Source organism: Sedimenticola selenatireducens (assembly GCF_007625115.1).
In the GTDB taxonomy this organism is placed as follows: Bacteria; Pseudomonadota; Gammaproteobacteria; order Chromatiales; family Chromatiaceae; genus Sedimenticola; species Sedimenticola selenatireducens_A.
Genome location: NZ_VMNH01000027.1, coordinates 1 through 57,671, shown reverse-complemented (window position 1 = coordinate 57,671; position 57,671 = coordinate 1). Strand labels below are relative to the sequence as shown.

General features: G+C 49.2%; 58 protein-coding genes and 1 other RNA gene (1 of these 59 running past the window's edge). 37 read left to right on the top strand and 22 right to left on the bottom strand.

What is annotated here, in order from left to right; genetic code table 11:
- Together dnaX and ffs are read right to left on the bottom strand one after the other, a co-directional pair.
- Window positions 1-1,453: the 5' portion of a DNA polymerase III subunit gamma/tau gene (dnaX, locus tag FHP88_RS17285; RefSeq protein WP_144360354.1), read on the bottom strand. The gene continues 224 nt to the left of window position 1, outside the view; only the first 1,453 of its 1,677 coding nucleotides appear in the window; it begins with the start codon at window positions 1,451-1,453; its stop codon lies off the left edge, out of view.
- Between the two features lie 148 nt (window positions 1,454-1,601).
- An RNA gene (gene ffs / locus FHP88_RS17280) (signal recognition particle sRNA small type) lies at window positions 1,602-1,698 on the bottom strand.
- Window positions 1,699-1,832: 134 nt separating this feature from the next.
- On the opposite strand from ffs, the gene FHP88_RS17275 reads away from it, so the two are divergent.
- A complete protein-coding gene (locus tag FHP88_RS17275; RefSeq protein WP_144360353.1) occupies window positions 1,833-2,054 on the top strand; it encodes a GDCCVxC domain-containing (seleno)protein in 222 nt (73 codons plus the stop codon).
- On the opposite strand, the gene FHP88_RS17270 is transcribed toward FHP88_RS17275, so the two are convergent.
- The 5 genes from FHP88_RS17270 to FHP88_RS17250 all read right to left on the bottom strand — a co-directional run bounded on the left by FHP88_RS17270 (window position 2,051) and on the right by FHP88_RS17250 (window position 6,345).
- Complete coding sequence (locus FHP88_RS17270; protein WP_144360352.1) at window positions 2,051-2,350, bottom strand: hypothetical protein; 300 nt, start codon at window positions 2,348-2,350, stop codon at window positions 2,051-2,053. The genes FHP88_RS17275 and FHP88_RS17270 overlap by 4 nt on opposite strands.
- 30 nt (window positions 2,351-2,380) lie before the next feature.
- Complete coding sequence (gene thiS, locus FHP88_RS17265) at window positions 2,381-2,629, bottom strand: sulfur carrier protein ThiS (RefSeq protein ID WP_144360351.1); 249 nt, start codon at window positions 2,627-2,629, stop codon at window positions 2,381-2,383.
- A 39-nt stretch (window positions 2,630-2,668) separates the two neighbouring features.
- The gene (locus FHP88_RS17260; RefSeq protein ID WP_144360350.1) at window positions 2,669-3,922 is read right to left on the bottom strand and encodes an NAD(P)/FAD-dependent oxidoreductase; all 1,254 of its coding nucleotides are present in this window, start codon (window positions 3,920-3,922) and stop codon (window positions 2,669-2,671) included.
- 77 nt (window positions 3,923-3,999) lie between these two features.
- A complete protein-coding gene (locus tag FHP88_RS17255) occupies window positions 4,000-5,850 on the bottom strand; it encodes an aldehyde ferredoxin oxidoreductase family protein (RefSeq protein WP_144360349.1) in 1,851 nt (616 codons plus the stop codon).
- Window positions 5,851-5,865: 15 nt separating this feature from the next.
- Complete coding sequence (locus tag FHP88_RS17250; protein WP_144360348.1) at window positions 5,866-6,345, bottom strand: 4Fe-4S dicluster domain-containing protein; 480 nt, start codon at window positions 6,343-6,345, stop codon at window positions 5,866-5,868.
- 557 nt (window positions 6,346-6,902) lie between these two features.
- Between FHP88_RS17250 and FHP88_RS17245 the strand changes: the two genes are divergently transcribed.
- From FHP88_RS17245 to glp, 5 genes are all read left to right on the top strand, one after another.
- Complete coding sequence (locus FHP88_RS17245) at window positions 6,903-7,709, top strand: substrate-binding domain-containing protein (protein WP_144360347.1); 807 nt, start codon at window positions 6,903-6,905, stop codon at window positions 7,707-7,709.
- 7 nt (window positions 7,710-7,716) lie between these two features.
- The gene (locus FHP88_RS17240) at window positions 7,717-8,418 is read left to right on the top strand and encodes an ABC transporter permease (RefSeq protein ID WP_144360346.1); all 702 of its coding nucleotides are present in this window, start codon (window positions 7,717-7,719) and stop codon (window positions 8,416-8,418) included.
- Window positions 8,415-9,143 carry a heme ABC exporter ATP-binding protein CcmA gene (ccmA, locus tag FHP88_RS17235; RefSeq protein ID WP_144360345.1) on the top strand — a complete coding sequence of 243 codons (729 nt, stop codon included), beginning with the start codon at window positions 8,415-8,417 and terminating at the stop codon, window positions 9,141-9,143. Before FHP88_RS17240 ends, ccmA begins: the two co-directional genes overlap by 4 nt.
- Before the next feature lie 116 nt (window positions 9,144-9,259).
- Entirely contained in the window at window positions 9,260-10,447 is a 1,188-nt protein-coding gene (locus FHP88_RS17230; RefSeq protein WP_144360344.1) for a putative sulfate/molybdate transporter, read from the top strand.
- Between the two features lie 121 nt (window positions 10,448-10,568).
- Window positions 10,569-11,834, top strand: a complete 1,266-nt coding sequence (gene glp, locus FHP88_RS17225; RefSeq protein ID WP_144360343.1) for a gephyrin-like molybdotransferase Glp — start codon at window positions 10,569-10,571, stop codon at window positions 11,832-11,834.
- Between the two features lie 130 nt (window positions 11,835-11,964).
- Here glp and FHP88_RS17220 read toward each other — a convergent pair whose 3' ends face one another.
- Complete coding sequence (locus tag FHP88_RS17220; protein WP_144360342.1) at window positions 11,965-12,447, bottom strand: GNAT family N-acetyltransferase; 483 nt, start codon at window positions 12,445-12,447, stop codon at window positions 11,965-11,967.
- A gap of 55 nt (window positions 12,448-12,502) precedes the next feature.
- Window positions 12,503-16,804: an EAL domain-containing protein gene (locus FHP88_RS17215; protein ID WP_144360341.1), complete on the bottom strand. Its 4,302-nt coding sequence runs from the start codon at window positions 16,802-16,804 to the stop codon at window positions 12,503-12,505.
- 459 nt (window positions 16,805-17,263) lie between these two features.
- Here FHP88_RS17215 and FHP88_RS17210 point away from each other — a divergent pair, with 459 nt between their 5' ends.
- Window positions 17,264-17,638 carry a glutaredoxin family protein gene (locus FHP88_RS17210; protein WP_144360340.1) on the top strand — a complete coding sequence of 125 codons (375 nt, stop codon included), beginning with the start codon at window positions 17,264-17,266 and terminating at the stop codon, window positions 17,636-17,638.
- A 2-nt stretch (window positions 17,639-17,640) separates the two neighbouring features.
- Here FHP88_RS17210 and FHP88_RS17205 read toward each other — a convergent pair whose 3' ends face one another.
- Window positions 17,641-18,279 (bottom strand): TlpA disulfide reductase family protein, encoded by a 639-nt coding sequence (locus tag FHP88_RS17205; RefSeq protein WP_144360339.1) that lies wholly within the window; start codon window positions 18,277-18,279, stop codon window positions 17,641-17,643.
- A gap of 5 nt (window positions 18,280-18,284) precedes the next feature.
- Window positions 18,285-18,707 (bottom strand): hypothetical protein, encoded by a 423-nt coding sequence (locus FHP88_RS17200; protein WP_144360338.1) that lies wholly within the window; start codon window positions 18,705-18,707, stop codon window positions 18,285-18,287.
- Window positions 18,708-18,925: 218 nt separating this feature from the next.
- Here FHP88_RS17200 and FHP88_RS17195 point away from each other — a divergent pair, with 218 nt between their 5' ends.
- Window positions 18,926-19,279 carry a hypothetical protein gene (locus FHP88_RS17195; protein WP_144360337.1) on the top strand — a complete coding sequence of 118 codons (354 nt, stop codon included), beginning with the start codon at window positions 18,926-18,928 and terminating at the stop codon, window positions 19,277-19,279.
- Window positions 19,280-19,293: 14 nt separating this feature from the next.
- On the opposite strand, the gene FHP88_RS17190 is transcribed toward FHP88_RS17195, so the two are convergent.
- The 8 genes from FHP88_RS17190 to FHP88_RS17155 form a co-directional block, all read right to left on the bottom strand.
- Window positions 19,294-19,926, bottom strand: a complete 633-nt coding sequence (locus FHP88_RS17190) for a trimeric intracellular cation channel family protein (RefSeq protein WP_144360336.1) — start codon at window positions 19,924-19,926, stop codon at window positions 19,294-19,296.
- Between the two features lie 153 nt (window positions 19,927-20,079).
- The gene (locus FHP88_RS17185; protein ID WP_144360335.1) at window positions 20,080-21,267 is read right to left on the bottom strand and encodes an acetyl-CoA C-acyltransferase family protein; all 1,188 of its coding nucleotides are present in this window, start codon (window positions 21,265-21,267) and stop codon (window positions 20,080-20,082) included.
- Window positions 21,268-21,538: 271 nt separating this feature from the next.
- The gene (locus FHP88_RS17180; RefSeq protein WP_144360334.1) at window positions 21,539-21,967 is read right to left on the bottom strand and encodes a hypothetical protein; all 429 of its coding nucleotides are present in this window, start codon (window positions 21,965-21,967) and stop codon (window positions 21,539-21,541) included.
- Between the two features lie 110 nt (window positions 21,968-22,077).
- Window positions 22,078-22,491, bottom strand: coding sequence for a c-type cytochrome (locus tag FHP88_RS17175; RefSeq protein ID WP_186297776.1), 414 nt, complete (start codon window positions 22,489-22,491; stop codon window positions 22,078-22,080).
- Window positions 22,492-22,560: 69 nt separating this feature from the next.
- Window positions 22,561-22,950 carry a heavy-metal-associated domain-containing protein gene (locus FHP88_RS17170; protein WP_144360332.1) on the bottom strand — a complete coding sequence of 130 codons (390 nt, stop codon included), beginning with the start codon at window positions 22,948-22,950 and terminating at the stop codon, window positions 22,561-22,563.
- Between the two features lie 52 nt (window positions 22,951-23,002).
- The gene (locus FHP88_RS17165) at window positions 23,003-23,413 is read right to left on the bottom strand and encodes a c-type cytochrome (protein WP_186297775.1); all 411 of its coding nucleotides are present in this window, start codon (window positions 23,411-23,413) and stop codon (window positions 23,003-23,005) included.
- Window positions 23,414-23,604: 191 nt separating this feature from the next.
- A complete protein-coding gene (locus FHP88_RS17160; protein ID WP_186297774.1) occupies window positions 23,605-24,096 on the bottom strand; it encodes a c-type cytochrome in 492 nt (163 codons plus the stop codon).
- A gap of 86 nt (window positions 24,097-24,182) precedes the next feature.
- The gene (locus FHP88_RS17155; RefSeq protein ID WP_144360329.1) at window positions 24,183-24,542 is read right to left on the bottom strand and encodes a hypothetical protein; all 360 of its coding nucleotides are present in this window, start codon (window positions 24,540-24,542) and stop codon (window positions 24,183-24,185) included.
- Between the two features lie 294 nt (window positions 24,543-24,836).
- Here FHP88_RS17155 and FHP88_RS17150 point away from each other — a divergent pair, with 294 nt between their 5' ends.
- The 10 genes from FHP88_RS17150 (at window position 24,837) to FHP88_RS17105 (ending at window position 33,888) form a co-directional block, all read left to right on the top strand.
- Window positions 24,837-25,163: an ATPase gene (locus tag FHP88_RS17150; RefSeq protein ID WP_144360328.1), complete on the top strand. Its 327-nt coding sequence runs from the start codon at window positions 24,837-24,839 to the stop codon at window positions 25,161-25,163.
- Between the two features lie 18 nt (window positions 25,164-25,181).
- A complete protein-coding gene (locus FHP88_RS17145) occupies window positions 25,182-26,225 on the top strand; it encodes a V-type ATPase subunit (RefSeq protein ID WP_144360327.1) in 1,044 nt (347 codons plus the stop codon).
- On the top strand, window positions 26,218-28,113 hold the full coding sequence (locus tag FHP88_RS17140) for a V-type ATP synthase subunit I (protein WP_144360326.1): 1,896 nt from the start codon (window positions 26,218-26,220) through the stop codon (window positions 28,111-28,113). The genes FHP88_RS17145 and FHP88_RS17140 overlap by 8 nt, the downstream gene beginning before the upstream one ends.
- A gap of 83 nt (window positions 28,114-28,196) precedes the next feature.
- The gene (locus FHP88_RS17135) at window positions 28,197-28,640 is read left to right on the top strand and encodes an ATP synthase subunit C (protein ID WP_144360325.1); all 444 of its coding nucleotides are present in this window, start codon (window positions 28,197-28,199) and stop codon (window positions 28,638-28,640) included.
- Window positions 28,641-28,648: 8 nt separating this feature from the next.
- Window positions 28,649-28,999, top strand: a complete 351-nt coding sequence (locus tag FHP88_RS17130; RefSeq protein ID WP_144360324.1) for a V-type ATP synthase subunit F — start codon at window positions 28,649-28,651, stop codon at window positions 28,997-28,999.
- A 2-nt stretch (window positions 29,000-29,001) separates the two neighbouring features.
- On the top strand, window positions 29,002-29,646 hold the full coding sequence (locus tag FHP88_RS17125; RefSeq protein ID WP_144360323.1) for a V-type ATP synthase subunit E: 645 nt from the start codon (window positions 29,002-29,004) through the stop codon (window positions 29,644-29,646).
- The gene (locus FHP88_RS17120; protein ID WP_144360322.1) at window positions 29,643-31,442 is read left to right on the top strand and encodes a V-type ATP synthase subunit A; all 1,800 of its coding nucleotides are present in this window, start codon (window positions 29,643-29,645) and stop codon (window positions 31,440-31,442) included. The genes FHP88_RS17125 and FHP88_RS17120 overlap by 4 nt, the downstream gene beginning before the upstream one ends.
- Window positions 31,439-32,818: a V-type ATP synthase subunit B gene (locus tag FHP88_RS17115; RefSeq protein ID WP_144360321.1), complete on the top strand. Its 1,380-nt coding sequence runs from the start codon at window positions 31,439-31,441 to the stop codon at window positions 32,816-32,818. Before FHP88_RS17120 ends, FHP88_RS17115 begins: the two co-directional genes overlap by 4 nt.
- A 20-nt stretch (window positions 32,819-32,838) precedes the next feature.
- The gene (locus FHP88_RS17110; RefSeq protein WP_144360320.1) at window positions 32,839-33,459 is read left to right on the top strand and encodes a V-type ATP synthase subunit D; all 621 of its coding nucleotides are present in this window, start codon (window positions 32,839-32,841) and stop codon (window positions 33,457-33,459) included.
- 183 nt (window positions 33,460-33,642) lie between these two features.
- Window positions 33,643-33,888 carry a hypothetical protein gene (locus FHP88_RS17105; protein WP_144360319.1) on the top strand — a complete coding sequence of 82 codons (246 nt, stop codon included), beginning with the start codon at window positions 33,643-33,645 and terminating at the stop codon, window positions 33,886-33,888.
- A gap of 70 nt (window positions 33,889-33,958) precedes the next feature.
- Here FHP88_RS17105 and FHP88_RS17100 read toward each other — a convergent pair whose 3' ends face one another.
- Both FHP88_RS17100 and FHP88_RS17095 read right to left on the bottom strand, forming a co-directional pair.
- Entirely contained in the window at window positions 33,959-38,908 is a 4,950-nt protein-coding gene (locus tag FHP88_RS17100; RefSeq protein WP_144360318.1) for an EAL domain-containing protein, read from the bottom strand.
- A 289-nt stretch (window positions 38,909-39,197) separates the two neighbouring features.
- Entirely contained in the window at window positions 39,198-39,947 is a 750-nt protein-coding gene (locus tag FHP88_RS17095) for an FAD-binding oxidoreductase (protein ID WP_144360317.1), read from the bottom strand.
- Between the two features lie 120 nt (window positions 39,948-40,067).
- On the opposite strand from FHP88_RS17095, the gene FHP88_RS17090 reads away from it, so the two are divergent.
- Both FHP88_RS17090 and FHP88_RS17085 read left to right on the top strand, forming a co-directional pair.
- On the top strand, window positions 40,068-40,496 hold the full coding sequence (locus FHP88_RS17090; RefSeq protein ID WP_144360316.1) for an RrF2 family transcriptional regulator: 429 nt from the start codon (window positions 40,068-40,070) through the stop codon (window positions 40,494-40,496).
- A 193-nt stretch (window positions 40,497-40,689) separates the two neighbouring features.
- Window positions 40,690-41,205 carry a hemerythrin domain-containing protein gene (locus tag FHP88_RS17085; protein ID WP_144360315.1) on the top strand — a complete coding sequence of 172 codons (516 nt, stop codon included), beginning with the start codon at window positions 40,690-40,692 and terminating at the stop codon, window positions 41,203-41,205.
- Between the two features lie 14 nt (window positions 41,206-41,219).
- Here the strand turns inward: FHP88_RS17085 and FHP88_RS17080 are convergent, their stop codons facing one another.
- Entirely contained in the window at window positions 41,220-41,684 is a 465-nt protein-coding gene (locus tag FHP88_RS17080; protein WP_144360314.1) for a DUF4863 family protein, read from the bottom strand.
- A 188-nt stretch (window positions 41,685-41,872) separates the two neighbouring features.
- On the opposite strand from FHP88_RS17080, the gene FHP88_RS17075 reads away from it, so the two are divergent.
- The 17 genes from FHP88_RS17075 to FHP88_RS16995 all read left to right on the top strand — a co-directional run bounded on the left by FHP88_RS17075 (window position 41,873) and on the right by FHP88_RS16995 (window position 57,528).
- On the top strand, window positions 41,873-43,276 hold the full coding sequence (locus FHP88_RS17075) for a class II fumarate hydratase (protein WP_144360313.1): 1,404 nt from the start codon (window positions 41,873-41,875) through the stop codon (window positions 43,274-43,276).
- A 77-nt stretch (window positions 43,277-43,353) separates the two neighbouring features.
- On the top strand, window positions 43,354-43,662 hold the full coding sequence (gene hspQ, locus FHP88_RS17070; RefSeq protein ID WP_144360312.1) for a heat shock protein HspQ: 309 nt from the start codon (window positions 43,354-43,356) through the stop codon (window positions 43,660-43,662).
- Window positions 43,663-43,825: 163 nt separating this feature from the next.
- Window positions 43,826-44,632, top strand: a complete 807-nt coding sequence (locus tag FHP88_RS17065; protein ID WP_144360311.1) for a CbbQ/NirQ/NorQ/GpvN family protein — start codon at window positions 43,826-43,828, stop codon at window positions 44,630-44,632.
- 1 nt (window position 44,633) lies between these two features.
- Window positions 44,634-46,745, top strand: a complete 2,112-nt coding sequence (locus tag FHP88_RS17060; protein WP_144360310.1) for a nitric oxide reductase activation protein NorD — start codon at window positions 44,634-44,636, stop codon at window positions 46,743-46,745.
- Window positions 46,746-46,853: 108 nt separating this feature from the next.
- A complete protein-coding gene (locus FHP88_RS17055; RefSeq protein ID WP_144360309.1) occupies window positions 46,854-47,444 on the top strand; it encodes a TetR/AcrR family transcriptional regulator in 591 nt (196 codons plus the stop codon).
- 48 nt (window positions 47,445-47,492) lie between these two features.
- Window positions 47,493-47,960 (top strand): hypothetical protein, encoded by a 468-nt coding sequence (locus FHP88_RS17050; RefSeq protein ID WP_144360308.1) that lies wholly within the window; start codon window positions 47,493-47,495, stop codon window positions 47,958-47,960.
- 495 nt (window positions 47,961-48,455) lie between these two features.
- On the top strand, window positions 48,456-49,013 hold the full coding sequence (locus tag FHP88_RS17045; protein ID WP_144360307.1) for a restriction endonuclease: 558 nt from the start codon (window positions 48,456-48,458) through the stop codon (window positions 49,011-49,013).
- Window positions 49,014-49,130: 117 nt separating this feature from the next.
- On the top strand, window positions 49,131-50,774 hold the full coding sequence (locus tag FHP88_RS17040) for a hypothetical protein (protein WP_144360306.1): 1,644 nt from the start codon (window positions 49,131-49,133) through the stop codon (window positions 50,772-50,774).
- A gap of 97 nt (window positions 50,775-50,871) precedes the next feature.
- A complete protein-coding gene (locus FHP88_RS17035) occupies window positions 50,872-51,261 on the top strand; it encodes a hypothetical protein (protein WP_144360305.1) in 390 nt (129 codons plus the stop codon).
- A gap of 152 nt (window positions 51,262-51,413) precedes the next feature.
- Entirely contained in the window at window positions 51,414-52,478 is a 1,065-nt protein-coding gene (gene rsgA, locus FHP88_RS17030; RefSeq protein WP_144360304.1) for a ribosome small subunit-dependent GTPase A, read from the top strand.
- 461 nt (window positions 52,479-52,939) lie between these two features.
- Window positions 52,940-53,443 (top strand): zinc ribbon domain-containing protein, encoded by a 504-nt coding sequence (locus FHP88_RS19240; protein WP_186297773.1) that lies wholly within the window; start codon window positions 52,940-52,942, stop codon window positions 53,441-53,443.
- Between the two features lie 70 nt (window positions 53,444-53,513).
- Window positions 53,514-54,143, top strand: a complete 630-nt coding sequence (locus FHP88_RS17020) for a hypothetical protein (RefSeq protein ID WP_144360303.1) — start codon at window positions 53,514-53,516, stop codon at window positions 54,141-54,143.
- A 194-nt stretch (window positions 54,144-54,337) separates the two neighbouring features.
- Window positions 54,338-54,613 (top strand): putative quinol monooxygenase, encoded by a 276-nt coding sequence (locus FHP88_RS17015; protein ID WP_144360302.1) that lies wholly within the window; start codon window positions 54,338-54,340, stop codon window positions 54,611-54,613.
- Between the two features lie 50 nt (window positions 54,614-54,663).
- Window positions 54,664-55,113, top strand: a complete 450-nt coding sequence (locus FHP88_RS17010) for a hypothetical protein (protein ID WP_144360301.1) — start codon at window positions 54,664-54,666, stop codon at window positions 55,111-55,113.
- Between the two features lie 517 nt (window positions 55,114-55,630).
- The gene (locus FHP88_RS17005) at window positions 55,631-55,969 is read left to right on the top strand and encodes a GYD domain-containing protein (protein WP_144360300.1); all 339 of its coding nucleotides are present in this window, start codon (window positions 55,631-55,633) and stop codon (window positions 55,967-55,969) included.
- A gap of 406 nt (window positions 55,970-56,375) precedes the next feature.
- Window positions 56,376-56,585, top strand: coding sequence for a cold-shock protein (locus FHP88_RS17000; RefSeq protein ID WP_144360299.1), 210 nt, complete (start codon window positions 56,376-56,378; stop codon window positions 56,583-56,585).
- Between the two features lie 238 nt (window positions 56,586-56,823).
- Window positions 56,824-57,528: an arginine N-succinyltransferase gene (locus FHP88_RS16995; RefSeq protein WP_144360298.1), complete on the top strand. Its 705-nt coding sequence runs from the start codon at window positions 56,824-56,826 to the stop codon at window positions 57,526-57,528.
- The last annotated feature ends 143 nt before the right edge of the window (window positions 57,529-57,671 follow it).

The following is a 57,671-nucleotide window of genomic DNA, read 5'->3' as shown; positions in this document are numbered from 1 at the left end:
GTTGTTCCGTGCTACCCACATGCATGTGCTGATGCGCCTGATCCAATTTCAGGCTAAGTGTTACCCCATCCCAGTAATCATAGACGCAGTTATTGGCCAGCTGTTTGGCAATACCCCCCAACGTCAGGGCATCCACGACCTGATGCCAATGCCGGAATTCTACGGGTTCACCCGGACTTGCCGGGGCATCAATGGGGCGTTTTAATGCGGGTTTCGGTTGATCAGCTACCGTTGTCGGGTGGGCTGTCGTTGTAGCCACAGGACGAGTCTCTGGCTTTACAGGTGCTACCGCAACTGATTCAGACTGTTTTTTTTTAACCGGCGTTGAAGGCGCGGCCTGATGTGAAGCGCCACTTGCCTCATCCACACTCTGTGGTCTGAACGCCAACATCCGTAGCAATACCATTTCAAAACCCGCCCGAGGGTCAGGTGCTAGGGAGAGATCCCGCTGGCCAATCAAGCCGATCTGATAAAAGAGCTGCACATCCTCTGGTAACAACTTCCCGGCCAGTGCTATCACTTGCTCCTGATCTCCGAGGCTATTATCCACCGCATCGGGTACGGCCTGCACCAGTGCAATCCGGTGGAGCAAGGAGAGCAGATCCTGCAGCACACCGGCAAAATCGGGCGCCATTTCTGCGAGGTCACTGACTAGAGTAACGACACGCTGGGCATCCATCTCGGCCAGGGCATCCAGCAGCTCATGGACGCGATCATGGGCAAGCGTACCCAGCATCGCCTGAACATCGCTCTCGATCACCTTGCCAGCACCAAAGGCAATAGCCTGATCCATCAGACTCAGGGCATCGCGCATACTGCCATCAGCCCCCTTGGCTAACAATGTCAGGGCGCGGACTTCATGCTGAATGCCTTCCCGATTCAGCAACTCCTGCAGGTAATCCTGTATCTGATCCAGCGGCAGTCGTTTCAAATTGAATTGAAGACAGCGCGATAACACAGTCACAGGCACTTTCTGTGGATCGGTTGTGGCGAGGAGGAATTTTACATGGGGGGGCGGTTCCTCCAGGGTCTTCAACAGGGCATTGAAGCTACTGTCGGAGAACATGTGGACCTCGTCAATCAGATAGACCTTGTAACGGCCTCTGACGGGTGCATAGGGTACGTTTTCAAGCAGTTCCCGGGTCTGATCAACCTTGGTACGTGAGGCGGCATCAACTTCCAACAGATCGACAAAGCGTCCCTCGTCGATCTCACGACAGATACTGCACTGACCGCAAGGTGTTGATCCCACGCCATGTTCACAGTTGAGGGATTTCGCAAAGATACGGGCCAGCGTAGTCTTGCCTACACCCCGTGTTCCGGTAAACAGATAGGCATGATGCAACCTGTCATTATCCAGGGCATTGCTCAAGGCACGGACCACATGGGCCTGACCTACCAGTTCACTGAATATCCGCGGACGCCACTTCCGGGCTAAGACCTGATATGACATGGATTCCTTAAGATCTCTGCTCGATTGAATTAATCTGAGCAGGAAGTGTACCTCAATGGCAGGCGGTATTCACACCTGGAAAAACGATTCTGCGACAATAGATCAGAGACCCACTGAAAACCGACAGTGATCCCAAAATGGAGGCGGCCCGCACCAGCCACACCCCGGCACACGAGTCCACTGCTGCGGCTGCTCCCTTCCAGGCCTGACCGGGTTAACAGTTTTTCGTTGCGAGGGGACCGATACGAGCCACCATAACTGTTTGACTCAACGCCCACGGGTGTCGAATCGAGGGTGGATTATCCGGGTCTGCCGAACAGGGGTCAACCTTGTCGTTATATTTCTTTGAATCGGCCGATTTCTGGCGCAAGATGAGGTTATGGCAAAAAACACTATCCAGCTTGAATCACGACTCACCTGTCCGACATGCGGCCATCAGAAAACCGAGTTGATGCCTACCGATGCCTGTCAGTGGTATTACGAATGTGAAGGGTGTCATCAACTGCTGCGACCACTGCCTGGAGACTGCTGCGTCTTCTGCTCCTACGGATCGGTCGTCTGCCCACCTAAACAGGCAGGGTCCGACTGCTGCGGCAGTTAACCGCCGCCCCGCTGAAAATAGCGATCGAACCGCTGCATAAACAGTCTCCGAGCCGCTTCATCAAGTCCATTGAACTGAAAATCCACGGATGTAACCGGCAGACTCAATGAGGCGATGCGCCGCTCCCCTGTCTCACCCAGTTCAATGACCACCGATCCCTGCGGATGAGTAATCGTAAACACCCGTCCCTCGACCTGATAAACCAGCGGTTCAACGGCCGAAGGGAGCGAACGAACAAAATCGTCCAGGGTTAGCCCCATATCACGACTCATCCTGGGCGGAATGGGCTGATTCAATCCGTACTACCCCACAGATACTCGCTAATATCAGCCACCCGCCACTGCGGGCCAGACGGCCAATTCATCGCCTTCGAGGAGCGGAGTATCCCGTTCACTCGGTGGAATAAACACACCATTGATCAGCACCAGATGGACCTCTGCCTCCGGTACACCCTGCTGTTGCAGTAACTGGGCCGGTGTCACGCCCTCCACCACGTCCAGTTTGATCTGGTGATTCTCAGCATTTGCTGGCAGATACTGCCCCAAGGAGGCGTAAAGTTTGAAGTTTATTTTCATAGTATCCTGCTATGACCGCACACAAGATGGTAATCAATCTTAGCTATTAAGATGAGTCGCACCGAGGTAAGCCTCCATAACCCGAGTCGGGTCTTGCATCAAGATCGACTTCCACTTACCCAGCGATACCCGGCTCTGAATAAGACCGCGCAGTACCCCTACATGTTCCGTCATCCCCAGTGTGATAGCCCCTACCAGACGATCCGCTTCAAACTGCAATTTGATATACCGATAGGCAGATTCGTCTAACAGATGGGTCTCATCACCCCCGCCCACGCCCATCCACTGGCCATAGGAGACAGAGATCAGTCCGAGGGTATCCAGAACATTCATCGCCATACTACCGGGATAGGCCGTAACCTTGCCGACCATGTTGAGTGCGGCGATACGTCCTGTTTCAGCCGCAACTGGCTGAATGGCATGCACAGCCTGTTCACCGGTACCCCAGTCAACTCCTTCACAGACATCACCCGCCGCATAGATACCCGGCACGGATGACTCAAGGAACTCATTAACCACCACACCTTGCGCTAAATTGAGACCACTCTGTTGCAGAAAACCGGTCGCCGGTTTCACACCTGCAGCAACCACAACCAAATCCGCCTCTATGGGATCAACGGGGTCACAGTTCAGCAGGAAACGGGTTGTCCCACTGCTATTAGCCTCAACACCCAGCACACGGGTTGATGTATGCACCGTCACACCCTTATCGATACACCACTGCTTGATCAGATTACCTGACACCTGATCCATCATACGGGGAACCATGCGATCACCCATCTCTACGACAGTCAGCTTCACACCACGTGCAACGAGCGCCTCCATAATGATACAGCCAATAAAACCAGCCCCCATAAGGACTACGCTCGATCTTGGCTCGGCGTACTTGATGATGTTCCTGGCATCTTCCAAGGTCCAGCAGTGGTGTACGCCAGGCTGATCCAGCCCTGAAATAGGCGGTTTTACTGGATTGGATCCGGTGGCCACGAGAAGGCGATCGAAACTGATGGAATCAGCGCCTTCAAGAGAGAGCTGTTTTGCCATAGCATCCAAGCCTGTCACTCGATTCTGAATTTGCTGAACACCCAGTTTTTCCAGATGCGCTGCATCATGCCGCAGGTAGGTACCCTGCTCCTCAATTTTGTTTGATAGCAGGTAGGGTATGGCCATTCTGGAATAGGCGGGTTCGGGTTCACCGCCAATTAGAATCACTTCTCCCTGTGGATCCTCTACGCGCAGCGTCTCAACAGCGGTCACACCTGCTGGTCCTGCACCAATGACGACATATCGCATTTGATGAAACTCCTTGCCTTGAAATGATAAAGGAGAGCAGCGGCAACTGCTCTCCTCGTTTTCAGCCCAGGGCCATTTTATGAGAGGCCGAGGTTCTGTAGCGTGTCAGGTGTGGGTACACCATCAACACTCCAACCACGTAACTCATAATACTCGGGCAACATCTTATCCAGCCCACTGACCTTACCTTTGGCAGGTCCTGTGGCTGCAGCCTCCGTCAGCAGACGCTTCGGCAGCGTGTCATCTTTCGCGGTGAAACCAGCCGCCAGATTGAATTGACGCTCCATGTTCCAGATACGCTCACCCATATGGGCCAGACGTTCGAGGGTCCACTCGCCATCACAGGCCGCATCGATCTGAGGATAGAAATCCTCTAACGTCCAGGCAAAGGTGGTGAATACACAAAGCCCACTGGAATCAACCGCCGCCGTGGCATCCTGGAACGCCTTGACCAGTCCAGCTTTACCTTCTGTAACCAAGGGATCAGTCTTCTCAGGAATACCGAGAATTTCCGAGGCCACAGTATAGCTGCGAAGATGGCAGGCACCGCGGTTACTGGTGGCGTAAGTTAGACCCATCCCCTGAATACCGCGCGGGTCATAGGCCGGAAACTCTTGCCCCTTCACACTCATAGAGAGATCGGGATGCCCATACTTCTCGCAGAGTCGTTTTGAACCGAGACCAAGAATCTTGCCAAAACCTTCACCTTTACCGACCAACTCTGCCATGCTGGTCAACGCCTCAGCAGAACCGAAGTTGAGTTTCACGCCACCGGTATCTTCATCCGTAATAACCCCCATCTCATAGAGCTCCATGGCTGCCGCCATGGTGGCACCAAAGGTGATCGGATCAAAACCCTGTTCATTACAGATAAAGTTGGCGAAAGTGAGTGCATCCAGGTCATTCACACCACAATCTGCACCCAGTGACCAAGCATTCTCATACTCCAGTCCACCCGATGCACCCCAGTATTCTGGACGATTCTTGACGGTGTAGTGATCTTTATCCACCCGGGCAACTCGGCCACAGGCGATCGTGCAACCAAAACAGGCCTGGTTGGTCACCAGGTTTGCCTTCCCTTCGCTGCCACGAGGCTCGTGCATCGCTTCGCCGGAGATGTCTGAGGCCCCATCAAACTGCACGGATTTCGCATTGTGGGTAGGCAGCGCGCCAACCTCATTCACCACATTCATTAACACCTGGGTGCCATAGGTTGGCAGACCCTGTCCTGTAACGGGGTTTTCAGCCAAGATCTGCTTCTTCTCACCGACCGTTTGCATAAAACGCACAGGGTCTTTTACCGAGACACCCTTAGTACCGCGCACGGCTACGGCCTTGAGATTCTTTGAACCCATAACCGTTCCGACACCGGAACGCCCCGCAGCCCGATGCAGATCATTCACAATACAGGCGTACATCACGCCCTCTTCTCCAGATCGCCCAATGGCAGAGATCTTCAATTGCGGGTCCTGATGCTTGGCATGCAGGTATTTATCCGCATCCCAAACGCTCTTGCCCCAGATTTCATCTGCCGAGATCAATTCCGCTTTGTCATCTTGTATATAGAGGTAGACCGGTTTCGGTGCTTTTCCCTCAAAAATGATCATGTCCCATCCAGCGAACTTCAACTCAGCGCCAAAATAGCCACCTGAATTGGAACAGGCAATCGCACCGGTTAATGCACCTTTGGTAATCACTGAATAGCGCGCCCCGGTCGAGGCCGGTGTGCCGGTCAAAGGCCCGGTTGCAAAGATCAGTTTATTATCCGGCGATAAGGGATCCACTTTAGGATCGACCTCCTCCACCAGATACTTGGAACCCAAACCACGTTGCCCGAGATAATCAGCCGCCCACTCCATATTCAGTGGCTCAGCGGTGCAGGTGCCATTGGTCAAATTCACACGCAGTATTTTCTTCTGCCAGCCCATGTCATCTACCCCCTTTTATGCCTGTGCGGCGGATTGGTTATCGGTACGTGCTGCCCAGCTACGCATCTTGTCGTAACCGGTTCCTTCAGCATCGATATAGGTGATCGCCTGAGTCGGACAAGCCTTTGCGCAAGCAGGATCACCACCACACAGATCGCACTTGGTTACCTTACCTGTAGCGGTGTTGTAGTTGATGGTTCCGAAGGGGCAGGCAATGGTGCAGACCTTACAGCCTACACAGAGTCCGTCATTCACCATCTTAGCGCCGGTGGCAACATCCAGCGTGATTGCCTCTGTAGGACAAGCACTCTTGCACCAGGCCTCGGCACACTGGGTACAGGTATAGGGAACAAAACGTCCTTCAGTATGAAATGAAAAAACTTTTATGCGGGATTTGGCGGGATTGAAATTACCTTCATGCTCATAGGAGCAGGCCATTTCACATTGTAGACAGCCTGTGCATTTATCCGGCGAGATATAGAGTGACCTCTGCATCGTTGCCTCCTCTGTAATGTTTTAAGTGCGTGACGCTTTGGGTGAAGAATTGAACGGGTTAATCAAGCCAATCGATAGAGTGGACAATGAAACGTCAGAAGTTCAGACAGATCCGTCCTCGCTTATTTAAAGACCATGACAATTCTCTTATTGTTTTTCTGGTTATCTATTTTGTTACGAATGCAGCCCTCCTATTGGCTCAGTTCCATTTCAGTTCTTTTTGTTGTCATCAAAGAATATAGAAGAAAGCCAGGCAAATGGCGAGCCTTGAAGCTTACATAACTCACTTATTTTGTTATGTTTTTTTAAACATAACGCTTATATAAACCTACACCCGTTAGGCGTTTGGACATTTTGGGGTAGTTGCATTTCAGCACTGAGTCAATCTGTCGCACGTTGTGGGTTGAATTCGTTATGTGCTATAAAGCATAGCGTGACAGATCTGTTTAACCGTGCGCATGGTTACAACTGATACCAATATTTAGACACACTCATAGTGACGCCTAGAACCCGTTTATTGTGAATTGACAGCAACATAACTTTAAGGATTGCAACTCATGTTGAAAACTGCACGACGACTCTTCGCTTTACTGCTCATCTGCGCATTGGCCGGCACGGCTCAAGCCGCACCTCTGAAGATGGCCACCACGACTAGCACCCAGAATTCAGGTCTGCTGGACCTGTTGTTACCTGCCTTTCAAAAAGATACCGGCATTGAAGTTCAGGTGATTGCCGTCGGTACAGGTAAGGCATTAAAGATGGGGCGTGATGGCGATGTCGATGTCGTGATGGTCCATGCCGTTGCAGCCGAAGAGAAGTTTGTTGCTGAAGGTTTCGGAACCGATCGGGTACAGTTCATGTATAACGATTTCGTTCTCGTTGGCCCAAAAAATGACCCTGCTGGCATTAAAAGTGAACAAACAGTTACTGGCGCCATGGATAAAATTCTTCAGATGCAGGCTAAATTCGTTTCGCGTGGCGATGACTCGGGCACCCACAAAAAAGAGAAATCGCTGTGGAAAGCCGCCAACCTGACACCGGCTGGTAGCTGGTATATTGAAGCTGGACAAGGTATGGGCAAAGTGCTGCAGATGGCCAGTGAATTGAACGGCTACTCACTGACTGACCGTGGCACCTGGCTGGCCTATAAGGGAAAGGTCGATCTTGCGCTGCTGAATGCGGGCGACGAGAAACTGAGCAACCCGTATGGCATCATCGCGGTCAGCAAGGCGAAACATCCTGATACCAATTACACGGCGGCCAAGCAGATGATTGACTGGATCAGCGGACAACCCGCTCAGCAACTGATCAAGAACTATCGACTGCATGGTGAGCCCCTGTTCATCCCTCTGCTGTTGAAATAAGGCACAAATGGAATCACTGAGCGCTGCAAGTTACCAGGCGCTCTATCTCCTGTTCACAGGTGATAGCGCGCTCTGGACCATCATCGGTATCTCTTTCAGCGTCTCAGTGCGCGCCCTGATCTATGCCGCACCTTTTGCCATATTGACGGCCTTTATACTGGCCTATTTTACCTTTCCAGGCCGGCGGCTACTGGTATCCATATTTAATACCGCCCTCTCCATTCCCGCTGTGGTCGTTGGGCTAACGCTCTATATCCTGCTCTCCAAGGCGGGGCCGCTGGGTTCATGGCGCCTGTTGTTCACTCAGGACGCCATGATATTGGGGCAGATTGGCCTCTGCTTTCCCTTGCTGGTAGCCATGGCTCACTCTGCACTACAGGCCTCTGATCGCCGCGCCTGGGAGACCGCCCTGACCCTTGGCGCAAGTCCCTTCCGTGCACTGATGACCATCCTGCATGAGACACGCTTCGGTCTGATCGGCGCACTGGTCGCCAGCTTTGGTCGCATCATCGCCGAAGTCGGCAGCTCCATGATGTTGGGTGGCAATATCCTGAACTACACGCGCAACATCCCCACTGCTATAGCACTGGAAACCAGCAAGGGAAGCTTTGCCGAAGGCATTGCGCTGGGTATGGTACTGCTGTTTATGGCACTTTTCCTGAATATCCTGCTCGGACAGGTGCAGGGAAAAGGTGAAGTGACACAATGAGCATGGATACAAATACACCGTGGTTGAAGTTACATGATCTCACCTTTAATCGGGGTGATCGCACCATTCTGAATAATCTTTCACTCGAGTTTCGGGCCGGGGAATTGGTCCTGATGACTGGCCAGAACGGTTCAGGGAAGACCACACTGCTGCGTATCCTGGCTGGATTAATGAAACCCCGACGGGTGGAATTTGAGATCGCCGGCAAACGACTCAACTGGCGTCAAAGCTACCGCTATTTGCGTGAACAGATCTGTTATCTGCACCAGCACCCTTACCTGTTTGACTGCTCGGTATATGACAACATCGCCTATGGTCTGAAACGCAAAAAGCTGAGTCGACAGGCGATTGGGGCCAAAGTTGCTGAGGCGCTGGAGCTTATCTCACTGGAACACCTGGCGAATAGGAACTGCCAGGAACTGTCTGGGGGAGAGAAACAGCGGGTAGCGATTGCACGGGCCTGGGCCATCGCCCCACGGCTGATGCTGTTGGACGAACCGGTATCGAATCTGGACAAACGCTCGAGAGCGATTTGCTACGACCTGATCAATCAGCTCCAGCAACAGCAGATCGGCGTGGTCTATACCAGCCATGAACCTCAGACCGGGAAGCTCAATTTAAATCGCCATATCCATCTGTATGAGGGTGAGTTGAGTACCAAATCGCTGGAGACTGAATGCCCACTAACCGCCATTGAGCTGAAGAAGGGAAACGTCGGCAAGTAGTTTTCAGGGTGTCTATTTCGGGCCATCGGTGGTTGGCTGATAGCCCACACATCACAGCAATCAATTGATAATTTCCAGCCAACCAAACAAACGACAGCAATCAGGAAGTAAAGCGGATGCAGATTGGTTCCTACCGGTTCGACCGGGTTGAGTTCGCCGGCTCACTGGGTGATCTGGGGACGCTTATACCGCTGGCCATTGGACTGGTCACTCTCAACGGCCTGAGCTTCAGCGCTGTATTTCTGTGGGTGGGTCTGTTTTATCTGGTTACCGGTTTTTATTACAAACTGCCTATCCCGGTCCAACCGCTCAAACTGGTCTCGGCGATCGCCATCGCATTCCCAGAAAAGATATCGTTGGCCGTGATATCAGCCACTGGTCTTCTTTTTGGCGGCGCATTGATTATTCTGGCCTTTACCGGTCTGATTGACCAGCTAGCCAGACTCTTCACCAAACCGATTGTGCGCGGCATCCAGCTCGGACTCGGTCTCATCCTCATGATCAAGGGCATCGAATTCATCAATCGACCCGAGCTACTGCTAAATAACAGCGATATCACCGCCTCTCTGGGCGGTCTGCCAATCAATACGCTGCTCGGTCTGGTGGCATTGGTTCTTGTCCTCAGCCTGATTTCCAGTCGGCGATTCCCTGCTGCTCTGGTGATCGTTACGATCGGCATAATTGTGGCGATACCATTCGGTTCCCTGGACGGGTTAGATTGGCGCTTCGGCCCCTCCCCCATAGAATTAGTTACACCAGAAGCGGATGATTTTTTCACTGCTCTCTTTCTGCTGGTCATTCCCCAATTACCACTCACCATGGGTAATGCCATCATCGGCACCACCGATACGGCAAAGAATCTGTTTGGAACGGGTGAGGCAACAGCGCGGGTATCAAACCGCCACTTATCTTTTGGCATGGGTCTGGCAAACCTGTTCGCCGGCTTAATGGCCGCCATGCCTGTCTGTCATGGTGCCGGTGGTCTGGCAGCCCATTATCGATTCGGCGCCCGAACGGGTGGCTCGAATATTATGATTGGCCTGCTCTTCATTCTGATTGCCCTTGGCTTTGGTGGTATCGGGATCATTCTGCTGTCCGCCATTCCAAACGCGGTTCTGGGTGTGTTACTGCTCTTCGCAGGATTGGAATTGGCACTGTTGATTCGGGATATAACGGAGCGGCGGGATCTGTTCATCGCCTTTCTGATCGCCGGCATCGGCCTTGCCACAAGCAATATGAGCATCGCGTTTGTCTCTGGCATCATTGTCTCCCAGTTTTTGCATTGGCGAGACATTGACATTTGACCTTAAATCAGACGTTTAATAATTGACCCCGAATGAATTGGTTTTCACCTATATAATCCGGTAACTTATCCCTTATTCCTGCGATTATCCCTTTTTCACAGACAAGACCATGGACATCACCATGACCGATAGCAACAAATCAAACGATTGCTGTATGGATGCGACGGATAGCTCCATATCAGCCAGCGATGCAGTTAAAATGATTGCAAATCAGGTAAGCCCCGTCACCGGCATTGAGGCCGCCCCATTGCGCAGTGCGCTGGGACGCATCCTGGCGCAATCCATTCACTCACCGATTAATGTACCGGCCTATCGCAACTCCGCGATGGATGGCTATGCCGTGTTCGGCAAAGATATTCCAACTAAAGGATCGTCTGCTTTAAAAGTCGTCGGTAGTGCCTTTGCCGGCAAACCCTACGCAGGTCAATTAAACCGGGGTGAATGCATACGCATTATGACCGGCGCCAAGATGCCCGATGAGGCCGACACGGTCATCATGCAGGAGTGGGTCGATCGTCAGGGTGATGATGCCCACATTGATAACCGCACCAAGCACGGTGCCAACGTGCGACAGGCAGGAGAGGATATCCAGGCTGACTCAATCATTCTTCAGGCCGGTGATGAGATCGGCCCCGCCCAGCTTGGCCTACTCGCCTCACTGGGTATTCCAGAGGTGCAGGTCAGACGCCGACTGCGTGTCGCCTTCTTCTCCAGTGGTGATGAGATCCGCAGTATCGGCCAGCCACTGGAAGAGGGACAGATCTACGACAGCAATCGTTATACCCTGTTTGGCATGTTGACCGAACTGGGTACGGATGTGATCGACATGGGGGTCATTCCAGACGAGGCGGAGGCAATCCAGGCCGCCATGCTGGAGGCTTCAAAGGAGGCTGATCTGGTCCTGACCTCCGGTGGTATCTCCGTCGGTGAGGCTGACTTCATAGCCGAGGGCATTCATAAACTGGGCAAAATTCACTTTTCAAAAGTAGCCATCAAACCCGGCCGGCCACTCACCTTTGCCAACCTCGGTGATGCCCGCTTCTTTGGGCTACCTGGAAACCCGGTCGCGGTCATGATCACCTTTTTACAGTTTGTTAGACCCGCCATTCAACTTATGCAGGGAAAACAGAGCAGACTGACTCCAACGCTGAAAGTCAAAGCGGGAACGGCGTTTAGAAAACTGCCGGGAAGAACGGAGTTTCAACGGGGTATTCTGGAACTGGATGAACAGGGCGTATTAATTGTTAAAACCTCGGGCCGACAGGGATCAGGGGTACTCAGCTCCATGAGTAACGGTAACTGCTTTATTCTGTTACCCGACGAAGCCGAACATGTTCGGCTTGGTGATCTGGTTGAAGTACAGCCGTTTGATCTGCTGCGGCACTGAGATACTGGGGTCGGAGTCAAACCAACCGTACATGGGTGTTTTTTATCAAAGAAATCTCAGATTGGTTTGACTCCGCTCCCTGCAATTCCCAACCTTGGCTGTCCACAAATAAACAGGTAGGACGCATTTTTCAGGGCAACACTTTTTCCCAGAACAGCGCCCGGCCTGTTTCTGGATTCAACTCGTAGCCACTGAATCCAACCTGCCGATAGACCGATTGGGCTACCCTATTGCCTTCGAGCACTTCCAGGGTTAACTTGCAATAACCCCGCTGTAAGGCAATCTTTTCAACTGCTGCAAACAGCTTCTGCGCAATGCCCTGCCCCCGGTATGCCCTCAGCACCACCAGATCATGAATGTTCAGCAGGGGTTTGCATTTAAAGGTAGAAAAGCCTTCAAAACAGTTCATCAAGCCAACCGGTGTGCCATCTACAAAGGCCAACAAAATCAGTGCATCCTTGCGCTTTTGAAGTTCACCAATCAGTTCTATACGCACACGCTCCTGTAAGGGTTCACCACCGCCCATCGGATCACGGGCGTAAGCGTCCAGAAGATCAATCACGGCTTGGGCGTGGCTTGGAAGTGAAAGGTCGGCCTGTTGGACATCAATCATCAAAATCCTCTTGATGCATTTTCAAAACCAATGAGTAAGTTTCATGCGCAAATCATCACTCAATAAAAAACCGTTCCAATGCCGTCTCTGGAATTGGCTTGCTGAAGTAGTACCCCTGGGCGAAATCACACTTTTCCGTCTGCAGTATGGCCAATTGTTCGGCCGTCTCCACCCCTTCCGCAATAACCCTCAGTCCCAGGCTTCTGGCCATTGAGATCGTTGCCACAACCAGCTCCCGATCATCTGGGTCGGAGGTAATATCGCGAATAAAACTGCGATCGATCTTCAGCGTATCAAAGGGGTAATTGCGCAGATAACTGAGTGAAGAGTAACCGGTACCAAAATCATCCATCGAGAGTGAGATGCCCAGATCACGCAGTCCATTAAGCAACTCAACCGCATTGATCTTTTCACTCAATAGCACATTCTCCGTCACTTCGATTTCGAGATAATCTCCTGGGAGTTGATACTCCTCAAGGATCTCCTGCACCATCATCAGGAATCGCTCGTCCTTGAACTGAACCGGTGAGACATTAACCGCCACACGGAATGGATTCTTCGCGCGAGAATACCAGGATTTGGCTTGTTGAACGGCCTGGCGCAGCACATATTCACCAATAGGTACGATCCGCCCCGTCCGTTCGGCTATTTCAATAAACTCTACAGGCGAGACGGCGCCCAGTTTGGGATTGTTCCAGCGTAATAACGCCTCGGCTCCCACAATAGATTGTGTGTAGATATTAACGATGGGTTGATAACAGAGGTAAAATTCGCCATTTTCCAGGGCAGCATGCAGTTGCTCTTCCAGTTCAAGGCGCCTTGCCACATCCTGATTCATTGCATCCGTATAAAAATGGTAGGCATTCCGTCCTCCCGCCTTTGAATGGTACATCGCGGTATCGGCATTGCGCAGCAGCAATTTGGGATCATCACCATCATCTGGATAAACGGAAATTCCGATACTGGTAGTCAACAGGATCTCCCGCTCACCCAACCGAAACACCGAACGGAACGCCGCGAGAATCTTCTCACCGACCACGGCCGCTGCGGCCTTATCAGGTATGCTGGCAAGCAAGACAATAAACTCATCACCACCCAATCGGCCAACCGTATCTTCTTCGCGAACAGACCAACGAACCCGTCTGGCGGCCTCTTCAATCACTTGATCCCCCACCTCATGCCCCAGGGTATCATTCACTTTCTTAAAATCATCCAGATCAAGGAAGAGGACAGCAGCCTGATGATCTTCACGCTGGGCATTTCGAAGAATCTGCGAGAGACGGTCCAGTGCAAGGAAGCGGTTTGGCAGCCCTGTCAAACTATCATAATGGGCCTGATGCAAAATTTTCTCTTCATGCACTTTACGGATCGTGATGTCTTCTTTGACCGCCAGATAATGACGAATATGACCACGATCATCGAAGATCGGGGAGATATGGGCGTATTCCCAGAACAGGCTGCCATCCTTGCGGCGATTCTGAAACTCACCCTGCCAAGGCTCACCGCTGGAGATCGTATCCCAAAGCTGCTTGTAATGCTCAGGAGCCGTATGTTCAGATCTCAGCAACCGACTATGCTGACCCAATACCTCTTCTGAAGTATAACCAGACGAGCGCTCAAACCCTCCGTTGGTGTATTCAATAGTGCCAGCCGGATCTGTAATCACAACCGAAACTGGGCTCTGCTCCATCGCCTGAGACAAGGTCTTGATTGTCTCTTCTTTCAGTTTCAAGTCAGTAATATCGGGGTAGGTGAAGATACCCGCGATATGATGACCTTCCTCACTGTAGACAGGAGCCGCATTACCGAGCACATAGGTCTCCACACCATCCGGGCGGCGTATAATCATCTCTTTATTACGTGTCACCCGCTGTTCAGACATTGCTTTAAACAGAGGCGTATCATAAACATCAATGGGCGTGCCGTCAGTATGCAGCATCTGCCACTTGCGTTTACCCGGATCATTTAGCCGACCCTCTACAAAATGAACCTGACGCTGTTGTTCTGCTGTAGATCCGGTTATGCGCTGTGCTTCCTGGTTGGCCAGGGTCAACGTCCAATTGTCCGCAGTCCCCTCACCGAGGGTAATGGCAAAGGGTGCCTGATCGATAACCGCATGCAACAATGTATTCGAGCGCTGTAATTTTTGTTCAGCCTCATAGCGGTCAGAGATATCCCGCAAGGCTGTTACGCGCACTGAACGATCCTGATACTCCATGGCACGACCGTGGATTTCAGCCGGAAAGGTTGTCCCATCCTTGCGTTGCGCGATCACCTCATAAGGTTCTTGATAACCACTCAGCATATTCTGCTTGACCAGTTCACGCGATTCGTCTGCAATCCACTCGATCCCCGAGCGTCCCAGGGCCTCATCCAGGGTATAACCAAACATTCTTTCGGCAGTCAGATTCTGACCGAGGCAGATGCCATCCTCTGAGATAAAGATCGCTTCAAATGCCGCCTCAGATAAGGCTCGCAAATGCGCCTCACTGTGTCTCAGTGCTGTTTGTGAAGCGATCTGGTCGGTAATGTCATGGGCTATACCGAAGGCCAGCCCATCCCTGAGTGGTACCACACTGAGCAGTGCCGTTCGATCAGAACCATCTGGCTGAAGATATACCACCTCACCCATTTCCTCAGTTGCAGAGAGCGTTGAGACCCGTTTACGTCTCTCCGAGGCACCACTTGGACAGATATCAGCCGTTGTCAGCTTGAGCAATTCCTCTACCGAACGCCCGGTCAATCGCTCAGCCGATCGATTGGCATCCAGATACTGCCCGTTTTTTGAATTGACCAGGAACATCGCATCATTTGATTCGGCAAACAGTGAGCGGAAGCGTGCATCACTATCAATCTGTGCCTGCTGCGCATGGATACGTGCACTGATGTCATTAAATGTCACAACAGCACCAATCACCTGGCCCTGTCGACGCATCGGATAAGCACGATACTCTACGGGGATACACTGCCCATCCGCAGAGCAAAATATCTCATACTCCTTATGAATCCGCTTATCCATGCGAATGGCATCCAATATGGGGGAATCGGCTTCGAAGTAAGGCGTTCCATCACAATGGCAGTGCTGAATGATGTCATGTAGAGGCTTGCCCTTCAGATCCTGATTATGCGGAAAACTGAGAATCTCGACACAAGCGCTGTTGTAGAAAGTACAACAGCCTTCACTATCCACACCCAAAATACCTGCTCCAGAGGAATCCAATAACAGTTGGATATGCTCATGAGAAGCAGAAAGCTCCCGTATACCTTCCTCGACTTCGGCTTCCAGTCTTAGCTTGGCGCTTTTCAAGGCCTGCTCTGCCTGCTCCCACCGCCTGCCCGCTGAACTGACAAAGGCCAATCCAAAGCCCGCAATACCAAGCAGGATGAGCGCTGTAGTCGCCGTAATGATATTGGCGCGCGGTTGAACCGCATTCAAAATTGCGCCTCGATCCCTTATTGCAATCATCTTCCAACCATTCTTCAATGGAATGGTAAAGGAGAGACAACTCCTCTCTTCTGTTGGATGCCATAACTCGTGAAAGGTGACTCTCCCGGCACCGCTCTCTTTTAACGACGCGAAGAGCTGAGTGATTTCCGGGCGTTGTAGAAAGGCCTCCCGGAGCATTGATGAAATCTCAGCTTGATTATTTTGGCCAATGAGTTCCCCGCGCTGGTCCACCAAGATCAACTCATCAAATGCCTCAATATCCAACTGCCTGAGTAAAGTAGAAAGCTGCTCCAAATGGAATACGCCACCCAGGTGTGCGGTAATACGTCCATCGGCCTGCTTGATAGGCGTGTTTACCGCAACGGCGAGTTTGCCATCTGCGCCAAAAAAACTATCAGATATCACTGTATCCTGGGTTCGCAGTGTCTCCTTAAAATAGGCGCGGTCACTCATGTTGTACTTGGTGACCGATTGTTGAACAGAGAACGGATGAGCGAGGTAGTGGTCTCCATTCTCCTTCAGCATGAACAGGACTGAAAAATCGGGGTACTCTGCCATCTGCAGATCAAGAAGACGACGTTTACCGATTTCAGACGTTTCCGGTATTCCACCAATGCTGCGGTCGATACCATGCACATCTTGCAGTTGCTGAAACTGAGGCAGCGACGCCAGTAAGCGAAGTGACGCCCTGGCTTTCCCGATCTCTAGATCAATCTGCCCGGCAAGTGTTTCGGCAAGTGGCTGATACTGCTGTCTCCAGCTCTGAAAAGCCTCACGCTCTAAGGCGGTCCGCAGATAAGCAGACACAATCAAGACAGTTAAAATGGCTACAAGCCCACCCGCCAGGATCATCCACCTTAAGCTGGTCAATTCAGTTTTGCGCAGTGTGGGGACTGGTTCAGCGTCCATGGGAAGTCTTTTTTAAATTTGAATAATAGGTTAAAGCAAGGCCTGTTAGCCCTACTTGCGCCCCTCCCTGGAAATATCTTTTTATTCTGGTTTAGTATAGAAGAGTTGCAGAAAATTAATTCCGTAAACTCTGACTATCCCCTGTATCTAATCACAATCAAACACAAGTTATCAAAGAGTATCATGTAGATTGTATAAGCGCTTCAATTAAAAGATAAATAAACTGATCCGTGTGACCTTAATCCGATATCTTTCACCGAATACATCCCCCCTCTTTACCCTGACTGTTGCGATCTGACTCAAGACTTCATTACAGGTAGCCATATAAAAAAATTGGCAGGACACTCCTGCCCGTCAGGCATAAGACGGGCACAATATATCCATGAGGTTTTTCATGGGAATTTTTTGACCTTGTCATGTTAGGATGCAGCCGATTTTTTAACCGCCTGGAGTAACCACATGGCAATTATTCGCTGGATACTGGGACGCCTGATCCTGCTGATTGACGCTCTCACTTCCCCCAAAGGGGTTACACGCCCGAGTGAAGTGCAGGAGAAACTGGATCAACAAACAGCACGACTGGCCCTCTATCAGTTTAAGGCGTGTCCTTTCTGCGTAAAGGTTCGGCGTTTTCTAAAACAACACTCCCTCAAGATTGAAACACGGGATGCCAAGGGCAATCCGCTGTTCAGAGAGGAATTACTAAAAGGGGGTGGGGAAATCAAGGTACCCTGCCTGCGAATTCAAAATGAACAGGGTGAAATAGCGTGGCTATACGAATCGTCTGAGATCATCCAATATCTAGAGCAACACTACCTGCAACCGCAAAATTGATATTATTTCGCCGACGTGGCGCTGGAGTTTTCTACGGATAAAGCCAGTGCCTTCACCTTCAGTATAATGCTGTCACTGTCCCACTCACGCAGACCCAGCGCACGGTAGATTATGCGCCCCTCCTTATCCAGCACAAAGGTGGCCGGAATGCCGGAAAAGGGCCACGTCTCGGCTACCTTTCCATCACTATCCAGCAGAACAGGAAAACTGATCTCCCGCTCTTGCAGAAATCGCCTCACCATTTCAGGATCATCCTGAATAGCGATACCTAACACCACGATGCGATCTGATTTTAGGCGCTGCCATGCGCGTTCTAATGAGGGCATCTCTTTGCGACAAGGGGCACACCAGGTTGACCAGAAGTTGACAACCACAACCTGCCCACGATAAGCGCTCAGATCATGTATTTGGCCATCCACCGAGGGTAATGAAAAAACGGGCGCAAGCGGCTTATCCTTCAGCGTTTGCAGTTGATAATGACGCATTTTATAGGCGGCCATCGGATCAGCCGCAGATGCGATCGTTGCCAAGGAGAGTGATAGCAGTATTAGCAATCCGCTTATCATCCCCCGCATACCGTAATCTGCAGTCATGCTGGAATGAGATACAGGCAAATGGGAATGTTGACTGGGGTGTGACATAAAATCTACTGCTGGCTGGCTGGTGATACCGACTGTTGCTTCTTGCGCCGCTTCTCCGCTTCACGTGCCCTAGCCAGGCTCCACTCAAGCGTATAGACACCCGAATCCTGTTTCACCCAGAATTCATCGGCAGAGATCGCCATGCGCTTTTCGCTGCGTTTCCCTTCAACGCGCACCATAGACAAAACGTGTTGCAGCTTGGTTCGCCAATCCATATTGGTGATAAAAAAGTAGTTACCATCCTCAGTCTGAATGACGAAATCCCGTTCCAGAAGAACATGAGGATCATCTTTATCGGTCGGACACATCTCGCCATGAGAGGCACAATCAAGTCCGTTCAGTCGCCCCTCAATGCTCTCTGCCATTAGCACGGCCGGCATGAAGACGCAGAGCGCCCCCAGCCAGCCTATTTGCATTCTCTTTGCCATATCTTGTCGCCCGCAATTTCGTTCACGCCTGGAAAATCATCAGCCGCTGAAGTAGCCGGTTATTGCCCGGTCTCATTAATAATGACCAGAGTAGCACGACAATTATTTCACCGACCAGCCATTCACCCACTTAAAGCAGGGAATGATGGTGATATGCAACTGTTTCCCCTTTCCGCCATAATAGGGCCTGGTTTAATCAACATCACGGGAGTCGCGGTATGACAACCCCACACATAAAGACAGCACTGCCAATCAGACGCTACCAACTCGGTTCATTCCTGGTAAACATCCTGGGCGAAATCCAGAGTGATGACAGCGCGCAATATCATTTTATCATGGCACTCCTCGATGAGGGTGAGGAGAATCCCTCACTCTACGTCACCGCCGAACTCAACATGCCCAATCAGCGCAGTGAAGGTCGCTATCAGGTCCGGGTGTTGCTGGATAATCAGGAGAAAGTGATGGGTTCCGGTGACGAGTGGGGCGATATCGAAAACTTTTCCCTGTTCAGCATGGGTATTGCGGCAAAGCTTTATCAGTTAGGGGATGAAGAACCCCGACGATTACTCTGAAACAGATTGCCCACTCAAGTAACGGGACGCTTGTAGCGCGGCAACTTCAAACCAAAAACGATGGCGGCAGCGCGTAAACCGAATCCAATTGCAAAGGCACCCAGGGTAGCAATGATTTCACCCACACCTGCCAGCTGTAGCACCAGATAGCTGGAGGCGCCTGCGGCCGCCGTGGTGACATACAGCTCTCTTGAAGTAAGCACCAGTGATTCTGAGCAGAGCACATCCCGAATAATGCCACCGAAGGTAGCGCTCATCACTCCCATGCAGACCGCGATAAGCGGAGGCGAGCCCAGTGAGAGGGCGATAGAGGTACCGGTGATGCTGAAGGTTGCCAATCCAATAGCGTCCATCCAAATCAGTGCACGATAACGGGAAGCCAGCAACGGCGCCAAAAAATAGGTCAATACCGCTGCAACCAGACAGAGGGTGACCGTTAGCGGCTGCTGTACCCAGTATACCGGCACCGCACCCAAGAGTAGGTCACGCAGTGTACCTCCACCTAGACCGGTGACCGTTCCAATCAACATAAAACCGAGAATATCCATCTCTTTCCGGGCCGCCTCAAGTGCACCAGACACAGCAAACACCGTAATCCCGAATAATCCCAGCCAGTGGATAATGCTGCCCAGATCTATTAATTCCATAACGTCCTGACTCGAGGTATCCCTTTAGTGCAGTGTAGATGGTTAAGCTGAATGCAGAAATAGGCATCCTATAAAAAGGGCCTCTTCACGCCATGATGAAGAGGCCCTTTTGTTCAGTGCCAGCTCAATCTGACAGCGTACGAGGACGCTTTATCAGATACGCTCAAAGGCAGCGGCAATACCCTGTCCGCCACCGATACACATGGTCACCAGCGCATACCGACCGCCTGTGCGATGCAGCTCATGAATCGCCTTGGTGGTCACGATGCTGCCGGTTGCACCAATCGGATGACCCAAGGAGATTCCACTGCCATTGGGGTTTGTCTTATCCATCGGCAAATCAAGATCGCGGCATACTGCGATGGCCTGGGCGGCGAACGCCTCATTGACCTCAAGCACGTCAAAATCAGCCACTGAGAGTCCGGTGTTTGCCAGCAACCTTTTTACGGCCGGCACCGGCCCAATGCCCATAAAGGCCGGCTCACAACCCGCATGGGAGTAACCTACCAGTCTGGCCAAAGGTTTCAGGCCATTAGCCTCGGCATATTCCGCCGTAGCCAGCACGACAGCTGAAGCGGCATCATTCAGACCAGAGGCATTACCCGCGGTCACTGAACCGTCCTTCTTAAACACGGGACGCAGTTTCGCCATGCCTTCTAAGGTGGCATCAGTACGAAAATGTTCATCCCGCTCAAACAGCGTGGTTCCCTTACGGGTCTTCAACTCAACGGGGACAATCTGGCTGGCGAAGTGGCCATTCTCCCAGGCCTGCGCAGCGCGACGATGTGACTCTACTGCCAGTGCATCCTGATCTTCACGGGTGATGCCCCACTTCTCTGCAATGTTTTCTGCTGTCACGCCCATGTGGATACCTTCAAAGGGGTCCGTCAGTGCACCCACCATCATATCCACGATCTTCGCATCACTCATGCGTGCACCCCAGCGAAGGCTAGGCGTGAGATAACCGGCACGGCTCATGACTTCGGCACCACCCGCTACGGCCACATCACAATGCCCCGTTTCAAGCTGTTGGGCAGCCGATACAATAGCCTGCAAACCACTGCCACAAAGTCTGTTCAGGGTGAAGGCCGGGGTTTCAACAGGAAGTCCCGCTGTCACAGAGGCATAACGGGAGACATACATATCCCTTGGTTCAGTATGGATAACATGACCGAGTACAGTGTGGCCCACATCGGCGGGTTTCACTCCAGAACGCTCAACCGCAGCACGAATGGCTGTTGCTGCAAGATCACCCGGTGCCACATCTTTCAGACTGCCACCATAGCCGCCCACCGCAGTACGGACAGCACTCAATACAACAATCTTTTTCATCGTGCTCATAGCCATTTCCTTACATAAAATAGGGATAAAATAACGCTACCGCATCATCAGTAAACGGTACATGATCTGCTTCTCCAGGCCTCAGCAGGCAAGCCGTTGCGTTCTACTCTAGTGGAGCGACGACAGAGAATGCAAGCAGGTTTAACAAGGCCTAATACAGGAAACCAGGAATATTAGAGTAACAAGATTTGATTGCAAAAGAGCGTTCAGATTCAGGAGCCTTCTGCAAACAACTTTTCATCATTGAATCAGTCTAATCTGTGCAGCCCAGTCAACCCGCTGATGCGCCTTTCGAAGCGGATACCTTAATCCAATACCAGCAGCCAAAGAGTGTGAATGGAATACCGAGAATAAAAAACACCAAGCCAAACCAGGTCAATCCGCCCACAGAGAGTGACTGTGCAAAGGTGACACTGCCCGTCAATACCGCCACAAGAACACCATGAAACAGTAGGTGCTGCTTGGCCAAACGGGCGGCAATGTAACCACCTAGCGACATAGTAAGAAGAAACAGTAACAAACCTAAAGCATAGAGTGCCCATTGGGTTACTTGAGCCCACTGCGGAAAATGTTGTGAAAATATCATCTGCCCAGCCGCGGTGCTGACAAAGACCAACTGCATTATGAGCCCAAAAACAAGAATAGTTACAGTTCCAGCCAACAGTGCTTTCCAGCTGAGCTCAGAGAGTCGTACAGACATCCTTCACCTATACATTCGAATGATTGGATAAGTGAGTCTAAACACTGAATCCTATTAACACCTTGATTCCGCTCAACCCGTCCTACGAAAGATCAATCACTGGAAAACGATCACATGCAACTCATGTGCTTAGGTCCCTGACAGGCAATGATCCTGGGACTCCAGAGGCTTTTAATATAAGCGACAATCAGGCGTGCATCCTGCTCACTCAGAATGCCCTTCCAGGCCGGCATGCGTTGTGTTCGTTGCAACCCATTTAAAACAGCCTCAATCAGCTGTTCATCGCTATGATACCAGGCATGGGAGGCCTCGTTTAACGGCATGGCCGTAAGAAAACCAGGAGCCCTGATGTACTTTGGTATCGGACGTTCACCCACGCCATTAACACCATGACAGGTGAGACAGTATTGCTCATAAAGCCGCTTACCATTTGTGATCTCGGAGGAAAGTCCGGGCTGTCCAGTCTCCGCTATTGAATGCTGGCTTAGTGTCAGCAACACAACGAACACAACTCGTTTCAGCATAAATAAAAACCTTCTTAAGCGTTTATAACATTGATCTGTTTTATGAACGGGTATACGCGACATATATCGTTAAGGCTTCCGCTTTTTCCGTTCGAACCCAGAACCTATTCCCTTTGGATTACTGCAACAGGGCGGATCAGGTGCACACGCATTTTCCTTGGCGGTCTGATCAAGATATTGAAACCATCCCGCCTTACGCAGGGCCCACCATCCCGTTGAGGCAGGAAAACCTATGGACTCCAGTCTTTCCAGAATCTGGTTATAGTTGAGTTGGGTCTGGTCATAGGTCACGCGAATCTTTTTTTTCTGCGGATAGGCAATAATCCGATTTACGCCCGGCAGTTCAGCCAGTGATTTTTCCAGTTGTAAACCATCGGCTTCATGACTCAGAGCTGGGACACTTATCCAGTGCCGTGTATCCCAGGCACCGCGCATTTTGATGAATTGATCTCTGCTCATACCATGCTCTCCAGGGATGCCAACCATGAGTCACGCATCACCCTATTGATCATTAATCCTCTTTTCTGAAATCGCTATGGCAGCCACTGCAGGTCTTCTCTAATCGGGCAAACTGAAGGCTTACTTTCGCTCTGTCATCCTGGACAGCTAAGACCTGTAATGCGGTCGCCTCCTTCTCCATCTTCTCTGTCAATGCAGAAAATTGAGTCCACTCCTCCCAGATCAGGGGCAACGCTTCCGTAGGCTTGTGCAAACTGCCTTCTGGAAATAAAGCAGGCAGTTTTGGTGAAGCAACACGAATACTTTTAGCGTAGGCACTGATCTTTTCAGTATTAAAGGAGGATTTTCCTTTCATCATCGCCATAATTGATCTCATCTGCCTATCCATCGTTTTCATCATATCCATACGCTCTTTCACTATGCCTGTGGCCTTCCCATGGGCTGAAAGTGTCAGCGGATTCATTAGGCACAACGTGACAATCGCACCAACGAGAAGAGGACGTGTGTGGATTTGATGGTGTTGAAACATCGCTTACTCTCTTTCTGGCAAGTACTCATAGTTGCCAAAGCATGAAAAGAACCTTCGGGGATTCCGTCACCCGAAGTCAACGGGTCATAGCATATTCCAATTACGCGTATGACCCGGTGCCATGATTAACCCCGATTGGATCGTGCCGCTGCATCCCGTTGAACCCAGTTTTGATAAATCTCTCTGGGCCATTTGGACTGAAACCATGCGATGGCAGCAATAATCTCCTCATCACTCAACTTCTCACCCCATGCCGGCATGTTACCCTGCCCACCGGGGGAGCCATTTTTAATCGTATGGAACAAAATATTCAGCGGATGATGCCAGGCATGACCAGAACCGTTCAGCGGTGGCGCAGGGTATTTGCCATCAGGGCCTGCCTTGCGCCAGTTCTCGGCACCCTCTCCTTTTTTACCATGGCAGGCAGCACAATTGTCCTGATAGATCCGGGCACCCGCGCTGACCTGATCAAACCGGTACCAGGACTTGACAGGGGCTGTGGGAGATGATGCCACCGCTCTATTAGCGGGGGCCGCATTGGTGGCGCTGTTCGGTTCATTGGAACAGGCGACCAGTAAAAGGGACAGTAGCCCCACAGTGATGATTCTGTAGTTCAAGACACGCTCTCCAGACTTTGGCCATAAAGCCAGCTATATCGACATACCCTCAGCACTAAGGCATCCGGTATTTGAGTAAAATACGCTCAGGAGTAGTTCTGTGGAGGACGTAACAGTGTCGTGGGCACCGGATCAGTGAGCCGGGCAGTAGCATGGGTTTGAAACAGATGTCCCGAAGGGAGTTCAAATGTGTACTCTGTGTTGATACAGAGCTGTGACCCAAAGGATGAATCACAATGATCGCTACAGCCATTATCGTGCAGCGGTCTCTCGGCTGACATCCCTACGCAGCCAACGGAGTGTTCAGTGTCAGCACAATCACCCAAATCACTGTGGGATTGCAGGTATGCCTGATTGCCATCGGCATGAGTGGAGAATCCATAATTTGGCCCAAACGACAGCAGACCGACCAATATCGCCAGCATCAGTAGAAACCGATTATTCATGTCTCGCTGCATAGGGTTGAACATCCCCTCTTTGGCCTTTCCTGTCAAGCGGGCGCACGGCTAAATAGCACATACTGAATCCGACACCGCACAGAGCAATAAGTTGCCTGCGGGGCGCAAACCCTCAGTAAAGCGGTAAGCATGCTAACGCTGATCGGTAAAATCACCCAAGAAGTCTATGCTGTGTAAGAAACGGGGTAGATTGATAATTGTAATAGACGAACTAACTGACCTGCCGCAATAATAAGCACATGATCAATTGCTAAACTATTTCTCAGTAAATCGGGGAGCATTATGGACGAAACACTGCAACGCTTACTGGATGCCGAAAAAAAGGCCGAGGAGATTGTGCATAAGGCCGATAAAGAGCGGGAACGCATCATCCAGGGTGCCCTTCGCGAGGCCCATGCTGAGGAGGAGCGCTTCGAAGCCCGTATACCCGAGCTACACAGCGCCTTTATCGATAAAGCAGAGCAGCGGGCAATACAGACCAACAGTGAGTTAAAAAAACGCTACGACGAACATCATTTGCAACTGCGCACAACAGCAGAAGCGCGTGAAACAGAGGCATTAGACATGGCATTTGATCTATTGATTAGTCCAGATGCAGATCTACCTTAAGGGGTTCATTGCCGTATCATGAACAGCGCCATTAACCAAGCCTATCTCAAGACACGCGCATCCGTGATGTCGGGAAAACTGGTTGATGAAACTGACATCAAGTCATTTCTGCATGCCCCACTCCAAACACTTGAACAACAATTTGGCCTGGGCGGCTTATCTGATCGTGGACTGGGCGAAGCCGAGTTAAACAGAGTGATCGAACGAGGGCTGATCAATACGCTGATGAATGAACTCTCCATTCTGCTACGACCCTTGAATGGCAGTGCAAGAGATATATTGATTTACTGGTCGCGCAAGTTTGAACTGTATAACCTCAAGGCACTTATCCGCGGCAAGCTGCATGACATGCCCTACGATCAGATTCGGGAAAGCCTGCATATCCTTCCCTCGCTCATCAGTTTGCCCCATGAGCAGTTACTGCGCACTGAGAATGTCCCTGAATTGCTGCGACAACTTGAGCAGACACCGTATGAGGGTATTGCCCGGCAGGCGCGGCGGGTGTTCGAAGAGAAGAATGAATCCTTCTCACTGGATGCGACGATTGACCAGCGCTATTACACAGGCTTGCTCAAACACGCCAGAAACTGTGATCAGGATGACCAACCCACCCTGCTTCGTTTGATCGGATCACTGATTGATCGGCAAAACCTCCCCTGGTTACTACGTTATCGTTTCAACTACAAACTCTCCCCATCAGAAACCTATTACCTGATGGCACCGTCAGGACGCCAACTTCAAGCGGATCTGCTGAAGCAACTGGTCAACATGCAAGAGATCACCCAGATACTGCACGCACTGCCAGCACCGCTCAATGAGCAACTTGCTGACACAACAAGTATCATGGACGTTGAATTGGCTATGGGTGAACGCTTGACCCATCAAGCCAGACGATGTCTCTTGTTCAGCCCTTCCGCAGTCACTCGCTCACTCGCCTATATGATGTTGCGCGAGTTGGACTTGAAGCGGGTTTTCGCGATTATTCAGGGACGCGTGTTAAAACTGGATGAGCAACTGATACGTCAGGCCGCTGATATCAAGCTGGAGGCGCAAGGTGTTTAGGCCACTCCCCATGAAGCAAGTGCTGATTCAGCTACTGAAGGACGATCTTCCTCAGGCCAGTCTTTCGCTGGCTGAACTGGGTAACTTCAGCCCCTACAGCGCGGAAACGTATGCTGAAAGTTTCCCTGAAATCCCCGGGACGCATTATCGTGGTGTCTATCATCAGGCGCATTCAAGACTTCAAAAAATTGAAAATCACATCCAACTGAACCCAGCTTCCTCATCCTTTGCCACGCATGTCATAACAGAACCAGAACTTGAACAGACCAATGAATGGCTGGGTGAAGTCTGGGAACGTTGCTCCGCCTATGAGGAACACTTCCGTCGTCTCACTGATGAAGCACAAATGCTTAATCAACTGGAGCAGGCGCTGGACAATTTTGCAACGCTCAACATTGATCTTGCGCTACTACACGGTGACAGGCTGTTTCTTGACCTGCGTATCGGTTTGTTACCCAGCGCCAACGTACCCCAACTGAAAGAAGCTATTGGTCTGGCGAATTATCTGCTATTCAGCTATATGGAAAATGCCGGGCATACTCACGTCATCATCCTTGGTCCCAAGGGAGAACGGGAACATGAATTGACCTCGGTACTGGATACCGCCGGATTTCATGCACTAGAGATTCCACCTGAGCTGCATGATGAACCCGAGCGCATTCGACAAGAATTACAGCTTCGCCGTGAAAACTTGCATCAGGAAAGACAACAAAGAGAAGCGGCGATGTCCGCCTGTGCTGAAGAACTGCGTCCGCGACTTGAACAGTGTCGTGACATCCTGATCATGGCCGAACCTTACGTCGCCATGGATGATGCCGCACGTAACATCGGAGAACTCGCCATCATCACCGGATGGGTGCCAGAACAAGCGCTTCACCAGATAGAATCAACGTTAAATAAAACATTACAGAATCCATTTCGCATCACAGCGACCACACCTTCGCGAGAACAGCATAGCCAGGTACCTACATTCCTGCCCACCAACTGGCTAACCTCCCCGTTCTCATCACTGGTAAAACAGTATGGCATTCCGCGCTATGGCGAGATTAATCCGACGCTGGTTTTTGCATTCTCCTTTATCGCCATGTTTGGCATGATGTTTGGGGATGTCGGACATGGGCTGGTGATTACACTGGCCGCCTGGCTGGCCAGGGGCAAGCTCAAGAGTTTTACACCGTTTGTGATCTGCGCCGGACTCTCGGCTGCACTATTCGGATTACTTTACGGCAGCCTGTTTGGCTATGAGCATCTATTCCATGCGATCTGGCTGCCGCCCCTTTCGGATCCCCTTTATATGCTGAGCATGGCGCTGCTTTGGGGCATCGGTTTCATGGTGGTGATCAGTTTGCTGTATATCCACAACCGTTTGGTTTCAGGTGAGTTAAGTCATGCACTCTTTGATACCAACGGTGTCGTCAGCATCACCCTTTATCTGAGCGTACTGGGTGGCATTTATAATCTTTACCTGACAGGCCATTTTGGGATAATTCCAGCATCCATGAGTGTCGTTACACTGCTGACACTGCTCGCTTTCAAACTGATTGAAACTCACGCCACGCCGGGTGAGCGCATGTTGGTCGCTACAATTGAAACCTTTGAAACACTGACTGGCTATATCTCCAATACGCTCTCATTCCTGCGGGTGGCCGCATTCAGCCTGAACCATGTCGCCTTGGCAATTGCCGTATTTACCTTGGCCGATATGATGGAGGGAACGGGTCATTGGCTGATGGTAATTGGTGGCAACATTTTTATCCTGGTACTGGAAGGTGCCATCGTTACCATCCAGGCTTTACGCTTGGAATATTATGAAGGCTTCTCCCGCTTCTTCTCAGGAGACGGTAAAGAATTTACACCACTCAAACTCTCGCTAGAAGGTTTGAAATGAGCAACTATTTAAACATTGGCCTGTTTAAAGTATCGGGCCATGCAGAAACACTCATACAACATTTTGGAACAAAGGAGTAAACCATGTATTGGCTGATTACATTGATGACCTTGGGTATTGTCGGCCTGATCGCTACCGGCATCATGATTGAGCTGCATCCAACCAAGGGTATAAGCGGAAAACGCTGGTTCAAACCGGCCATTGGCGGCAACCTGTTTCTGTTTGTCGGGGCCCAGGCGCTGCTGGTGTTTTTTGGCATTCAAGAAGTGGCCGCCGCACCTGCCCTGGCCGAAGCCTCTGCAGAAATTTCACTGGGTATGGGGCTGGGCATTATCGGTGTCGGCATCCCGACTGCCTTCAGTACCGTCGCTGCGGGTATTGCGGTAGGACCGATTGGTGCAGCATCGTTGGCCGTATTGGCAGAAAAGCCAGAAATATTCGGGCGCACACTGATCTATCTTGGACTCGCCGAAGGTATCGCTATCTATGGCCTGGTGATGAGTATCCTGTTGCTGGATAAACTATAAAACAGCTCATGATTCATATCGAAGACAACAATCATCCGACCCGCATGATCTTTATGGGTGAGGCGGCGCTGACCGATGGTTTCAAACTGATTGGATTCGAAACCTGGGCCGATCCGACCCAGGAGATGCTGGACCAACAGTTAGCCGATTTGCTCAGGCAACGCGAGAAAGCGTTTATTATTCTTGGGCATAAAGTGGCCAGTTGCGACTCTCAGCTACTCAAACGCATCCGCGCAGAAGGTGGATATATTGTTATCACACAGATCCCTTCACTGTCAGAACCCGACAACTTTCAGTGTGAGATTGATGACAGGCTGCAACAGCTCTTAGGTGGTGAATTGCAGTACGGTCAGGAGTAGTTATGGAACAGGTAATGGAACTGGAAACTGCCATACTCAACCGAGCGAACAGACTGGCAGTTGAGTATCGCGAACGGGCCGAGAGAAGCCGGGACAACATCCAGCAAGAGGCACATAAACGGCTGCACTTGCGGGAAGAGCGAGAAGTGTTGTTGGCCAAGTCAAAGGCCGAGCGGACGTTTCGCCGCCAGGTACAGGCCAATGAACTGAAACTGCAGAAGGAGATGGATCATCTGCGTTGGAACCTGGTGATATCGGTGAAGCAACAGTTGCGAGATCGAGTTGTTGCGCTCGCAGCCGATGAAGCGACCTATCTCCCACTGCTTAAACAGTTGATTGCCGCTGCGGCACACAGTTTTGAACGAAATGAGCTGACCGCCTCATTCAATAATAGAGACCATGACCGACTGAAACCGATCTGGGACAGCTTTTACCAAGAGTTGGTTCCTGATAAAACCATTTCTCTCAGTTCATCAATCGTCAACACGATAGGCGGTGTGATTATCAGCAGCAACGACGGATTAATTCGTCTCAACAACACCTTTGAAGGAAGAGAAGAGCGTCTGGAAAATCGGCTACACCAGATCATCCTGGAGCGTCTCTTCCCGGCGGGTACCGTACAAGATAACCTGAGTAGTATGCGATGAGCGAAACAGACAATCAGGGCACGATCCGCGAGATCAATGGGCCCATCCTCACCATCCAGTTACCGGGCATTCGCAACGGTGAACAGGTCAAGATCGGCAACCTGGGCCTGTATGGTGAAGTCATTGCCCTCAAGGGCGAGATTGCCCTGGTGCAATCCTACGAATCCACTGAAGGCGTCAAGCCAGGCGAACAGGTTTTCGGACTTGGAAAACCCCTCTCTGTCGAACTGGGGCCGGGTCTGTTAGGCAGTATTTTTGATGGTGTCCAACGACCACTGGACAAGGTATTTCTGGAGTCCGGCGATCACATTGGGCGTGGCATCAACCTGCCCGCACTGAACCGGGAACGTACCTGGCACTTTGTTCCTGAGCCAGGCGTAGCAATTGGCGCTATGCTTTCACCCGGACAACTGATTGGTCGTGTTCAGGAAACCGCCATCATAGAACACCGCATCATGGTCCCACCGAATCAGTCCGGCGAGTTATTAGAGCTGGCACCGGAGGGTGACTATCAGCTGGATGATCCAATCGGCCGCATGCAAAGCGCCGATGGAAAGCCACATAAACTGATGCTGTACCAACACTGGCCCGTGCGCTCACCGCGCCCATATAGACGGCGTGATCATGGCCTGTCACCACTCATCACCGGTCAACGTATTCTGGATACCTTTTTCCCGCTGTTAAAGGGGGGCAAGAGCGCCATACCCGGACCCTTTGGTGCAGGCAAAACAGTGCTGCAGCAACAGATCGCCCGCTGGTCTAACGCGGATATTGTCATTTACGTCGGCTGTGGCGAACGCGGCAATGAACTGGTGGATGTACTGGAGACATTTCCTCAACTGCAAGATCCCTACTCGGGACATAAGTTGATGGAGCGCACCCTACTGGTCGCCAACACCTCCAATATGCCGGTAGTTGCACGTGAGGCCTCTATCTATGTCGGCATCACCATGGCCGAATATTATCGTGATCAAGGTTATGACGTTGTAATGCTGGCGGACTCCACCAGCCGCTGGGCCGAAGCGCTTCGCGAGGTATCCGGGCGATTGGGACAGATGCCCGTAGAGGATGGCTATCCCGCCTATCTCTCCTCGCGGTTGGCCGCCTTTTACGAACGTGCTGGTCGGGTAGAAACCCAAACAGGTGCCAAGGGATCGGTCACTCTGATCGGTGCCGTTTCACCCCCAGGCGGAGACTTCTCCGAACCGGTAACCGCACACACTAAAGAGATCATCCAGACCTTCTGGGCACTCTCCAAAGAGTTGGCCGATGCACGCCACTACCCCTCCATTGATTGGGTGGGCAGCTTCTCCGAGCATGTCATCACCGCCGCTCAGTGGTGGCATCAGGAGATCAGTCCAGACTGGGCACATAGACGCAAGCAGGCACTGGGACTGTTGGCAAGAGATGCCGAACTCTCCCGTATCGTTAATCTGGTCGGCCCTGAAGCACTCTCTTCCGCACAACGCTGGGAATTGGAGGGTGCTGCAATGATTAAAGAGGGCGTACTGCAACAGAGTGCGTTGGATCCCGTTGATACCTTTGCCTCACCGGAAAAACAGTTTCTGCTCCTTGATATGGTATTGATGATCTTTGACCGCGGTTCAGAACTGATTGAACTGGGCATCTCGGTACAGGAACTCACCGATCTTCCATTGATGGCCAAGGCACGTCGCGCCAAGCAGACCTTCAGCAGTGATCAGTGCGACAAGATTCGACTATTGATGGAGGAATTCAAACAGGCCTTCAGCAAGATCCGTCTTGAATACGCCAAATTCAAGGAGCACACACAATGAGTGCTAAAGAGTATCGTACAGTCTCCTCCGCGCAAGGGAGTCTGCTGATCGTAGAGCAAGCCCCTCAAGTTGCCTTTGGTGATCAAGTAATCATCCGCGACCACCTCAATAATAAACGTCACGGTCAAGTGATTCGAACCAGTGAGCGTGAGGCGTTGATCCAGGTATTTGAGGGGACGGGTGATCTGGATCTGGAAAACACCTGGGTTCGGTTTCTCGATCAATCCCTCGAGATCAATCTTTCACCAGAGATCCTCGGACGTATATTTAACGGCATCGGCACGCCAAAAGATGGACGTCCGCCGATCCTTTCCAACGTTCGCCGTAATGTCAACGGATCAGCCATTAACCCGGCGGCCCGCACATATCCCAGAGAATTTATTCAGACCGGCATTTCATCCATTGATGGATTGAACTCATTAGTCCGGGGACAAAAGCTACCGATCTTTTCTGCTTCAGGCCTGCCCCACAATCGACTCGCCGCGCAGATTGTACGTCAAGCCAAACTGGTGGATGAGGAGAGCAGTTTCTCCATCGTGTTTGCGGCGATGGGTGTCTCTTATGCTGATGCCCGTTTCTTTCAGGAGGAATTTGCCGACTCAGGCGTACTGGGTAATGTGGTGATGTATATCAACCTGGCCGATGATCCACCGGTAGAACGATTGGCCCTGCCTCGGGTTGCCTTGACTGCAGCTGAATACCTCGCCTTTGATCTCGATCGCCATGTACTGGTTGTTCTCACAGACATGACCAACTACGCAGAGGCATTGCGGGAAGTCGCCACGGCCAAGGGCGATGTCCCTTCCCGCAAAGGCTATCCCGGTTACCTCTACTCCGATCTGGCAGAGATTTATGAACGCTCTGGCCGGATCAAGGATCGTCACGGCTCGGTCACCATGGTACCGGTAGTCACCATGCCATCTGACGATATCACCCATCCTATTCCTGACCTGACCGGCTATATCACCGAGGGACAGATCGTTTTGAGCCGGGAGTTGCATAACCAGGGGGTCTACCCACCCGTGCATATCTCTCCGTCCCTGTCCCGCCTGATGAAAGATGGTATCGGCAAGGATGACACACGGGAAGACCACCCCCGGGTAGCCAACCAACTCTATGCCATGTATGCCAAGGCGATGGAGACACGGAATCTCGCCGCCATTATTGGTGCAGAGGAGCTATCAGAACGAGATCGGCGTTATCTAAAATTTGCCGAGGCATTTGACAGTCAGTTTGTCGGACAAGGAGAAGATGAAGATCGCTCCATTATCGAAACACTCAATCTTGCATGGGAACTGCTGAGCATGTTCCCAAAAGATATGCTGACCCGTGTACAAGAGGCGGATTTAGCCAAGTATCACCGTTCAGCGGATTAATAACGGAGTACTCCAGTAACATGACGCAACAGCAGCTCATCAAAGTGCCACCCACAAAGAACACCCTGCTTGAAATGAAAAAGCAGGTGCGCTTTCTTGAGGATGGACATGCCCTGCTTGAGAGAAAGCGGGAACTGCTAACGCGCCTGGTTTATGAACGCGTGGGTGAATATCAAAAGCTTCGGCAAGAGACCCATGCATCCATTAAAGCGGCCTATCACTGGCTGGGCATTGCCCATCTGCGTATGGGCAGTCGAGCACTGCAACAGACGGCCCTCGGTATAGCACCAACGCTGCAGATCAATATCATTCCCAAACGCAGTATGGGGGTGGAATACCCGGCTATTTCAACCGAATTGCTCACCATGGAACCGGTAGGACTGCTCGGTACAGACACCAGCTTCGACGAGACAAGAAAAGAGCTGACTGAGACGGCCCAGATGCTCACACGTTTGGGCGAATCAGAAATGGCACTCAGTCGTCTCATGGCCGAACAACGCAAAGCCCAGAAACGGGTGAATGCCTTGAAATACAATATTATTCCGCGCTATCGGGCAACCATTCGCTATATCGAATCGGTGCTGGAAGAGGAAGAACGGAACGTGCTCTTCCAGATCAAGTTATTGAGAGAACAGCAATAACCGGCGAAAAATATTCCACCGCCAGTACAGAAACAGAACAACACCGTTTATCTACAGCCCCCTCCTTCCTTTAATTCTTTAATTTGGCAATTGCTTGACTTGTCACACACAGAGGCTATAAACAAGAGAGTCACATAAACATGTATTTTGTAGGGTTTAATATCAGACAAAGGAACTGTTTATATGAAGGACCATCTCATCCGTACGAGCAAACTGCCCTACAGCTATCACATGCTTTGGGTCTCGCTGGCGGTATCACTGGTGATACTGACCCCTATCTATCTGCTGCATCACAGCGGTTACCTTTCCACTGAAGTAACGGTGTGGATTACCATGGGCGTCATACTTGCTGCAGCCATCTACGAATCATTCCTCCTCTACCTGCTGACTCGGCACATGCTTAACAAAACCAGTGATCATTTGAAATAATTTAGACGTACCCGTACCTGCGCGACAAAAATAACGGCACCGATAGCGCATGCCGTTATACAACCTATTGTCACGCTTCAATAGGCTTGGAGCGCGACAAAAACGTTATGATCTCATCAGGACTGATGGGTTTACTGTATAAAAATCCTTGCACTTCCAGGCAGCCTGCCTGTTTAAGAAAACTCACCTGTTCCATTGTCTCTACGCCTTCAGCGATAACATTTAATCCAAGGCTATGCCCCATCGCAATAATAGCCTGGGTAATGGCCATATCATCTTTGTCATCAGGGATGTCAGAAACGAAAGAGCGATCAACTTTTAATTTATGAATGGGCAGTTGTTTTAGATAACTCAATGAAGAGTAGCCTGTTCCAAAATCATCGATTGAGAGCGTTACCCCTAACTCCCGCAGTTCATTGAGCTGACTCACCGCAGAGGCAGCGCCTTGCATAATAAAGCTCTCCGTTACCTCAAGCTCCATTCGTTCAGCAGGGAATCCCGTTTCGGTTAGAATTAGCTTGATCTGGCTTGCAAGATCTTTCCGCTGCATTTCAGGGCCAGACAGATTGATTGCAATCCGTCCAAATTCCACGCCACTCTTTAACCACGCCATACCCTGCTTACAGGCCGTACGCATGACCCATCTGCCAATCAAATGAATAAGTCCCGTTTCTTCAGCAATCGGGATAAATTTTACCGGGGAGATCATGCCCAAATCTGGATGATTCCAGCGGATTAATGCTTCCACACCCACCACTTTGTCATTTTCAATCATCAATTGTGGCTGATACAGTAATGCCAGTTGATTCTGCTCGATCGCCTTTCGTAAACTGCTCTCTAACAAGACCCGCTCGAAGGCATTTTGTGTGAGTTCCTTGGTGTAATATTGGAAGTTATCGCGGCCCGCTTGCTTGGCTCGATACATTGCTGCATCCGCATTTCGCAACAGTGTTTCTCTATCAGTTCCATCTTGCGGGTAGAGGCAGATACCCATACTTGTCGTCACATGAATTTCATGATTATCCAGAAGAAATGGAGCGGCAAATATGTTTTTAATTTTTCTGGCCATTACCGCCGCATGATCTGATTGATCAATTTCATCGAGCAAAAGTACAAATTCGTCTCCACCCAAACGCGCGACCGTATCACCTTGCCTGAGAGACTTGCTAAGTTTTACGGCTACACTTTGTAACAATTGATCCCCTATAGGATGACCAAGGCTATCGTTGATATTTTTGAAGTTATCCAGATCAATAAAGATTACTGCGAGTTGTGTATGGCTTCGCTCTGCATGCTTTATTGCCTGATCAAGGCGCTCATGAAGTAATAATCGATTGGGTAGGTTGGTTAGAGAATCATGGTGTGCAAGATGGTCAAGTTGCTCCTGTGAGCGCTTTATCTGACTGATATCGGTAAACACGCCTATATAGTGGGTTAATGCACCATCCCTATCTCTAACGCAACTAATGGTCATCCATTCTGGATAAATTGAACCATCTTTTCGTCGATTCCATAGCTCTCCTCTCCATCGGTCTGTTTCCTGGATTGCACTCCATAAGTCACGATAAAAACTTTCATCATGGTGCCCGGATTTAAGTATCCTTGGATTCTGACCAACCACTTCTTGACGCGTGTAGCCGGTGATATCCGTGAAGGCACGATTCACCTCAATGACAGTGCTATTTGTGTCTGTAATGACCACGCCTTCATCGGTATTGTCAAATACACTGGCGGCAAGTCTTAAACGCTCCTCTGTTTTTCGCGTATGACTTAGGTCATGGATACTCACCAGCATGGCACAAGGCTTATCATTTTTATCAAATACTAATCGCTGACTCACCTCCATGGGCTTGTCTGTAGGATTGAAGGCATCACCTGGCTCCATGGTGATAACAGTTTCAATCTGCGCTTTTTGTGCGATACAAATAGGGCAAGCCTCTTCCTCGCCTTGGGGATGAAGTAGCTCCTCAATACTTCGGCCAAGGCATTGTTCAGCAGTAGCACCAATCATCTTGTAAAAAGATTTATTGGCACGTAGCAGCTGCCGATTCATATCAGCGAGGTAGATCACATCCGTGTAATTATCCATGACCTGCGTCCACTCACTGTCCGCCCGGGAGAGTAGCTGTTCTGATTGAATGCGCTCTATCGCAATACTGGCCAGCCGCGCCATCCCTTCAATAAGATGGATCTCTGCAAGGGTGGGTTCACCGGCTGTTGATCGATACAGGGCAAAGGTCCCCAATACTTTTCGCCCAGCATCCAATACAGGCTCAGACCAGCAGGCACGGAATCCAACCCTGGCGCCCAAATCGCGATAGTCAACCCATAATGGATCCGTTGCCACATCGGCCACTATCACGCGTTCGGCACGGTAAGCAGCCGTACCACATGACCCCACATTAGGGCCAATGACCAATCCATCCAGCAACGCGTTGTATGCATCGGGCATTGAAGGCGCTGCACCCAAACGGAACTGGTTATTCTCAAGAAGAAGAATTGAAGCCGCGATATCAGAAAACTGCGACTCTGCAAGTGAAACAATTTCTTCAAATATATTGGTAAGTGATGTGCTACCTCGTGATATCAACTCCAAAATATGCTGCTGCCCCAACAGTAACTCCTCACCCATTTTTTGGTGGGTGATATCTTGCGCAGTACCAAAAAATATGTAGGGTTGTGCTTCCTCATTAAATTCACATTCAAATGTAATCTCTACCCACCGAACCTCCTGATTCGGACGGATAAGCCGATAGCGCAAAATATCAATCGTTTTACCCGGAGTAAGCGCCAGCATTTTTTGCATGTAGGCATCATGGTTTGCCCTGTCAAGGGGATGAATCCAGGAGAGGAGGGTTTCATAATTAAGATGGCTGTCATCTGCTTCCCTTCCAAAAATATCAAACATACCTCGTGACCATTGAATGGTCTTATCGGGCACTGAATAGGTCCAGTTACCCATTTTTGCCACTCGTTGAGCCCGTGCCAAATCAGAAGTGATTCTGGTTAATTCATCAGTAGCAGATTTTTGCTCTGTAATATCAACAAAGGTGCCGATAAAGCGGATCACGGCACCCGATTCATCACGTTCAAATACGGAATCCCAAGAAAGACACCACATCCAATCACCATCGCTTTTCAGAAAGCGGTACTCAATCTTCTTAACCTCACCATCCTCTGCATGAGTGAAGGAGCTCATGTGAGCCAAGATCTCTTCCCTGTTATCCGGATGAAAAAGATTAATAAACGTTTCAGACGGCATGTCATTGATTTCTTCCAGGCTGTATCCAGTCAACCCAGAATAACGTGCATTGATGTAGTCGTTCTTTCCCTCAGTCAAGTTATAGATATAGATACCGGTTAAAGATGAGCCGAGAACACGACTAATAAAACGTTCTCTGTTGTGTAATTCGTTTCTGGCCTGTCTAAGTGGCGTAATATCACGGGCGATACCAAATATACCTTTTATCTCACCATCAAGAATCAGTGGACCCTTGGTCGTGAGGTAGATCATTGATTTGTCATCAACAATGACCTCTTCATCGAAAGTCTCATTGCTTTTTTTTGCCATAACCTCCAAATCATCAGCTCGGAAGTTATTGGCAATCTCCTCAGGAAAAAACGCATAATCAGTCTGACCAACGATCTCCTCTGTCGTCTTATTTACCAGGTTAGCCAATGCCTGATTGGCAAATATATAGACGCCTTTTTCATCCTTCACAAAGATTGGATCTGCAGATCCATCCACCACTGAATCAAGTAATAAATGGTTTTGTTTTGTTACTAACTCCGCTTGATGATGTTGTGTGATGTCCTGTACAGTCCCAATAGACCGCACGGCGGTCCCTCCTTCATCATAGAAAGTTTCACAGCGGCCTATGACATACCTGATCTCCCCATCATCATGCTGTAGGCGATGAATGAGTTCGTAGGGTTTATGATGGGCAACAGCGTCATGAAAGGTCTGCTCAACCAACTGTCGATCATCGGAGTGAACATGATTTAAAAAAAGATCGTAGGATGCCGCATCTTGCTCTGCATCAAAACCAAAAATGCGATAGGCCTCATCAGAACACCAAAGCGTTCTCTCAACATGATTCAGTTCCCAACTGCCAATATGCGTCAGACGCTGGGATTCCGCCAGCCGATCCTCACTCAGCCGTAGCGCCCTTTCCACTCTTATTTGATCCCGCAACTGAATCAGTTCCAGATCCTGCTCTTTCAAGGACTCCAGTAGATACTCAATATGCCGATCATAGAGCTGCTTGACGATGTCTTGGTGCGTAATGATGCCAACAACTGAATCGTTTTCATCTGTCACCACAAGCCGCCGAGTGCTCGCCTCTTCCATGAGTGCTATAGCCTCAGGAAGCGTCATATTTTCTGTAATTGAGATCACGGGTGCAGACATCACTTCTGCCAGTGATATAGATTTCAGATCGTTAGTGGCCGCCTCAAGTAACACCATATCGCGCTCGGTAAAGATACCGACAGGCCTGTTTTCATCGACAACAACGACCGAAGAAACCTGCATATTGACCATAAGGTCAACCGCATCTTTGACAGAGGCCTGTTTCTCTAGCACCACAACATTACGGGTCATGAGAATACCCACCCGTTTGAAGTGCACCATAAACTCCCAGCTCAAATGTTTTAAGAAATCATTCTCGGTGACAAGCCCAACCAGCCTACCTGCATCATCGACAACGATTAGATTGCGTACAAAGTGCTCAGAGATCAGCTTATAGCCTTCCCGATAGTTTACATCTGAAGTGGCAACCAGCGGTGGTTTTCCCATGACCTCAGCAACAGTGGCCATCTTTGGGTCAATCCCGGAATAGGCCATTTTAAGGCTGTCATGTTCTGTAAAAATACCGACTGGATACTGTTCTTGATTGACAACAACTAAGGCGCTCATACTCCCGGACCGCATAAGCTTCAGCGCGCTTTCTGCCGATGCATCAGGCGATAGGGTAATGGTAGGAGAGGTTAGGATATCTAAGAGTAGGAGGCTGTCCATAGGGGAGAAATATAATTATTAGAATTAATAGTAGATACTAGACCACTTCCTCGGTTTTTGCAGCGTTGAATCAGTAATATAGTAGTGATCATCGAATTAATTGGCAACCGACCCTTTTGTGAGAAAAGGAGGTCTTAGAAGTCCCTGACCAGGGACATCAACGCTATTAATGACGATACTTTTAAGCAGAATTCATAGATCGGACTTATGGGTTTTTTACGGGCACAAATAACCCTATCGCCAGAGCGAGGACTATTATTTCTATCTAGTAGCGCAGAACATTAACGCTTCAAAACGTTGAGAATTTATATTTCTCCCGTTTAAGGTTTTTCGCAGTAAATTCTCTTTCAGTAAACCAACTCACTGATTCATCAACCATATTTGGATTACCACAGAGATACACCATATCCCGCTGAGCATCTGGCTTGAGCTTTTCAAACAGCGTATTGACCCGACCAGAGAAGATATGACTATCAGGCGATGAGGGCATCTCACGGCTGTAGCAGGCATAAAAACTAAATCCTGGATAGGTTTGTGACAAGGCTAAAAACTCCTCGCCATAGATCAGTTCGGCTGGCGCCCTTACACCCATCAGTAAGACAATCTCCAATGCCGTATTGTTCTTCAATCGTTGCTCAAGTTCAGGCAACATCGCACGATAGGGTGCTACCCCGGTTCCTGTCCCAATCAATAGATAACGCGCCGGATCAATTCTTGGGAGAGTAAGCGCGCCAAAGGGGCCACTCATCTTGGCCTTATCACCGGGTTGTGCATCAAAAAAGAATTGTGACGCGGCGCCATTTGGAACGGCCGTAATTGCAAATTGAAAGGCCCGGTTATCTTTAAGATTATCGACTCGACCGACCGCACTATAACTTCTGCTCTTCTCTTCACCCTGATATTTAAAATCAAGCGAAAAGAATTGTCCGGGCAAATAACTGATGACACCTTCATCTTCTCGACAATAGGTCAACTCCAGTGTACCGGGGGCAAGCACGCGTTTCTCTTTTAAAATAACGGGATACCTTGGACTTACCATAACGTAAAACCTCGCGTAATAAGAAATAGCCTCAATAACTATTATTTAATATACTTCTTTTATATACCATGTATACTTAATAAGCAATATTTCCAATACTTCTTTTGAATGAGTACAGCTATGCGACTTACAACGTTTACTGATTACACCATTCGGGTGCTGATCTATATTGGGCTTAAACCGGGAGAAATGGCGACAATCGGCGAATTAGCTGAGGTGTATGGCATTTCAAAAAACCATTTAATGAAAGTTGTCTATCACTTGGGGCAAGAGGGATATATTGAAACCGTAAGAGGTAAAGGCGGTGGCTTTTATCTGGCGCTTGATCCAGATGAGGTCAATATTGGTGAGTTGATTAGAAGTACTGAGCAGGGGAGTGTACTAGCCGCCTGCTTCACAAACGAGGATTGCGAATGCCGAATTGAGTCAGCCTGCCGATTAAAAGATATGTTAAAAGAATCCATGGCAGCATTTTATGCTGTACTGGATAGCTATACGCTCACTGATCTGCTGAATAACAGGACAAAACTGATTAAGCTTTTTAAATAATAGTCCCTGCTTATCCTCTTACCACACCGCCTCTGACGAACAGATTCAGAACCAGTTCACATTTTTAAGTCTGGAACAGGAGAAATTAGGAATAGAACGCACGTTAAACCCTCAACATAGTATAAACTTTATTTCACTCAATCTCAGGGATGGTAACGATAATTTAAAACCACTCAGTGAATCACTCATTACCATGTTCAATTTCTTCAAAAGAAAAGCTAAAAGTCAACCGCAACCCTGCGCTGAGATCACCGCTCCGAACACCACCATAGCTTATGACTCCCAGCTCGTAGCTGCACTCAAGGATGATCATCAGTCACTGCTGATGCACTATATGAAAATTGAGAAGAAGGCAAAAGAGCAGCGTTTCAGAGAGGTATGTTCCGAACTTGCACAGTTTAAATATCTGTTTCACCAACACATCATGACAGAAAACGTAAAGCTTTACGTCTATCTCAATCGTACGATCTCACGTGACAGTGACCAGTGTGAAACCGTTAAGGCCATGCGTCGGGATATGCGCCATATCGGTAAAGCCGTCAACCAGTTTATTGATCGCTATAATGTTTGGCCCTGGAGCACCGCGCTTGAAATTGACTTCATTACCGACTTGCAGGAAATTGGTAAAGCATTGGTGGAACGCATTAAAACAGAAGAAGAGCATCTGTATCCGCTCTATAACCCACCGGTGCTGGAAGAAAATCTATAGCGCCTGTATAGACGTTATCGCGTAAACTCAATCTGCCCTTCTGGCAGCAAATAGAGAATCAGTGCCTGCCCCTGTGTGACAGTAGGCCGATGTTGAGAATCGGGCTCATAGACACACCAGCCACGCGGCTTTCCATCAAACAATGCACCCTCGGTAATGGGTAACACCATACAGATTTCACCCAGCGGATGGCGATGATGTGGGCCGGCGATATCGATCAGATCGACGACATCCACACTCAATCGGCCCGTCTCATCAGAGGGCTCGATCACCCGGCCAAAGCGACGCCCTGCATCACCCTGTGCACACATCCAGCCTGCGGATATCGCCTCATGACACGCCTTGTCGATGGCTTCAAACAACTCGCTTCCTGGTGGATACTGCTCAGTCAGTGCCTTCTCCAGCTCTTTATCGACGGGCATCTGTGAAACCATATCAGTGAGTGGCTTAATTAACTGCTGAAAATGCTCAACATTCATTTGCTTTATCCTAGCCATAAAATGAGATATGCCAAAGAATAACCGCTTTAGTTCGAATGTAAAAGCGCTTTAGTGACCTTGGAGTAGCCACCTTATAACCTATTATTCATAAGGTAATATTTGCACACTGACATCAAATAGGGTTCATACTAAAAACATCGCTTATTAACACGCTGAGGTATCTAAATATGGAAGTGACTCAATATCGGTCTGTACAGGACAGCATGGGTGAAGTTAAGGTTCCCGCAGATGCCCTGTATGGTGCACAAACCCAACGTGCCATCAACAACTTCCCTATCAGCGACCTCACTTTGCCCGCGCGTTTTATCACGGCGGGGATCATGATCAAGCGCGCAGCGGCTGAGGCCAATCGCGATTTAAAGTTGCTCTCTACCGAACAGGCAGCAGCCATTATTGCGGCCGCTGACACGCTGCTTAAAGCACTACCGATGGATCAGTTCCCGATTGATGTTTTCCAAACCGGATCGGCCACCAGTAGCAACATGAATATCAATGAAGTCATTGCAACCCTGGCTCAAAGAGAAGGAGTAAAGGTTGATCCCAATGATCACGTAAACCTCTGCCAGAGCAGTAACGACGTCATCCCCAGTATGATTCATCTCAGTACAGCGCTGGCACTCAAGCAACAACTCTTGCCGTCACTCGACAAATTGGCGGGCACCCTTCTGCACCGGGCCGCATCCCTCGATGCCATCTGTAAAACAGGGCGTACGCACTTGATGGATGCCATGCCACTCCGCATGAGCCAGGAGATCACCGCCTGGGCGAACCAGGTCAGAGAGTGCATTGCACGCATTAAAGATTCTGAAATCAGAGTACATCAGCTCGTCCTGGGTGGTACGGCCGTAGGAACGGGCATTAATGCCCACCCTGAATTTGCCGCCAAGGTGGTTAAGCGTCTCAGTGAAGAGACTGGGCTTGCCCTCACACTACCTAACGGCATGATCAGAGACTTGAGCAACCAGAACACCGCGGTTGAACTGTCAGGCCAACTCCGTGTTACAGCTCTCTGTTTGCATAAAATTGCCAACGATCTTCGCTGGATGAACAGTGGGCCGCTAGCAGGACTGGGGGAGATCACACTGACCGCACTGCAACCTGGCTCCAGCATCATGCCCGGAAAGGTTAACCCGGTTATCCCTGAAGCCGTCATGATGGTTGCGGCACAGGTCATCGGTAACGACGCCACGCTATCAATGGCCGGCCAATCCAGTAATTTCCAACTCAATACCATGCTACCGCTTATCGCCTATAACCTTCTGCAAAGCATAGAACTACTCGCCAACGGATCAACACTACTGGCAGAAAAAGCCGTTGCTGATTTCAAAGTTAATCAGGAAAAAATCCAACACACCCTTTCTCTCAACCCCGTTCTGGTAACAGCACTCAATCCGATAGTCGGCTATCAAAAGGCCGCAGAAATCAGTAAGCAAGCGTATGAAGAGGGAAAGAGCCTTATTGATGTTGCCCATAAACACACATCCCTTTCGCGCCATGAACTCGAGAAGTTGCTCGACCCCTGCCGCCTTACACAGGGTGGCATCTATTCCGATCATTCGGAAAAAGATTAGTGCACCATGAAACAGAAGCCACTCTGCCGCGGTCATAGTGTTATAAGGTCGAGCATGCTGAGAAGCGGGAAATCATTATGAAACAGGTATCACTGAACATTGGTCAACTTGTACAGCATAAACTGTTCGGTTATCGCGGCGTCATTTATGACGTTGATGCAGAGTTTCAACTCTCTGAAGCGTGGTATGAACAGATGGCCAAGAGTCGGCCTCCCAAAGATGAGCCCTGGTATCGTGTACTGGTTGATGGATCAGACTATGAAACCTATGTTGCCCAGTGCAACCTAGAACCGGATGAGAGCGATCAACCCATCGAAAACCCCTACATCGACGCGCTGTTCACACACTTTACCGGTAACCGCTATATTGCTGGCGATATCAATTAGTCACTTTATTCGCTGTTACAATAAAGGAACCGACCAGTATCCTCTGTTGGGCAGTGCCTAGCCAGTTTAGTACAACTGATTCCCCCTATTTTCCTCTAGTTGATATCGTCTCCATTCCCTTGCAGACTAGAGGGCTGAAGCAGTAACCAGGAGTATCAGTCAGATGCGCACCTTCAGACTGGATGAGTACCGGATAGAAGACGAACCCTATTACGAAGCCACAGGCGATGAAATCACCCTGTTTGAAGCGGCTTATAACAATCAACTCCCCATCCTGTTAAAAGGTCCGACGGGCTGCGGTAAGACCCGCTTCATGGAGTACATGGCGTGGCGACTGCAACGCCCGCTGATCACGGTCTCCTGCCATGATGACCTGACCGCTTCGGATCTCGTGGGACGCTACCTGATCAAAGGGGGCGAAACGGTCTGGATAGACGGCCCACTGACCCAGGCGGTCAAGGCCGGAGGCATCTGTTATCTGGATGAGATTGTCGAGGCCCGCAAAGACACCATGGTGGTGATCCATCCCCTGGCCGATGATCGGCGGGTTCTGCCCATTGAAAAACTCGGCACCCTGATTGAAGCCGACCCTGAATTTGCCATCGCCATCTCTTACAATCCCGGTTATCAAAGCGTACTCAAGGATCTCAAGCAGAGTACCCGCCAGCGCTTTGTAGCACTGGAGTTCGGTTACCCGAAACCAGAACTTGAGATCACCATTGTGGCCCGTGAGTCTGGACTGGATCGCGCACTGGCCACTCAGCTAGTAAAGTTCGCCGGCATGACCCGCAACCTGAAAGGCAGTGGCCTTGAAGAAGGTGCCAGCACCCGGCTTCTGGTACATGCCGCCAAACTGATGGCTGCCGGTGTGCCGCCTGTCTCTGCCTGTCAAAGCGCGGTGGCTCAGGCACTGACGGATGACCCGGAGATGCTGGCCTCAGTCAACGAGCTCTCATCCTCGCTGTTCTGACATGAACAGCCCATCCCTTCTCTCCCACTCGGCCATCCAGCAACGACTGGATGAACTGCTAGAGGTTGAGTTTTCCTTTCGCGATACAGAGGCACCCGCTAGGGCAATCGCCCAACTGCCGGCACAACGTCAGCACTATCTGATCAGCTGGATTGAGCGCATCGCCAGCACCCATGTTGAACTGGGATTTCAGGTCGCTTGTAACAGTGTCGCTGCAGAAGCCTTGATGACAACCGATGTTTTTGAGGCATGGATATTTCACGCCATGGACAGCTACGATGTCGAGGGACTACGCCCTGCCCTGCTGGTCATTGAACAATATCAACAGTTTGCATCACAACAACAGGCACGCCTACAGGGGGCACTGTTACAGGATCATGAAGGGGTTTTGCAACGTTTCCTGCAAGGGTTGTCTGGACGCTCACTCAAACTGGCCGCATCTGAAACCATTTACACCGATACCGAGACACTCTACCTGCCGCCCATGCAGTCTCTACTGAGTACGCCAGAACAAAACTTTCATCTCTATAAAGTCACAACGGCACTGCTCTGGGCACAGATACAGTTCGGTAGCTTCCGGGCATTGCGCACGGTAGAAGCACCAACTGCTGAATTCATCCAACTTTTCCATGCCCTTGAGTCACTGCGACTGGAAACCTGCCTCCAGCGCGAACTACCGGGACTCCACCGGGTACTGCAGCAAATCAAAACAGTTGCCGATGAAACTGAGCTTGATGCAACATGGCTTGAATTCAGGCAACAGCTCGCCAATCCCGGCTTCAGTGCAATGGATACGGTCATCCTGGCACAGCGCGAATTAGATCGACTCAAACCCATTCCACTCAATTGTTATCAGGGCCAGATCAACTTTGAAGCCGTCACGGCCTGTATGAATGCACGCATCGAGAAAGAGAAGGCACGGTTTAAGGTAGGTCTCAACACACTGCTGGAAGAGCTCAACAAATCTAACAGTGAACCGCCGCCATCGGATAAACGATTCACCAAACAGCAAGAGGCCAACCCCTCTACATCAGAGGGCGTGCAGATTGAGATCCTGCTGGATGATATGCCAGCCCCTTTACCTGACAATATGCAATCATTAAAGCGCTCTATTCTTCTGGATTTTGGCGATATCCCCGATGAGTATCTGCAAGCCGCAGGCCCCGGAGACTATGACGCCAAACTCCTGCATGATCAGACGCGTGATGCCGAGGATGTCTGGCAAGGCAGCTACCATGAAGAGGGGGCTTATCTCTATGATGAGTGGGATTTTCAACGCCGCCACTACCGCAAGAACTGGTGCGCGGTACGCGAGCGCGCTGTCAAACCGCTGCATGATGATTTTGTAGAGAAGACCCTCGATAAATATCACGGACTGATCAAACACCTGCGCAAGACCTTTGAAGCCCTGAGACATGAGAATCGTCTACTGAAACGTCAACCCGAAGGCGATGATGTCGATATCGACGCACTGGTTGAAGCCCTGGCGGATGCCCATCTCGGGTTTGAAATGACGGATCGGCTACTGACAAAGATGCAACGTAACGAACGAAATATCGCGGTAATCTTTATGGTGGATATGAGCGGTTCCACCAAGGGTTGGATCAATGATGCGGAACGAGAATCGCTGCTGTTGCTCTGTGAAGCACTGGAGAGCCTGGGTGACCGTTACGCCATCTACGGTTTTTCCGGCATGACCCGCAAGCGCTGCGAACTGTTCCCTATCAAACACTTCGAAGAGTCGTACGATACAACCATTCGGGCACGTATCAGTGGTATCGAACCCCAGGACTACACCCGCATGGGTTTTGCCATCCGGCATCTGACACAGGTTCTACAAAAAACAGATGCGAAAACCCGCATACTGATCACCCTCTCGGATGGCAAACCCGATGACTACGACAGCTATCGCGGTGAATACGGCATTGAAGATACCCGTCGCGCCCTGATTGAAGCCCGTCGTGGCGGCATCCACCCTTACTGCATCACCATTGATGAAGAGGCGCGGGATTATCTGCCCCACCTTTATGGACCCGCCGCTTATAGCGTGATCAGTGATGTACGCAGCCTGCCCCTGAAGGTTTCCGATATCTATCGCCGCCTGACCACCTGAGTCTTTCCGACGAACCCTTCCAGAGAGGACAGCCCCTGCACAATATGGATTGACGGGATACCTTACACCCTCTACTATTTGCGATTACTTAATCGCAAATAGTGAATAATGGGCAAACCGACCGAAACCCGAAGAACAGAAATCATTCTGGCCGCTCTAGAAGTCGCCGCCGAACGCGGGCTGGTAGCCACCACCACCCAGGCCATTGCAAGCCGTGTAGGCATTGGGCAATCCACCATTTTTCGACACTACAACTCGCGAGATGAGTTATTTGCTGGCGCAATAGACTGGATTGGCTCGCAACTTATGATGGCCCTAGAACCCTATTTCAGCAGCAGCGAACCAGCGGATGTACGGCTCAGGGGTATGGTTTACCAACAGCTTGAATTTGTTAGTAACAACAAAGGGTTACCAAGAATACTCTTCTCTGACAGTCTGCATATTGGTCAGCCTTTGTTAAAACAGAATGTGCAACGGATCATGCGAAACTACAGCATTCGTGTCATACAACTGATTCAGGAAGGCATAGAGACTGGCCGGTTCGACAAAAAACTGAACCCTGAAGTAACGGTACGCTACCTGATGATGCTGATACAGGGGTTGTTGATGCGCTGGTCAGTGTTTGACTTTAACTTTGATCTAAAAGCTGAGGCCGAGCCGCTCTGGGACTTTTTCTCCAGAGCGTTACAGCCAGTCTAAATTTTTTTACCTTTAATGCGATTAGACAATCGCTTTTTGGAGATGGATATGTGCAAAATTTGCTGGACATCACTCACGGCTGCACTGCTGCTCATAGCCTTTGCGGGTTATAAAATCATGTACCCCGCTGCAATTGCGCCCTCAGCCGATGGCCGCATGACCATTGAACTAACAGCAGGCGAACGCGATCTGGTACTCACCGAGATGCGTGACTTCCTCATCTCGGTACAGACCATCACCGAAGCCGTCACAACCGAAAACATGGATATGGCAGTCAAGGCCGCGAGAAAAGCGGGCACCACTGCACAAGGCGCAGTCCCACTCTCACTTGTGAGCAAACTACCCAACGAGTTTAAAAAACTGGGCTTCGATACACACCAGCAGTTTGACCAGATAGGACTCGACGCAGAACAACTGGGTGATGGATCGCAAACAATCAAACAACTCAGCATAATCATGCAGAACTGCATTAGCTGCCATGCCGGATACAAACTGGTCGCCGTCGCAGAAAAATGATCCTCTATAGCCCATTGCTATTAATCCCAGTTCTCCTCGCCGTCTGGTTTCATCATAAAAGAAACCAGAGGCGCGCCGAACAGAAACGCGAAGAAGAGCGACGCGCGCTCGAACAAAACCTCGTCCCCTGCTTCACCTGCGGGTTAAAGATCCCAAAAGAAGGTGCCTTGGAAAAGAAGGGACGCTTTTTTTGTGGTGTAAAAAAGCAGGAGAGAGAAAAACGGCTACAACAAACTTCGCCTGACATCCCACCCCCTCAGTAAGAAGCTTCTTCAATTAGAGATTCTCTGTTAATCTACAGGGACATTAAGGACTATCCGCTTGGCAGGATGCTGAAAACTACATCTCATGGACATCCCTCCAAGCCAATTATTCGTTTGATAGGAAATATAGTGCGTAGAACGAACTGTCGTATATTTCAATATATTCTACAGCTGTATATTGTCATAAATGTGCGGGGTGTATAATCGGCGTTAGGCGTTCAAAGGAGAGCTGGTGAGACCTTCTAGAATTATTTTAAGAACTACCCCGAAGGATGAGCTACCAAGTTTCACACTCAAATCAGTACTAGAGTTTGGAGATAAAACTAGCGAAGGTACTTTAATTGAATGTGTGGCTACTCCTTGGTTTGAAATCATGCGCCTCATAGAGCGTGATCCAAACGCAATTTATGAAATCGATTGTTGGAAGTGGGAAGAGATTATTGCTGGGGCGTACAAGCAGGCAGGTTTTGATGAGGTGGAACTTACTCCAAGGAGTGGAGATAAAGGCCGTGATGTAGTAGCAACAAAAAATGGTGTTGGCTCTATACGGATATTTGATCAAGTAAAGGCTTATAAACCTGGCAATTTAGTAACTGCAAATGATGTAAGGGCTATGGCGGGTATCATGTCAGGAGCAAATAACGTATCGAAGGGTGTTATCACAACCACTTCTGACTTCGCTCCAAAAATTGTAGAGGACGAATTTATCAAGCCATTTATCCCACATAGAATCGAACTGCGGCCACGAGAGATTTTATTACCTTGGTTAAAGGAGTTACAAGACAAATGATTAAATCGCCTAACAAGGAAAGGCATCCGACGCGCAAAAATCGCGCTCGGCTGCTTTAGGCGTTGGGCTCGATAGGACCTCCGGTTAAGAACGCGAGCAATACAAAAGGTAGAAGTAATGTTATCAATGGAAGAGGCATTGAAACTATTAGAGGATGGTGAAAGGCGTCAATGGCTGATTGCCGATTGGGGCTGGTATAGCAAAGAGAAAGGAAGTGGGGGTGTATATATCGGGCTTCTTCAGCCTGACATGGAACAGCAATGTTTGAAAAACGCCTCATGGGATGTAAGTAAAGGCGATGGACTAACAGGCTTCACGATGTGGTGGGAAGAAGGTGTAGAACATGCTGAATATAGTTACGCACCCGCAGATGGAGACTCATGGCCGCTTGTTATTCATCGAGAATTTCACGGACTGGCAGAAGAACAGTATGACTTATTAGAAGAATTTCGCCTTTATCACAATCTGTGGCACGATAGAAAAAACGACAACTACTATAAGATCAAAGACAATGGTGATAAGCAGCGAGTCGTATACAGGGACAAGGATGGCGCTATGTTGGTGGATACTGCTTCATTACGCCAATTTTGTGCCGCAAAAAATTTGTTAATTCTTTTGCAGGTAGATTCAGTTCAATATTTCAATGATCCCCAGGAAGAGTCCTCTGAAGAAATAAAGGACGAAAATCTATACGCATTGCGTCACGTGACAAACGACACAATGTATATAGAACACCCGGCATTTGGCCGCTTGTTGGGTAAAAGGGTTATTCAACCATTGCCGAAAGAAAAATGTGGGGTATGGCCATTCGAAGAAGGGAAGGCGCACGAGTCATTTATCATTGGGGTTAACGAGGATGGCTCCGATGGAATTTACACAAGTAATCCGGATAAGCTTGCTGATTACTTCGGAAAGAACCCGGATAGCCCCCACTATCTAACACCTGTGTACTTTCGAAAGGATGTGCTAAAGAAATACTTAGAGCAACCGAGCCTCTACTCAGTTGAAGATGGCTACCTTCGCTGCGGGAGCGCATGGGGGGTTAGGATGGATAATGATCACGAAGATTTGGTTGTGGTCTTTCTCGGAGACTTAGGGCGTGATTTACCAGAAAGCGAACAACGCTATTGGCGATCATTCAACGTTAGGCCGGAAGGTGGGTTAAGCGAAACCTGTTTTAAACGTTCTTTTCTTGGTCAGTTTGCAGACGCAGAAAACATTGATCACGTCATCAAATCAGAAAGACGAAAAATGCTGGATAAGTGGAAAGAAGCATTCGGCTTCAGTCTTTACAGTGATTTTCACCAGGGCGATGATGGAATTTTTGCTGACCTTAGGGTTCCGATATCTGAAGAATGGACCGAATTTGACAGATGCACTATCGCGGCTTCAAAAATATTTGTTGATTACCTGAATGAATCGCCCCTAGAAAAAAGCGCGAAAAATGAAATAAATAAAATGAGGGACTTGGATCCAGATAGGCCAATTCGTGGAATAGACAAACTAAAGGCATGGCTTATTCAAAACGTTGAAGAAGGCGCACCAATAGAATGTATAGATGTTCTTCGCAATTTGCAGGCTCTTCGATCTAAATCGTCTGCGCATAGAAAAAGCAGCGACTTATCGAAGTTTCTTGCTAAGCATGGATTGGATGATAGTTCACCAAGAGATGTCTACAGAAATTTGGTAATTACCCCACTCTTGGAATATTGCGTAAAATTACGATACTTAGCCGAATCTAGAATTGCGAAAAATGATTAAAAAAGCCCAACAAGGTGCTCCAGGCGACCACGTAAAGCGCTGGCGCGCTTCACGAGCCGCCTGAGCACAGACGTTAATGAGAATGGAGGAAATCATAGTGGATCATGATGCCGAGGTTATGAAGGTGTTATGGGATGAGTTCAAGTATAGGCATGAGCACTATTGGAGGAGCTTTTATAAAATAGGATTTCTTTTACTTTTCCTGCTATCAATTCCTTACATAACACCAAAAGATTTTATACTTCCTCCCGAATGGTTTTTCAATTTAATGCCAATATATTCATTAGCATTATCAATAATTGCTACATGGCTGTTATGGCAAGAGCATAAAAGAGTGGATGCAGCGCATGATAAATATAAATGCAAAAGAGATGCTCCCATTTCAGATGCCACTAATAACGAAAATGGACGCCTTCTTACGCTTGGCGCGTTATTCACTCTGCTATTCGGAGAATCAATGGGGTCGGTCTCGATAGATAATAACTAAACCAGTGGATTCAATTTACTATCAAGCCTAACCATTTGATTTGAAGCCTATCGTTACACCAACCACTTTTGCTATTATTTCAATTAATTGGGATTAAGTTTGCGCCATTCAGCGCCAGCCCTTTTACCCGATATCGAGATACAAACAATAATATGGATAAGTTGAATAACATCGGTTTTAGCCATTGGTTCCGAAGTAGACTTGACCCTGATAAAGTCGCTGCGCACGCTATTGCCCGGGTGATTTCAGTACACAAGGAGCGATACACAATAACCAATGGTCTGGGAGAAGTTTTTGCCGAGTTATCCGGAAATCTGTTCTATACCGCAGATTCACCTACCGATCTGCCAACTACGGGGGACTGGGTATACGCAGATTTCTATGACGATGATACGCACGCGATCATCCATGGTGTAATGCCTAGAAAAACTTTGCTTAGAAGAAAAACAGCCGGAAGGCTGGTTGATTTCCAATTAATTGCGGCAAATATTGATGTTGCCTTTGTAATCCAGTCTGCTGATTACAATTTTAATCTTAGAAGGCTGGAGCGCTATCTGGTCATGGTCAACGAAAGCGGGATTATTCCTGTTATTTTACTCAGTAAGTGTGACCTTATTACGCAAAATGAAGTTGAAAATATAAAGGCAAGCATCTTAAGCATTGCACCTCAAGTTACTGTGCTGGCATTCAGTAGCTTGAGTAGGGAAAACATCGATACTATTAAAAATTATTTATTACAGGGTAATACCTACTGCTTACTCGGATCATCCGGTGTTGGCAAAACAACGTTGCTCAATAGCATCTTGGGCAGCAGGCAATTTGAAACTCAATCTGTCAGTAAAAAACAGAACAAAGGAAGGCACACCACCACAAGCCGCGAACTTATACAGTTAGAGAACGGCGCCATGCTAATCGACACCCCGGGAATGAGAGAGCTTGGAAACATGTCGGTAGATACGGGTATTGACGAAACATTTTCTGAAATACTCACGCTTTCCCAGCGCTGTAAGTTTAATAACTGCTCTCATACCAATGAAAAAGGCTGTGCGATATTAGCGGCGATAAATAATGGTGAGTTGTCTGAACAGCGATACAAAAACTACCTGAAAATGAAAAGCGAAGCAGCATTTAATGAAATGTCTTATTCCGATAAAAGAAAGAAGGATAAAGACTTTGGGAAGTTGATTAAATCAACCATCAAAAGTAAAACCAGGTAATGAAACCCAATTGGGTAGCCGGGGGTCTCTAACACCCAAACTCCGCAACACCCTGAAGAGCGCCCATCAACCCGCACGACATTGGGTATATATGGACACCCAACATCGGTTGTTGCAGTATTAAAAAGCAGGCGCAAAACGGTTCTATAAGTATTTTTAATAGCCCAAAAACGCCTAAAGCATTTTTTCTGCAAATACGAGTATATTCTGCTAGTCTCTAGAATTAATAATTTTTCCACTTGGCAGGATGCTGAAAGACTCATATCGACACCGTCCTCCAAGTCCGCTTTTCTATTAATAAGAATATAGAGTTCGCAGAACGAACTGCAAAATTACCATTAAATTCTGCGGCAACATAAGTCGCTGAATGTGCAACCCGATACGAAACAGATGCGCTCGGGTGTCTTAACCGTTAGGCAGTTGGCAATACTTCACTACTTTAAATAGAGGAGATAGTCGCTATGGCCTTAGTTAATTGTGGGGAATGCAACAAGGAAGTTTCTGATAAAGCAGTATCTTGCCCTAATTGCGGGGCGCCTATTCAGGGTGCCACCGAAAAACAATCACTGTGGGACTCTATAAGTCAGAGTTCAGGCCCAAAAGAGGTCGTTATCCGAGGGACTGACGTCGCCTACGAGGGTCAGAAACTGGGCGAAGGACTCATGAAGATGGTCATGGCCCTGTTCCTGCACCCCGTATTCTCATTTGTCGGATTCTGGCTCATCGGCTTTGGTATTTTGATGTCCATGGCACCGGTATTTGGCCTCGCCGACAAACAAATGAACGCCTTACCAGTCTGGTACGTCGCCTTGGCCATCGCTATCCCCATTGCGCTAGCCGTTCTATTAAGGAAGACCATCCCGAAGTTGATGAAGTGGATCTTCTTTACGCTGCTTGCGGTTTTGGGGATAGCCTTCGCAGGGGGAATTATCTCAGCGATAATTGAAAAATCGACAGCGAGTTAAGCGAAGGCGAGTCTTATACAGAAGAAATCCATCCACTTAAATTCAATTGATTATTTTACCGGGGGAAATCATGCAAAGATCATCATTAGTTCTATTAATCATCGTAACGATGTTATCCGCGCTGATGATATTACCGGCAACTGCGACTGAGACGGATCTGATGGCGCAAGATGTGGAAGGTGTAAAGCTCGGCATGGAGATGACGGAGGCCGTACCTGCGCTGGAAAATAAGGGTTACACCCGCACATCAAAACGGAGCTTTGAAAAGAAAGATAAAACCGGCATCCACTACATTGGTATCAAACTTAATCCCGGCGGTGAAGTGATCTCCGTTGGAGTAGCACACCGACTGATTGAAGGTTTTGATGCGGATGCATTACGCGACGAATGGATTTCGCAATGGGGTAACCCAGATCACATCAATGGTAATCCAGGAAACGACTGGACGCTGCAATACAATAGCCCTCATGCCATTCTCGATGCCAGCGCCATAAAAACCTACAACCCAAGACGACCCAGTGAAGTCAGCATACGTCTCGCTTCAAAAGGACAGGTATTAGCGGTACGGCGCGGACACGAAGTTGAGGAAAAACGGTGTATCGCTATCAAGGATAAGCCGGTTTCAACATTGACGATTAATGACCGTGATGCGTTATTGGAATGTATACGTACCGGACAACTGATAATAACCACGCCTTAAACTGCACGAAAAAGATCATTAAGTAGATTGAGATGAGTATAAATAATCCTGAGTAATTGTCTAACAGTGATGGATGAAGGGGTTCCATAGATTCTTGAATATGCGTTACCTTTATTCCATAAAGCAGGTAAAAAACACACGGCGCAAAAAAAGCTGCCGTGCTTCAAATAGTCTAGGTCCAGGAGTGTAGTTACGTGGCAATAATCGTAGCAGGAAAACTGACTATACAGTTGGGTTCGCGTGACGAATTCATTAATAAGTCTTGTCAGTCAATCTTACAGGCAAGAAAAGATGAAGCCTGCGAAGATTTCGCAGTATCACCAGACCCTGTTGATGTAAGCAGAGTAAATATTTTCGAAAAATGGAAATCCCATTCTGCACTGAATGCATTTAGAAACTCAGGCTCAGAAAGTGATATTTTTTCACTCGTAGAATCATTCGATGTTAACGAATACGAAATTAGCACATAAAGTACGTTAAATTCGCTCATTGCCAAAATAAACAGGTGAGGAGAATACAAATGAGCTGTTCAACATGTGGATATGAAGGAGCACACAGTCGTCACAGTTGTCCTGTTTGTAATGCCGGAGGAGGAGGACTATCTCTGGAAGACGCGGAAAAGATGAAAAAAGTCGGAGCTGAGCTTGGCGGCGGCATTCGAAAGGCAGCCACTTCCCGTTTCTTGTCTTTTCTATGGTTCTATATTACGTGGGTCATAGTCTCGGTGATCGTCGGAATGAAAACGGGGCTTTTAACTGATGACGCTAAGAATGATCCTTTTTGGTACAAGCTATTTGTTCTGATTCTACCGATCGTGCTCATGGTGGTATTTCGCCGTCAAATAAGAAAATACATCCCCATTGTTTTTGGGAGCCTGCTAACTATGCTTGGTTATGCATTCTTTTTATTTATCTCAGTCCTTGCGGTGATGTGGCTCTGGAGTTTGATGAAATGGGTCGGTGGTGGATGAGAGTAGTTTTTTAACAGTTCAATAATGTTTGCATATATTTATGATGTAGAAAAATGATTGGTCGTGTCACGGCACTACTAACAGAAGATAAAGATATTGTTCGTCATAACGGAAAGACAGTCTGCCTACTGAGATGTATCTGGACCTCTTCCATCAAAAACTTACAATAAAGCAAGGACAGGGAGTAAATCTGAACAAGCGACTGTAGATTAAACACTGTTCTTGCTGTCACTCGATTAAGTAGCACCTAACCCTCTTACCCTGTTTTTAATAACGTTGTATTTCCCACACGACCGACTACTGTTTAGTTACTACAGTGTCTGCCCCTCCTGTGCAGATATCCTCTCTGGCTTATCAACTGAGAATGATACGCTACCGCTGGCTCGGATTTCCAGATGATCCGAGAATGCACAAAGAATCAAGAGCGGAAAGAGAAACGCCCTCTATCTGCGATAGTGACGAAATCCTGGAATTACCCGCTCTTTTAGTACCCTTTCATTAGAACAAGGAAACACTGATGAGCATTTTTATCACGCAGGGCAACTATACCGACCAGGCCATTAAGGGAATGATCGACAAACCAGAAGACCGCAAGGCAGCTGTAACGGGCCTTATGGAGTCGGTTGGAGCAAAGCTCCTTCAGTACTATATTACGACGGGTGAGTACGATTTTATGGTCATCGCTGAAGGCGACAGTGTAACTGATGTTATGGCTGGACTGATGATCGCGGGATCAACCGGCAGCGTTACAAATCTGAAAACTGTACAGGCTGTAACAACACAGGAAGCAAAATCCGCTATGGAAAAGGCCAAGACGGCGCGTGGCGGATTCCATGCTGCGGGTACCAGTAAATAAGCATCAACTTTCACACTGGCAGGGTATCACTTAGCGTAATACCCTGTCGGTGCATCACTCAATCCAGTCAGAGAAAAGATGGCCCAGCGTTTGTCTGATGAAGTTTGTTTGCCCTCGCCACACTACTGACATGCTCGCTAGAAATTTTGACGGCTGTGTACAGAGCAAGCTTATAGCAATCCCGCCACAAGCTGGCCAACAGATTGACACCCCTCTTGCGAAATCAATTGACTTATGTCTGACAAACCTATATCGTGCGACACAGCTAGAAAATCAGCCTTTTGTTTACAATCTCCATTTCGCATTTTCTTCGTAAATATTCGTCCTGTAGTTTCTAAGTTTCAGACTCTTTTTCAGCAAATCAAGCCACCTATGGCTAATCATTTTTAAATTACAGGATATTATTATGTCAAACAGAGTAAACGGCACCGTCAAATGGTTTAACGAATCTAAAGGCTTTGGCTTCCTCGAGCAGGAATCTGGCCCAGACGTTTTCGCCCATTTCAGTGCCATCGCCAGCTCAGGGTTCAAGACCCTTGCAGAAGGCCAGCGCGTTGAATTCACAGTAACTCAGGGTCCTAAAGGCCCACAAGCTGAGAATATCGTACCGTTATAATTCAATACTGCTATCGCTTGTTATTTAAGCGATAGCACGTTGTTTTGCTTTAATAAAAAAGGGTGAGCTCTACGGGCTTACCCTTTTTTATTCACCATAAATTACGCCCGTTTTACAATAATTCACAATAAAATCAGTGCGGAACAACGTATCAAGTAGTACCTTGATAGATAACCCGGTAGGCACTAAGTCCGCCTCGCGACAGTAAAATGGAATCGCTTGATACCTGGATATCGCTATGACTGATGCATTACAAAATATCGAAGCGCCCACGACCAAGAAAGGCTTCAAAGCGATTTATATCTTGTGGATCGTGCTGGCGACTATTCTGCTGACGGCGGCAGTCACCTATTGGGTGGTTCGTACCTATATTTACGCCAAGGATTTTGAGCCCGTTGAACTGAGCATCACTGAGCAAAAGACCCTCAACACCAAACTGAAAGCCCTGGGCTATGACCCTGGCCCGGTTGCCTATAAAGAAGCGGATAAAACGGCGAAGGAGAGTGATGCACAGTGGCTGCGACCCGAACGCTACAGTGAGGCCGGCGCGAAGCGTGAGATCGGCTTTAGTGAGCGTGAACTCAATGCAATCGTTGCAAAAGACCCTAACATTGCGAAGAAACTCTCGGTTGATCTTGGCGATGACTTGGTCAGCGCCCGCTTGCTGGTTCCTGTCGATAAGGACTTCCCGATTCTTGGCGGCAAGACCCTGCGTGTCTCAGCCGGTGTTGAGATGGCGTTTCGCAATCAAAAGCCAGTGATTATCCTCAAGGGTGTCAGCATTATGGGCGTACCCATTCCCAACGCCTGGCTAGGTGGATTAAAAAACATCGATCTGATCAGCGAGTTCGGTGATGAACAGGGTTTCTGGAAAGGCTTCTCTGATGGCGTTGAAAACATCCACGTCGAAGAAGGCACCCTGAAGATCAAACTCAGAGAGTAAACGAACCTGTTATAACGTACCCCTGAGTCGAATGGCACTTACTTAAGCTCAACTGTAGGGTGGGTTAGCGTCTTTTGCGTAACCCACCAAGCGTTGCGCAGCAACACAAGTCGTTTGTTTAAGGTGTGCCTGACGGCACGGCT

What these genes read in the sequence shown, in the direction of transcription:
- FHP88_RS17115 (WP_144360321.1), top strand. Translation starts at nt 31,439, where the DNA reads ATGAGTGCTAAAGAGTATCGTACAGTCTCCTCCGCGCAAGGGAGTCTG.
- FHP88_RS17170 (WP_144360332.1), bottom strand. Translation starts at nt 22,950, where the DNA reads ATGAGCAGAGATCAATTCATCAAAATGCGCGGTGCCTGGGATACACGG.
- FHP88_RS17240 (WP_144360346.1), top strand. Translation starts at nt 7,717, where the DNA reads ATGGAATCACTGAGCGCTGCAAGTTACCAGGCGCTCTATCTCCTGTTC.
- FHP88_RS17135 (WP_144360325.1), top strand. Translation starts at nt 28,197, where the DNA reads ATGTATTGGCTGATTACATTGATGACCTTGGGTATTGTCGGCCTGATC.
- FHP88_RS17220 (WP_144360342.1), bottom strand. Translation starts at nt 12,447, where the DNA reads ATGATTGATGTCCAACAGGCCGACCTTTCACTTCCAAGCCACGCCCAA.
- FHP88_RS17190 (WP_144360336.1), bottom strand. Translation starts at nt 19,926, where the DNA reads ATGGAATTAATAGATCTGGGCAGCATTATCCACTGGCTGGGATTATTC.
- FHP88_RS17040 (WP_144360306.1), top strand. Translation starts at nt 49,131, where the DNA reads ATGTTATCAATGGAAGAGGCATTGAAACTATTAGAGGATGGTGAAAGG.
- FHP88_RS17155 (WP_144360329.1), bottom strand. Translation starts at nt 24,542, where the DNA reads ATGAATAATCGGTTTCTACTGATGCTGGCGATATTGGTCGGTCTGCTG.
- FHP88_RS17105 (WP_144360319.1), top strand. Translation starts at nt 33,643, where the DNA reads ATGAAGGACCATCTCATCCGTACGAGCAAACTGCCCTACAGCTATCAC.
- FHP88_RS17100 (WP_144360318.1), bottom strand. Translation starts at nt 38,908, where the DNA reads ATGGACAGCCTCCTACTCTTAGATATCCTAACCTCTCCTACCATTACC.
- FHP88_RS17120 (WP_144360322.1), top strand. Translation starts at nt 29,643, where the DNA reads ATGAGCGAAACAGACAATCAGGGCACGATCCGCGAGATCAATGGGCCC.
- FHP88_RS17180 (WP_144360334.1), bottom strand. Translation starts at nt 21,967, where the DNA reads ATGTCTGTACGACTCTCTGAGCTCAGCTGGAAAGCACTGTTGGCTGGA.
- FHP88_RS17165 (WP_186297775.1), bottom strand. Translation starts at nt 23,413, where the DNA reads ATGAATCCGCTGACACTTTCAGCCCATGGGAAGGCCACAGGCATAGTG.
- FHP88_RS17065 (WP_144360311.1), top strand. Translation starts at nt 43,826, where the DNA reads ATGCGCACCTTCAGACTGGATGAGTACCGGATAGAAGACGAACCCTAT.
- FHP88_RS17230 (WP_144360344.1), top strand. Translation starts at nt 9,260, where the DNA reads ATGCAGATTGGTTCCTACCGGTTCGACCGGGTTGAGTTCGCCGGCTCA.
- FHP88_RS17215 (WP_144360341.1), bottom strand. Translation starts at nt 16,804, where the DNA reads ATGGACGCTGAACCAGTCCCCACACTGCGCAAAACTGAATTGACCAGC.
- FHP88_RS19240 (WP_186297773.1), top strand. Translation starts at nt 52,940, where the DNA reads ATGGCCTTAGTTAATTGTGGGGAATGCAACAAGGAAGTTTCTGATAAA.
- FHP88_RS17085 (WP_144360315.1), top strand. Translation starts at nt 40,690, where the DNA reads ATGTTCAATTTCTTCAAAAGAAAAGCTAAAAGTCAACCGCAACCCTGC.
- FHP88_RS17000 (WP_144360299.1), top strand. Translation starts at nt 56,376, where the DNA reads ATGTCAAACAGAGTAAACGGCACCGTCAAATGGTTTAACGAATCTAAA.
- FHP88_RS17050 (WP_144360308.1), top strand. Translation starts at nt 47,493, where the DNA reads ATGTGCAAAATTTGCTGGACATCACTCACGGCTGCACTGCTGCTCATA.
- FHP88_RS17080 (WP_144360314.1), bottom strand. Translation starts at nt 41,684, where the DNA reads ATGAATGTTGAGCATTTTCAGCAGTTAATTAAGCCACTCACTGATATG.
- FHP88_RS17185 (WP_144360335.1), bottom strand. Translation starts at nt 21,267, where the DNA reads ATGAGCACGATGAAAAAGATTGTTGTATTGAGTGCTGTCCGTACTGCG.
- thiS (WP_144360351.1), bottom strand. Translation starts at nt 2,629, where the DNA reads ATGAAAATAAACTTCAAACTTTACGCCTCCTTGGGGCAGTATCTGCCA.
- FHP88_RS17060 (WP_144360310.1), top strand. Translation starts at nt 44,634, where the DNA reads ATGAACAGCCCATCCCTTCTCTCCCACTCGGCCATCCAGCAACGACTG.
- FHP88_RS17150 (WP_144360328.1), top strand. Translation starts at nt 24,837, where the DNA reads ATGGACGAAACACTGCAACGCTTACTGGATGCCGAAAAAAAGGCCGAG.
- FHP88_RS17090 (WP_144360316.1), top strand. Translation starts at nt 40,068, where the DNA reads ATGCGACTTACAACGTTTACTGATTACACCATTCGGGTGCTGATCTAT.
- FHP88_RS17010 (WP_144360301.1), top strand. Translation starts at nt 54,664, where the DNA reads ATGAGCTGTTCAACATGTGGATATGAAGGAGCACACAGTCGTCACAGT.
- FHP88_RS17095 (WP_144360317.1), bottom strand. Translation starts at nt 39,947, where the DNA reads ATGGTAAGTCCAAGGTATCCCGTTATTTTAAAAGAGAAACGCGTGCTT.
- FHP88_RS17075 (WP_144360313.1), top strand. Translation starts at nt 41,873, where the DNA reads ATGGAAGTGACTCAATATCGGTCTGTACAGGACAGCATGGGTGAAGTT.
- glp (WP_144360343.1), top strand. Translation starts at nt 10,569, where the DNA reads ATGACCGATAGCAACAAATCAAACGATTGCTGTATGGATGCGACGGAT.
- FHP88_RS17195 (WP_144360337.1), top strand. Translation starts at nt 18,926, where the DNA reads ATGACAACCCCACACATAAAGACAGCACTGCCAATCAGACGCTACCAA.
- FHP88_RS17020 (WP_144360303.1), top strand. Translation starts at nt 53,514, where the DNA reads ATGCAAAGATCATCATTAGTTCTATTAATCATCGTAACGATGTTATCC.
- FHP88_RS17205 (WP_144360339.1), bottom strand. Translation starts at nt 18,279, where the DNA reads ATGTCACACCCCAGTCAACATTCCCATTTGCCTGTATCTCATTCCAGC.
- FHP88_RS17110 (WP_144360320.1), top strand. Translation starts at nt 32,839, where the DNA reads ATGACGCAACAGCAGCTCATCAAAGTGCCACCCACAAAGAACACCCTG.
- hspQ (WP_144360312.1), top strand. Translation starts at nt 43,354, where the DNA reads ATGAAACAGGTATCACTGAACATTGGTCAACTTGTACAGCATAAACTG.
- FHP88_RS17175 (WP_186297776.1), bottom strand. Translation starts at nt 22,491, where the DNA reads ATGCTGAAACGAGTTGTGTTCGTTGTGTTGCTGACACTAAGCCAGCAT.
- FHP88_RS17255 (WP_144360349.1), bottom strand. Translation starts at nt 5,850, where the DNA reads ATGGGCTGGCAGAAGAAAATACTGCGTGTGAATTTGACCAATGGCACC.
- FHP88_RS17250 (WP_144360348.1), bottom strand. Translation starts at nt 6,345, where the DNA reads ATGCAGAGGTCACTCTATATCTCGCCGGATAAATGCACAGGCTGTCTA.
- FHP88_RS17275 (WP_144360353.1), top strand. Translation starts at nt 1,833, where the DNA reads ATGGCAAAAAACACTATCCAGCTTGAATCACGACTCACCTGTCCGACA.
- FHP88_RS17145 (WP_144360327.1), top strand. Translation starts at nt 25,182, where the DNA reads ATGAACAGCGCCATTAACCAAGCCTATCTCAAGACACGCGCATCCGTG.
- FHP88_RS17260 (WP_144360350.1), bottom strand. Translation starts at nt 3,922, where the DNA reads ATGCGATATGTCGTCATTGGTGCAGGACCAGCAGGTGTGACCGCTGTT.
- FHP88_RS17055 (WP_144360309.1), top strand. Translation starts at nt 46,854, where the DNA reads ATGGGCAAACCGACCGAAACCCGAAGAACAGAAATCATTCTGGCCGCT.
- FHP88_RS17200 (WP_144360338.1), bottom strand. Translation starts at nt 18,707, where the DNA reads ATGGCAAAGAGAATGCAAATAGGCTGGCTGGGGGCGCTCTGCGTCTTC.
- FHP88_RS16995 (WP_144360298.1), top strand. Translation starts at nt 56,824, where the DNA reads ATGACTGATGCATTACAAAATATCGAAGCGCCCACGACCAAGAAAGGC.
- FHP88_RS17210 (WP_144360340.1), top strand. Translation starts at nt 17,264, where the DNA reads ATGGCAATTATTCGCTGGATACTGGGACGCCTGATCCTGCTGATTGAC.
- FHP88_RS17245 (WP_144360347.1), top strand. Translation starts at nt 6,903, where the DNA reads ATGTTGAAAACTGCACGACGACTCTTCGCTTTACTGCTCATCTGCGCA.
- FHP88_RS17005 (WP_144360300.1), top strand. Translation starts at nt 55,631, where the DNA reads ATGAGCATTTTTATCACGCAGGGCAACTATACCGACCAGGCCATTAAG.
- FHP88_RS17125 (WP_144360323.1), top strand. Translation starts at nt 29,002, where the DNA reads ATGGAACAGGTAATGGAACTGGAAACTGCCATACTCAACCGAGCGAAC.
- rsgA (WP_144360304.1), top strand. Translation starts at nt 51,414, where the DNA reads ATGGATAAGTTGAATAACATCGGTTTTAGCCATTGGTTCCGAAGTAGA.
- FHP88_RS17130 (WP_144360324.1), top strand. Translation starts at nt 28,649, where the DNA reads ATGATTCATATCGAAGACAACAATCATCCGACCCGCATGATCTTTATG.
- ccmA (WP_144360345.1), top strand. Translation starts at nt 8,415, where the DNA reads ATGAGCATGGATACAAATACACCGTGGTTGAAGTTACATGATCTCACC.